This is a genomic window from Pseudarthrobacter sp. BRE9 (assembly GCF_031844305.1).
In the GTDB taxonomy this organism is placed as follows: domain Bacteria; phylum Actinomycetota; class Actinomycetes; order Actinomycetales; family Micrococcaceae; genus Arthrobacter.
The window spans coordinates 287,903-343,139 of sequence record NZ_JAUZUY010000002.1; the positions used below are offsets into that span (position 1 = coordinate 287,903).

Consider the following 55,237-nt stretch of genomic DNA (forward strand, 5'->3'; position numbering starts at 1 on the left):
CCACGGGGTTTGAATCAGGCCGCCTCGGCTACCCCACAAGTGATGAATACGCGACAGGGAATGACGGAAGCGTGGCTCAGAACTATCAGGGCGGCGTCATCCACTGGAGCCCAAGCGGCTACTACATCTCCTGATTATCAGGGACTCGGGCTCCTGTCCCTACGGAGGGTCACCGACTTGGTAACGTGTGCCGCATGCCCATCAAATTAGAGAACGTCGGCATTGCAGTCCGGGACCTGGAATCGGCGATTGCGTTCTTCACTGACCTCGGGCTCACCGTCCTGGGGCGTCAGACGGTCAGTGGAGAATGGGCCGATACGGCCGTTGGCCTCGACGGCAACCACGCCAAGATAGCCATGCTTCAGACGCCGGACGGCCACGGCCGCCTCGAGCTTTTCGAGTACATCCACCCCGCGGCGATCGAGACCCTGCCAACTCTGCCCAACGAGATCGGCATGCACCGGGTTGCTTTCTCAGTGGACGATATCGAGGCGGCACTGGAGATTGCGGCGGGGCACGGCTGCCACCCCCTGCGCGGCGTGGCAACGTACGGGGACGTCTATAAACTCGCCTACGTCCGGGGGCCCAGCGGCATCATTGTGATGCTCGCCGAGGAACTGAAGAAAGGCTGACCGCCTGCTGCAATATACTCCGAAGATGCCCATCTCGCACCCAGCCCTTTATACCCATCGGCCCGTTACCGAGCTGCGCGGAGGCCAACTGTGAGCGGCGGTCTCGTTGCCCTGCTCGATGACGTCGCAGCCCTGGCCCGGATTGCGGCGGCCTCCGTGGACGACGTTGCCGCCGGCGCCGCCAAGGCGGGGGCCAAGGCCGCCGGCGTCGTGATCGACGACGCCGCCGTCACCCCGCAGTACGTTTCGGGGGCCGACCCGTCCCGCGAACTGCCCATGATCAAGCGGATCTTTTGGGGCTCGATCCGGAACAAACTGCTGATCATACTCCCGGCACTGCTGCTCATCAGCGCCTTCGTTCCCGGAGTCATTCCCTACATCCTCATGCTGGGTGGCACCTACCTCTGCTACGAGGGCGCTGAAAAGGTCTGGCACAAACTGCGCGGCACTCACCACGAGAACGAGGATTCCCCGTCAGTGGAACGCGGGCCCGACGCCGAGGCCACGGTTGTCAAGGGCGCCATTACTACCGACTTCATCCTGTCCTGCGAGATCATGGTCATCTCGATGAACGAGGTGGCTACGGAGTCCATCTGGGTCCGTGCGTTCATCCTGGTCATGGTGGCGTTCGCCATCACGGTGCTCGTGTATGGCGCCGTCGCACTGATCGTCAAGATGGACGACATCGGAGTGCACCTGGCCGCCAAGGACTCTGCCCGTTCCCAGCGCTTCGGCAGGCTCCTGGTGAGGGGCATGCCGGCTGTGCTGGCCACCATTACCTTCATCGGCACAATCGCGATGCTCTGGGTTGGCGGCCACATCATGCTGCAGGGAGCCCACGACCTTGGCTGGCACGGACCTTACGACCTGGTCCACGCCGTCGAAACCCCCGCAGCAGGGATTCCGGTAGTCGGCGGCCTCCTGGGATGGCTCGTCAACACCCTGTGCTCAGCGGTCCTCGGACTCGCCTGGGGCCTCGTCGTCCTGGCCGTTGTGGGCCCGCTGCTGAAGGTGCTGCCGTTCGGCAAGGCGAAGGGCGGCCACGAAGAAGATGCCGCAAAGGCACGGGCCGACAGCCATCAGCCGGAGAAGCATGAGGGACGATAACTCCCGGTCCGTCCGCAGGACGCCCTAGAACGCGTAACGGATGCGGCAGTACGGGGCCACATCCGCAATCAGCGCGGTCAGCTGGCGGACGTACCCCGCCTTTGCCCGTGCCCGGTACCGGACATTGCTGAAACCGTTCGAGGAAACTTTCCCCTCCTGAAGGTCGGGACGCCACAGGACGTTCTCGGCCTGTGGATGCCAGCCCAGGTTGACCTGGTGCAGCTGCTCGTTGTGGGTCAGGAAGATGACCTCCGCGGCCAGCTGCGCCTTGGCTGCCGGTGTCAGGGTTGCGTCGAGTTGGCGCAGCAGCTGCTCCCAGTCCGCGAGCCAGGTGTCGGTGATGATGACGGGGGAGAAGTTCACATGGACCTCGTAGCCGGCCTCAACGAAATCGTTGATGGCCTCCATCCGTTCCGCCACTGGTGACGTCCGGACGTCGATGGATTTCGCCAGGTCCGCGGGCATCAGCGAAAAGCGGATCCGGGTATGCCCGCCATGGTCCCAGCGCAGCATTGCCGGGTTGACGAATTTGGTGGCGAAGGACAGCTTGGCGTTGGGCAGTTCGCGGAAAAGCGTGACAAGTTCCTCCACGTTGTCGCTGATCAGCGCATCCACCGAACAGTCGCTGTTCTCGCCGATGTCGTAGACCCAGAGCTCCGGGTCACACTGATTCGGCTCCAGCTTGATCCCCTGGCGGGCGGCGTGCCGCTCGATTGCTCCGGCGATTTGGCCAATATTGGCGAAGACGGTGACCGGGTTGCTGTAACCCTTGTGGCGGGGCACGTAGCAGTAGGCACAGGCCATGGCGCACCCGTTGGCCGTTGAGGGCGCAATGAAGTCCGCTGACCGGCCGTTCGGCTTGACGGACAACGACTTCTTGACGCCCAGGACCAGCGCCTCCGTTTTGATCCGTGACCAGCGCGGGACATTGGTTTCGTCACCATGCACGTCCGGAATGTTCCAATGGTTATCCACCAGTACGACGTCGGCATCCGGCCACCGTGCCACGATCTCCCGGCCCCGGGACAGCTCCAAAGCGGCCGGCTGCGCATAGATGCGCCGGATCTGGAGCAGCCGATCGAATTCCATGACCACATTCTCCATGACCCCCGGGCCGGCATCCTGCAGTTAAGCCCACGGCATCAGCCGGCAATTTCCCCCAGGATGTCGTTGATGAAACTGCGCTGCCCGCCGGACGGTAGACTGGATTGTGCCGTTCTCCGGCCACTCTGCCCCAGCGTCCCTTCGTACTATGTGCGCGGACCGTGGCGTTCCCTGTTGTGAAAGGCCTTACCTGCTGTGATTACTGTCCAGGATCTTGAACTGCGCGCCGGTGCCCGGCTCCTGATGGACCAGGTGAGCTTCCGCATCGATAAAGGGGACAAGATCGGGCTGGTGGGCCGCAACGGGGCCGGGAAGACCACCCTGACGCGGGTCCTCGCAGGCGAAGGCCTTCCCGCAGCCGGCAAGGTGACCCGCAGCGGCGAAATCGGCTACCTCCCCCAGGACCCCCGGACCCCCGACATGGAGCAGCTGGCCCGGGACCGGATTCTCTCTGCACGCGGCCTTGACATCGTCGTCGGGAAACTCCGCAAGGCGCACGACGAAATGGCCAGCGAAGACGACGACGTCCAGCGCAAGGCCATGAACCGGTATGACCGGCTGGAGTCCGAATTCCTCGCAGCCGGCGGTTACGCTGCCGAGGCCGAGGCTGCGTCAATCTGCTCCAACCTGGCCCTCCCGGACCGCCTGCTGAACCAGCCGCTCAAAACGCTGTCCGGTGGCCAGCGGCGCCGCGTGGAGCTCGCCCGCATCCTCTACTCGGACGCCGAAACGATGCTCCTGGACGAACCCACCAACCACCTTGACGCCGATTCCATCGCCTGGCTGCGTGACTTCCTGAAAAACCACCAGGGCGGCCTGATCGTCATCAGCCACGACACCGACCTGCTGGAAGCCACGGTCAACAAGGTGTTCCTGCTGGACGCCAACCGCGCCCAAATCGACTTCTACAACATGGACTGGAAGCGGTATCTCCAGCAGCGGGAGACGGACGAGCGCGCCCGGAAGCGTGAACGGGCCAACGCCGAGAAGAAGGCGCAGGTCCTCATGGACCAGGCCAACAAGATGCGGGCCAAGGCCACCAAGGCTGTTGCCGCACAGAACATGGCCAAGCGCGCCGAACGGCTGCTCAGCGGCCTGGAAGCCGTCCGCGAGCAGGACCGCGTGGCAGCGCTCCGGTTCCCCGACCCGTCACCCTGCGGCAAGACCCCGCTCACCGCGGACGGGCTCAGCAAGTCCTACGGCTCGCTGGAAATCTTCACCGACGTGGACCTGGCCATCGACCGCGGTTCCAAGGTGGTCATCCTGGGCCTCAACGGCGCCGGCAAGACCACGCTGCTGCGCATGCTCGCGGGCGTGGACACCCCGGACACCGGCGAGGTCATCCCCGGTCACGGGCTGAAGGTGGGTTACTACGCCCAGGAACACGAAACCCTGGACCACGACCGCACGGTACTCGAAAATATGCGCTCCGCCGCGCCCGACATGAAGGACGCCGAGGTGCGAGGCATTCTCGGCTCATTCCTGTTCTCGGGTGACGACGTCGACAAGCCCGCCGGCGTGCTGTCCGGCGGCGAGAAGACCCGCCTGGCCCTGGCCACCATCGTTGCTTCCAGCGCCAACGTCCTCCTCCTCGACGAACCCACCAACAACCTCGACCCCGCCAGCCGCGCCGAAATTCTCGGCGCCCTGCGCAACTACACCGGCGCCGTCGTCCTGGTCAGCCACGACGAAGGCGCTGTCGAAGCCCTGAACCCCGAACGCGTGGTCATGCTTCCTGACGGCGTCGAAGACCTTTGGAACGAGGACTACCTGGACCTGATCACCCTGGCCTAAGGCTCGGTCCCACCCCGGGCACCCGTAGTCGCGCGTTGCGAAGCGGATGGAACAAGCGCAACGAACCAAGGGCCGCCGTCGTACTTCAAAGCCTCAATACCCCTGCGCGTCCAGGAGGGCATCTTCCTCTTCCTCCGCTGTCGCCTTCCTGCGTTTGCGTGGCGGGGCCGGCCGGCGGCGGGCAGTGGGGACGGCCGAATGGACGGCGCCGTCCGCCTGGCTCTCTTCCATGTCCTCCGCGTCGATCGCTGCATTGCGGGCCTGCTGCCGGGCCGCGTAGCCGAAGCCCACGAACATGAGAACACCGAAGGCGAACCACTGCAGCGAATAGGACAGGTGGGTCCCCTCGTCAGTGGATGGCTTGGGGAACGCCACGGGCATGTCGGGGGACGGAGGCGTTTCCGACGCCAGCTGGCCGTAGGCGCCCGTGAGCAGGGGATAGCCCACCTGCGCAGCATAAGTCGGCAGGTCGATGGACGCGAGCTGGCCCTCGGGCGCCCCGCGCTGAAGTTCCGGCTCACCATGCTTCAGGCGAACGACGGCGGTGACCTCGCCGGAGGGGGGTGCCGGCACGGCATCCGGGCTGCCCGGATTCTTGTTTCCGATGGGCAGCCAGCCGCGGTCGATGACTACTGCTTCGCCGGTGGTGAGGCGGAAGGGGACCACCACCTCATAGCCGGGCTGCCCGTTAAGCGGCCGGTTGCGGACAATGCGCTGGCCGGCAGCATCATAGGAGCCCTTCAGCTCAACCTGGGTCCACTCCTTGGCCGGGTCCAGCTGGTTGAACTGGTCCCGTGCCTGGGCGAAGGGGATGGGCGTGGCCGAGTAATTGCTGACCACCCTGTTGATCTCGGCCAGCGTCTCCGCACGCCGGTCCATCTGCCAGCGGCCCAGGAAGACGCACGCGGTGGCAAAGATCGCGGCCAGCAGGAGATAGCCCAGCCATTTGCTGGAAAAAAGGAACCGGTACATTCAGATGTCCTGCGCCAGTGAACCGTCGTCGCTGGCCGACAGGGGGAGCGTTTCCTTCCACAGACCCCGGGTCTGCAGGTAGTCCTCCAGCCATTCGCGGTGATCGCCGCAGGCAAGCCAAATCTTGCGGCGCTCGGGGGCATGGATTTTGGGGTTGTTCCAGAGGAGCTGCCAGGACGCCTGGGCCCTGCACGCCTTCCGTGAGCACATGGCGGTCCCGGATGCCACGTCCGATCCTGCCGCGAAATCGAAAAGACTCATGATGCCTGCCGCTCCTCCCCGGGGTCCTCATCCTTTATCAGTTCGCCTTGAAGAACAGCGCTGCCCGGTTCGTCTTCCGGATGCGGAAGAACCGGGCTCTCAATCTCGGCCAGGGGAGCGGAATCCAGCAGCAGGTCGCTGTGGGCCTCTGCCTTGTCGCTGCCGTTGGCGATGACCACAGCAATCCAGGGCAGGAATACCGCGCCAGCCACCGCGATGACCTTGAACCAGCCGTCCACCACGAAGATCATGATCAGGCACACCATGCGGATTCCCATGGCCAGCGCGTACTTGATCATCCGCTGGCGCATATCCTCCGAGTGCGCCCCGGCGGCGTCGGTAATGCTGTGGACCTCGGTATCGCCGGAGAACCGGCCCGGTTCTTCGGGCGCGGAATGTCCCGCATGGTTTTCAAGGGTCACGGTGAATGATCACGCTCCAAAGGCTTCCCTCAATTCTCGCACCATCGGCAGTGCTGCCCAAACCCGCAGCGGGCCTGCCGCTAAGATCGGAGGCAGCCCAAACCACACCCCGCTACCGCGGCGCAGCCCGCCGCAGAATCCCGGAGCCCCTCTATGACTGAAACAGCTTCCGCACCCCGCAGCGTCCTGATCACCGGCGGCAACCGCGGCATCGGCCTGGCCATTGCACAGGCGTTCCTTGCCAACGGCGACAAGGTGGCGGTGACCTACCGCAGCGAAACCCAGTTGCCGGAGGGAATCCTCGGCGTCAAGGCGGACGTCACCGATGAGGCATCCGTGGATGCAGCCTTCAAGGAAGTGGAAGCAGCCCACGGTCCTGTGGAGGTCCTGGTGGCCAACGCCGGCATCACCAAGGACACCCTTCTCCTGCGCATGAGCGAAGACGACTTCACTTCCGTCATCGACACCAACCTGACCGGCGCCTTCCGTGTCATCAAGCGCGCATCCAAGGGCATGATCCGCCTCCGCAAGGGCCGGGTGGTCCTCATTTCCTCGGTCTCCGGCCTTTACGGTGCCCCGGGCCAGATCAACTACTCCGCTTCCAAAGCCGGCCTGGTGGGCATCGCCCGGTCCCTCACCCGCGAACTCGGTTCCCGCGGCATCACCGCCAACGTGGTTGCTCCCGGCTTCATCAACACCGACATGACCGCTGAACTCCCCGAAGCCACCCAGAAGGACTACCTTGCCAGCATCCCTGCGGGGCGCTTTGCCGAAGCCGGCGAGGTCGCCAACGTGGTCCGGTGGATTGCCAGCAATGAAGCCGCCTACATCTCCGGTGCGGTCATCCCGGTGGACGGCGGCCTGGGCATGGGCCACTGACTCTTCCGGTCTTTTGCCCCTGCAGGAAACTAGCCGGGTGGCCCTTATTTGTCGGAGCCGCACAAGGGATATCGGCAACAGCCGCTGGCATGATGGACTGCAGACCACAACGATTTAGATGTTTTGAACAAAGGAAGCTCGAATGGGACTGCTGGACAACAAGACCGCCATCGTCACGGGATCATCGCGGGGCATCGGCGCCGACGTAGCAAAGATCCTCGCGTCGGAGGGTGCCGCCGTCGTCGTCAACTACCGCCAGAAGGCGCCCCGCGCGAACAAGGTGGTGCAGGGCATTGAAGCAGCCGGCGGCCGGGCTGTCGCAGTGGGTGCCGACCTGACCACCCAGGAGGGCGTGCAGGCCCTGGCCAGCGCCGCCATGGAGAACTTCGGTTCGCTGGACGTCCTGGTGCTTAACGCCTCGGGCGGCATGGAAACCGGCATGGGGGAGGACTACGCACTCAAGCTCAACCGGGACGCCCAGATCAACATGCTCAACGCCGCCGTGCCCCTGATGAAGGAAGGCTCCCGCGTGGTGTTCGTCACCAGCCACCAGGCCCACTTCATCAACACGGTGCCCACCATGGAGGCGTACGAGCCGGTGGCCCGCAGCAAGCGTGCCGGTGAGGACGCCCTGCGTGAACTCATCCCCAACCTGGCCGGGAAGGGGATCTCCCTGGTGGTGGTGTCCGGCGACATGATCGAAGGGACAGTCACCGCCACACTCCTGGACCGCTCCACCCCGGGTGCGATTGAGGCCCGCCGCGCGGAGGCCGGGAAGCTGTATTCCGTGGAAGAGTTCGCCCACGTGGTCGCCGGCATGGCAACGGCCGACGTCGAATCCGGCCACACCGAGTACGCCGGTGGAGCAGACTACTTCGGCAAGGGCGCCCAGCCCGCAAGCTAGGCCCCCACACACGTGAAAAGGGCCCACGCCCGCAGGTGAATTCCTGCGGACGTGGGTCCCTTTTCCCGTTAAGAGCGGCTAGACCCCGGCGACGTGCCGGACGGCGTCCAGGTACGGCATGTTCAGGGCGGCGTCGGCCACGGCCCGGACGGCGGGCTTGGCGTTGAACGCCACCCCGATCCCGGCAGCACCGAGCATGTCCAGGTCGTTGGCGCCGTCGCCTACCGCCACGGTGTGCTCCAGGGCGATGTCCTCTGCAGCGGCCCACTCCCGCAGGTACTTCTCCTTGGCGGCCCTGTCCACCACCGCGCCCAGCACCTTGCCGGTCAGCGCCCCGTCCACGATTTCCAGTTCATTGGCCTGCCAGTAGTCCAGGCCCAGGTCGGCGGCGATCGGCTCGAGGATCTGGTTGAAGCCGCCGGACACCACTGCCACCGTGTGGCCTGCTGCCTTGAAAGCGGCCACCAGCTCACCGGCGCCTTCGCTGAGTTTCACCTCGTTGCGGACGGAATGGACGACGTCGGCCGGCAGCCCCGCGAGCACCGCCACCCGGGCGTGCAGGCTCTGGGCGAAGTCCAGTTCGCCACGCATGGCAGCTTCCGTTACGGCCGCCACTTCCTCCCGCTTGCCGGCGTAGGCGGCCAGGAGTTCAATGACCTCCTGCTGGATGAGCGTCGAATCCACATCCATGATCAGCAGCTTCCGGGCAGCGGACCGAAGGCCGGCCGGGACAACCGCAGTGTCGAAATCGCCGGTGGCGGCATCAGCCACGGACCGGCGCAGGGCGGCAAGCCCGGCCTCGGTCGCGTCGGGAAGGGCCAGCTCAAGGATGTGCACCTGGTACCGGTCATTGCCCGGAGCGGATTCGGACAGTACCTGGGCCCCGTGCGATGTAAGGACGGAACGCAGCTGCTCCAGCCCGGCGGGGGTCACATTGAGGCCATAGCTGACCGCAGTCACGTTCGAAGTCATGCCTGCAATCTTAGCCAGCGCAGATGCGGCGGCTGGAATTCGTTGCGGCCCACCGCTGCGGAGCATTTAGGGAGCCTTCACACCGGTTATCAGTCATCTTCTTTTTTGTCCTAGTGTCTACTCCTATGAGTGATGTTCTGGAACTGGACTCCGTCAGTGTTGTCCGAGGTAAGAAGACCCTGCTGGACAAGGTTGACTGGCAGGTCAATGAAGGCGAACGGTGGGTCATCCTGGGCCCCAACGGCGCCGGCAAAACCACCCTTCTCCAGATCGCGGCGGCCCGGCTCCACCCGAGCAGCGGCACAGCCGGCATCCTCGACGAAGTGCTGGGCCGCGTTGACGTATTCGAACTCCGGCCGCGGATCGGCCTTTCCTCTGCGGCCCTTGCCACCCAGATCCCGGAACACGAGAACGTCCTCAACGTCGTGGTCACCGCCGCTTACGGCGTCACCGGCCGCTGGCGCGAGGGCTACGAGCGCGACGACGAACGGCGCGCGTTCAGGCTGCTGAACGACTGGGGCATGGGGCCTTTGCTCAACAGGACCTTCGCCACACTGTCCGAAGGCGAGCGTAAGCGCGTCCAGATCGCCCGGGCCCTTATGACGGACCCGGAACTGCTGCTCCTGGATGAGCCGGGTGCCGGGCTGGACCTGGGCGGCCGCGAAGAGCTGGTCCACAAGCTTGGCGAACTCGCCAGCGATGAGGCCGCGCCGGCCATGGTCCTGGTCACGCACCACCTTGAGGAGGTCCCGCCGGGCTTCACGCACGCCATGCTGCTGCGTGACGGCGGCGTCGTGGCGGCCGGACCTATCACCGAGGTGCTGACCGAAGAGCACCTGAGCACCACCTTCGGGCTGCCGCTTGCGGTGACCGAAAACGCGGGACGCTACACCGCCACAGCACGCCGCTAGACCAGGCCTGCACAGCACCTTGGAACTCTTCAGCAGCATCATTGTGTTCATCGCCGGGTTGTGGGCCGGCACCATCAATGCGGTGGTGGGCTCCGGCACCCTGGTGACCTTCCCTGTCCTGATCGCCCTGGGGGTGGCCCCGGTGGTGGCCTCGATGAGCAACGCCATGGGCCTGGTGGCCGGCACCGCTGCCGGGGCCTTCGGGTACCGGCGCGAGCTGGCCGGCCGGGGGCGGCAGGTTATGCGCCTGCTGCCGGCGTCGGTCCTGGGCGGCGTCTCCGGTGCCTGGCTGCTGCTGCACCTGCCCGAGAAGGTCTTCCATTACGTTGCGCCGGTCCTGCTGGTCCTGGCGCTGCTGATGGTGGTGTTCCAGCCCCGGCTCCAGGACTGGGTGCGCAACCGCGAGGCCAATCCTGAGCATGCCGTCCGGGACAAACGCCACGGCATCCTCCTGGTGGTCCTCGTCTACCTCGCCGGCGTATACGGCGGTTACTTCGTTGCAGCCCAGGGGATCCTGCTGGTCGGAATCCTGGGGGTGTTCCTCACCGGGACCATCCAGAACGCCAACGCCATGAAGAACATCCTGGTGCTCGGCGTCAACATGGTGGCAGCCATCTCCTACCTGCTGTTCGCCTTCGACCGGATCAACTGGCTGGTGGTGCTGCTAATCGCGGTCAGCTCCACCATCGGCGGCGTGCTGGGTTCGAAGGTTGGCCGCAAGCTCTCGCCGCGCGTCCTCCGGGCCGTGATCTTCAGCCTGGGCATCGTGGCCCTGGCGGTCATGATCGCCAACCTGCTGAAATAATCACCCGGTGACCTTCCACTACCTTGAATCCGCCGATGACCCGCGGGTCAGCGACTACACCACCCTGACGGACGTGCACCTCCGCAAGCTCCGCGAACCGGCCGAGGGGATGTACATTGCCGAGTCGTCGCGGGTCCTGCGCAGGGCGCTGGCCGCGGGCCACCAGCCGCGGTCGTTCTTCCTGGCGGAGAAGTGGATGGCGGACCTCGACGACGTCTTCCAGGCCTATCCCGACATCCCGGCCTTCATCGGCCCGGCAGCCCTGCTGGAGGAAATCACCGGTTTCCACCTGCACCGCGGTGCCATGGCGGCGATGCAGCGCCCGGCGCCGGTGCCGCTGCCGGACCTCCTGGCCGGAGCACGCCGCGTGGCCGTGCTGGAGGACATCGTGGACCACACCAATGTAGGTGCCATCTTCCGTTCCGCCGCAGCCCTGGACATCGACGCCGTCCTGGTCTCACCGCGGTGCGGGGACCCGCTCTACCGGCGCAGCGTCAGGGTCAGCATGGGCACTGTGTTCCAGGTTCCCTGGGCGCGGCTGCAGGACTGGCCGGGCGACCTCCAGGTGCTCAAGGAGCACGGTTTCACGGTCGCGGCACTGGAGCTGACGCCGGACGCGGAGGATGTCGACGCCGTCGCGTCCCGCAACCTGGACAAGCTCGCCCTGGTGCTTGGCACCGAAGGCGCCGGCATGAGCCCCCAGACCCTTGCCGCCGTCGACCTCGCCGTCAAAATCCCCATGCGCCATGGCGTCGATTCGCTCAACGTGGCTGCTGCCTCGGCTGTGGCGTTCTGGGAGCTGCGGGCGCGGTAGGGGTGCGCACTGGCGCGGCGAAACCGGTTCGTCAGCCCCTCCCGCATCGGCTATGATGGATAGCTGGTTGTCCTGCTTTTTCGGCTTCGGCTGATGCAACAGATCCCAACCATCCCATTCATACCTGGCAGCTGGCAAAATCCAGCTGCGCGAACAAAGGTCCCATTATGAAGTCTGATACCCACCCGAAGTACGAAGCTGTTGTCTTCAACGACCTGGCCTCCGGCACCAAGTTCCTGACCCGCTCCACCGTGTCTTCCAACAAGACCATCGAGTGGGAAGACGGCAACACCTACCCGGTCATCGACGTCGAAATCTCTTCCGAGTCCCACCCGTTCTACACGGGCAAGCAGCGCATCATGGACTCTGCAGGCCGCGTCGAGCGCTTCAACGCTCGCTTCAAGGGCTTCGGCGGCAAGAAGTAATCTTCTTCCCCAAGGTCTGATGGGAGGCCCGCACCGGCAACGGTGCGGGCTTTCCGCTTTTAACCGTGCACCTGTTTTCTGGGGCAGGATGGAAAGCATGACCGAGCCACGTATTGCTGCCCATGATGCAGCCCGCAACCAGCGCCTGCACGGCGAGTACAAAGTCCCGGGCGGCAAGCTCGTGGTGGTGGACCTGGCCGTGGTGGACGGCGCCCTGGCGGACGTTTCCGTCAGCGGCGACTTCTTCCTGGAGCCGGACGAGGCACTGGAGGACATCAACGGTGCCCTGACCGGGCTTCCGGACGGCACGCCTGCCAAAGACCTCGCGGCCGCCGTCACCGCCGCCCTGCCCGCCGGTGCCGTACTGTTCGGCTTCTCCGCCGACGCTGTGGCCGTGACCGTGCGCCGTGCCCTGGCCAAGGCAACCTCCTGGGGTGACCATGAGTGGAACGTCATTGCGCCCACCGTGCTGCCCACCGAAATCAACGTTGCCCTGGACGAGGTGCTCACCGAGGCCGTCGGCGCCGGGGCCCGCACCCCCACCCTGCGGTTCTGGGACTGGCAGGAGCCGTCGGTGGTCATCGGCAGCTTCCAGTCGGTGCAGAACGAGGTGGACCCCGAGGGCGTCGCCAAACACGGCATCAACGTGGTCCGCCGGATCAGCGGCGGGGGAGCGATGTTCATGGAGGCCGGCAACTGCATCACCTACTCGCTCTACCTGCCGCAGACGCTGGTGGACGGGCTCAGCTTCGCGGACTCCTACCCCTTCCTGGACGCGTGGGTCATGGCGGCACTGGAACGGCTCGGCATCAAGGCCTTCTACATTCCGCTGAACGACATCGCCACGGACCAGGGAAAGATCGGCGGCGCCGCGCAGAAGCGGCTGGCCAACGGCGGAATGCTGCACCACGTCACCATGAGCTACGACATCGACGCCGACAAAATGGTGGAAGTCCTGCGGATCGGCAAGGAAAAGCTCTCCGACAAGGGCACCCGCAGCGCCAAGAAGCGGGTGGACCCGTTGCGGCGCCAGACCGGGCTGGCCCGCACGGCGATCATCGAGGCGATGATCGGGGTCTTCAGCGAGCGTTATGGGGCAACACCGTCAGAGCTGGCAGGACACGAACTGGCAGCTGCCGAGGAACGGGTGGCCACGAAGTTCGGCACCAGGGAATGGCTCCACCGGGTCCCCTAGCCCCAACCAGTTACGGAGCATTCGATGTGTGGTGGGCCCACGCCGGCAGGGTTCCCTGGCCGAGCGCAGCGAGGTTAGGGGGCCGGTGGGGAACGACGGCGGCCTGGGCGGTGAGTGCGCGCAGCAGGTGGCTGCGCTGCTCGATGATGATCCGGCGCAGGGCGTGCGGCGCGTCAGGGTTGGCGGCCAACCAGTCATCCGTCCGCCGCACCACCGGATGGTCCTCCGAGCGTGTGCCGTCCGCCAGGTCCTGCGCCGCGGGGTAGAGGCCGCGGACAATCCGGCTGGCGATTTCGATGCTGCGTTCGTCCCAAACAGCCAGCAGGCAGTCGAAGTAGGGCTCCACGTACGGCTCCAACAACGCGGGTGGCGCGGTGCTGAATCCGCTGATAGTGGCGGTGAGGAGCTGGTTGGAGAGCTCGTTGCCTTGAACAGCGGCCTCCCAGGCTGCGGCTTTGACTTCCGGGTTGGGCCGGGCGGCGAGGGCCGTGGCGTGGCCGGCGCGGCCGGAGGCGGTGGTGTCCCGCGCCAGCTCGGCGTCAAGCTCGGCCGCGCTGGCCTGCCCGTTGGCAGCCAGCGCATGCCACAGCTGCCAGCGAAGCTCGGCGTCCACGGCCAGGCCTTCCACGTTAACCGTCCCCTCGAGCAGGCCGCGGAGCCGCGGGAGCATTGCTGCGTCATGCCGGCTGAGGGTGGCAAGGGTGCGGGCCCAGGCAAGCTGTGCGTCGGAGCCCGGGATGGCCCGGTCAAGTTCGGCGGCTGCGGCTTCGACAAAGGAAGCGCGGACACTGCTGCGGGTTTCCGCCGGTGTGTAGCGTTCGACGGCGATGCTTGCGTTGTCCAGGATGTTCAGCAGGACCCCGATGCCGGTCTCAGCCGGACCGAAGGCCGCCACAGCGTCAACGTAGCGGCTCGCCGGGCTTTCGCCGTCACGGGCAGAGTTCCAGAGCGCGGTCCAGCAGAGGGCACGCGCCATGGGGTCCGCGATCCGGTCCAGGGAAGCGCGGACGGTCGCTTCGGATACCGGGTCCAGGCGCACCTTGGCGTAGGTCAGGTCCTCGTCATTGATCAGCAGGAGCGCCGGCCGCTGCTGCCCGGCGAGCTGCGGGAGCTCCGTCCGGGCGCCGGCTACGTCGGTTTCGATGCTCCCGGTCCGCACCAGGGCGCCCTTGGCATCAAAGTCGTAGGAACCCACGCGGAGCCGGTGCGGGCGAAGCTCCTCACGTCCTGTCACCGGGTCCACCGCTTCCTGGACGATGGCCACCCGGCCCGGCCAGCCGTCGTCGTGCCCTGAAATCGGGGATGAGAAGTCCAGGGACAAACTGGAAATTCCGGAAGTCTGCAGCCACTGCCGGGCCCACCCGGACAGGTCCCGCCCGGACGCCGCAGCCAGGACCGCCAGGAGGTCGGCCAGCGAGGTGTTGCCGTAGGCATGCTTCCGGAAGTACTCCCGCGACCCGGCGATGAAGGCGTCAAAGCCGACGTAGGCCACCAGCTGCTTGAGGACCGAGGCGCCCTTGGCGTAGGTGATGCCGTCGAAGTTCTGTTTTGCCGCTTCAAGGTCGGGGATGTCGGCCACGATGGGATGGGTGGTGGGGAGCTGGTCCTGGACGTAGGCCCAGGCCTTGCGCTTGTTGGCGAAGTTGACCCATGCCGTGTCCCAGTCCGTTGCAAGGTCCACCGCGAGGGTCCCCATGTAGTCGGCAAAGGATTCCTTCAGCCATAGGTCGTCCCACCACTGCATGGTCACGAGGTCGCCGAACCACATGTGCGCCATCTCGTGCATCAGGGTGTTGGCCCGTGCCTGGTACTGGGCGTCTGTGGCGCGCGAAGTGAACACGTAGCTTTCGGTGAACGTCACCAGGCCGGGGTTCTCCATGGCGCCGAGGTTGTATTCGGGCACGAAAGCCTGGTCGTACTTGCCCCAGGGGTAGGGGAAGTCAAAAAGGCGGTTGAAGAAGTCCAGGCCCTTCTTCGTCAGGCTGAAGAGCTCCTCTGTGTCGAAGGAGTCCGCCATGGATGCGCGGCAGTAGAGGGCGAGCGGGACGTCCAGGCGGGTGCCGTCGTCGAGCGTTGCCTGCCAGCGGTCCTCGGCCTTGAAGTATGGCCCGGCCAGGACGGTGGTGATATAGGTGGACATGGGCAGGGTGGTGGCGAAGTCCCAGCACGCGGTGGCGGGATCGCTGGTCAGCAGTGTGCGGTTGGCCTCGACGCCGTTGGAAGCGACCTGCCACCCGGCGGGGGCCATCACGTGGAAGGTGTAGGTCGCCTTCAGGTCCGGCTGTTCGAAGTTCGCGAAGACCCGGCGGGCATCCGCCGGCTCGTACTGCGTGTACAGGTAGCACTGGCCGTCCGCGGGGTCCACGAACCGGTGCATGCCTTCGCCGGAGCGGCTGTACAGCGCCGTCCCCGTGACCGTGACCTGGTTTTCGGCCCGCAGGTCGTCCAGCCGGATCCGTCCGCCGTCCACCACGTCCTCCACCGGCAGGCCTTTGCCGTTGAGGAACACGCTGTGCACGTCGCTGCCGATGAAGTCGAGGAACGTGCCGGCGCCGGGTTCGGCGGTGAAGGTGATGACGCTGCGGCTCGTGTAGCCGGGGACGGTGGGATCTGCTGCCTGCCGCACGTCCAGGGAAATGTCGTAGCTGGTGGTGTTGACCAGGGCTGAACGTTCGGCGGCTTCGCGGCGCTGCAGATTCTCATGTGACACCCGGCTATCTAATCACGGTGCCGATTCATTGGCTCAGCCGGCGATCAGGAAGGCGGCAGCCAGGCCCAGCACGGCAATCAGGAGCCAGGAGGCGAGCGCCGCAAGGAGTGCCTGCCCGCCCGTGTGGAGCAGGATGCGGATCCGCACCGCAGAGCCCAGGCCAAACAGGGCCGCACCCAACAGGATGTCCTGCAGCGTGCCCCCAAGCTCGAGCCAGCCCGCGGACAGCCAACCCGTGGAGCGCAGCGCCACCATGGCAACGAAGCCCGCGACGAACAGCGGCACCAGCGGCGGCATGGTGGTGCTCACACCGTCCGCGGCGTCCAGGGCCCGAACGCCCTTTCGGTGATGCACGCCCGCCAGCGCGGCGACGGGCGCCAGCAGCAGCACCCGGGTGAGCTTGACGACGACGGCGACCGCCAGGGCAGCGGTCCCGGCGGTTTGCGCCGTGGCCACCACCTGGCCCACATCGTGTACCGAGGCCCCGGTCCAGGCTCCGAACACTGTGGCCGTGAGACCCAGTGGCTGGGCGAGGAGGGGCAGGACGCCGATGGCCAGCGTGCCGCAAAGCGTGACCAGGGCTACGGGCAGGACGGTTTCCGCGTGCCGGATGCGGCGGACAGCGGCCATGGCGCCAATGGCGGAGGCACCGCAGATGGAGAAACCCGTGGCCACCAGCAGTGAAGTCACCGGCGTCAGGCGAAACAAGCGCGAGATGGCATAAGTCCCGCCGAAGCTGGCCGCCACGACGCCCACAATCAGGACCAGGGCCAGCCACCCCAGGCCCAGGACGTCCATGACACTGACTTTCAGGCCAAGGAGCACGATCCCCCCGCGCATCAGGTGCTTGCCTGCGAAGTCCAGCCCGGGACGGGCCCGCCCACCGGTCCAGGTGCCGGCACCGGGCAGGTTGGCCGCCAGGACACCAAGGACCACGGCCAGGGTCATTGCAGGAAGGGCCGGCAGCAGTCCGTCTACCAGGAACGCTGCTGCGACAGCGGCAGCGGCGGTCAGCAGCCCCGGAACCAGCCGGGCAATCCGGGCCCCGGAACTGCCGTGGCCCGGCGCTGGGAGGCTTCTGCTGTCTGGCACTCACCTACTGTGCCCGACGAGGCCCGTAAAGTACGAACCGGGCCATGGGCGCCAACACGCCAGAATGGATGGCAGTAATGAATTCGAAACAAAAAGATGGTTGGCTATTGGACATGTCAGACCTATTCCAGGATTACTCCGTGGCCGCGGGCCGCACCGGAGCCTACGACGAGATGTTCGCCCCGGGGCAACAGGCCAGGGACTCGTACGGGCAGGTGGCGGACGCACTTCGGAAGCTCTCCCTGGCGGACGTCAGCGCGCGCGCCGACTCCATGGCCCGTACCTTCCTGGACCGCGGGGTGACGTTCGACTATGCGGGCGAGGAGCGGCCCTTTCCGCTGGACATCGTGCCCAGGGTTATCCCCGCGGCCGAGTGGGACGTGCTGGAAAAGGGCGTCGCCCAGCGCGTCCGTGCCCTGGAAGCGTTCCTGAATGACGTCTACGACAAAATGACCGTGGTGTCAGACGGCGTGATCCCGCGCCAGCTGGTGACCACCAGCGCCCACTTCCACCGGCAGGTCCACGGCTTCGAACCGGCGGGCGGGGTCCGGGTCCACATCTCCGGCATCGACGTCGTCCGCGACGCCGCCGGCACGTTCCGGGTCCTCGAGGACAACGTCCGCGTCCCGTCCGGGGTCAGCTACGTTTTGGAGAACCGGCGCGCCATGGCCAAGGGCCTGCCCGAGGCTTTCGGCCAGCAGCTCATCCGGCCTGTCGAGGAATATCCGCGCCGGCTGCTCTCCGCCCTGCGCAAGACCGCCCCGGCCGGCGTGGACGATCCCACCGTCGTCGTCCTGACCCCCGGGGTGTTCAACAGCGCGTACTTCGAGCACACCCTCCTGGCCGGCCTGATGGGCGTTGAGCTGGTGGAGGGCCGCGACCTGATCTGCCGTGGAAACCGCGTCTACATGCGCACCACCGCCGGTGAACAGCGCGTGGACGTCATCTACAAGCGGATCGACGACGACTTCCTCGACCCTCTGCAGTTCCGCTCCGACTCCATGCTCGGCTGCCCCGGACTGGTCAACGCCGCCCGGGCCGGCGGTGTCACCATCGCCAACGCCGTGGGCAATGGCGTTGCGGATGACAAACTGGTTTACAGTTACGTGCCTGACCTGATCCGCTACTACCTCAGCGAGGAGCCCATCATCGCCAACGTGGACACCTTCCGCCTCGAGGAAAAGGAGGCCAGGGAGTACACCCTGGACAACCTGGCGGAACTGGTGGTCAAGCCCGTGGACGGTTCCGGCGGCAAGGGCCTGGTCATAGGCCCGGACGCCTCCAAGGATGAACTGGACGCCCTCCGCCAGCGGATCATCGCGGACCCCCGCGGCTGGATTGCCCAGCCGGTGCTGCAGCTTTCCACCGTTCCCACCCTGGGCGGGGACAAGTTCGGCCCCCGGCACGTGGACCTGAGGCCCTTCGCCGTCAACGACGGCGACAACGTCTGGGTGCTCCCGGGCGGCCTGACCCGCGTGGCGCTCAAGGAAGGGTCCCTGATCGTCAACTCCAGCCAGGGCGGGGGATCCAAGGACACCTGGGTCCTCGCAGATTCGCCCCAGATGCCGGTGGAAACCGTTCCCCGCCAGTCCGTCACGGTCCGTGAGCGGGTCTCCGTGTGGCCGGTGGAAAGCAACTGGCGCGACCGCCAGTCGGAGCAGCAGCAGTGAGCCGGGCCGTCGTCGGGCATTCCCTTTCCACCGTTCCGGGCACGCAGGAGGTAGCCGCGAATGCTTAGCCGTATTGCCGAGTCCCTTTTCTGGATCGGCCGTTATGTCGAACGGGCCGATGGCACCGCCCGCATCCTGGACGTGCACCTGGAACGCCTGAACCACCTCCCGATGGAGGAACGCAAAAGCGTCGCCCAGGAGTTACTGGCGGTCATGGGAGCCCGGCCGCAGAGCGAGGATTTCGGCCTGCCGGAACTGCTCCATGCCCTGGCCTACGACAAGACCAGCGCCACGTCCATCGCCGGCTCCCTGGGCGCCGCCCGTGAGAATGCCCGCCGTGCCCGCGAAACTGTATCCTCCGGCCTTTGGGAGAGCCTGAACACCACCTATTACGGGCTGAGCCAGCACCGCAAGGACGTGGTGGGCACGTACCGCTTCTGCAACTGGACGCTGGAGCGCACCGCCATGGTCAGCGGCCTTGCCGATACCACGGTGAGCCATGACGAAAGCTGGCTCTTCCTGGTCCTGGGCCGCTCGCTGGAACGCGCGGACATGACAGCCCGCATGCTCTCCACGCGCGACGTCCTGTCCGCAGGCATGTCCTGGGTGAACATGCTGCGCTGCGCCGGCGCCTACGAGTCCTTCCTGCGTACCCGCCGCGCGGCATTCGGTGACCAGCACGCGGCAGAATTCCTGCTCCTGGACCGGCTCTTCCCCCGCTCGATTGTCTACGCGCTGCGGGACGCCGACGAGTGCCTGGCCAAGCTGGACCCATCCGCGCAGCGGGTCGGCTTCATCAATGACGCCCGCCGTATCGTCGGGCAGGCCCGGACCTTCCTTGAGTTCCACCGGACGGACGACCTCATGTCCGAACTGCCCGAGCACATGGAACGGGTGCAAAAGGCAGTGTCCCAGGCCTCGGATGCCATTTCCCGTAAGTACTTCAATCAGGCGGACGAACTTGCCTGGGTGGGAGAAGTGTCATGACCCGGTTGAGCATCGTCCACAGGACGGCCTACAAGTACAACAAGCGGGTGACCTTGTCCTACAACGAGGCCCGGATGACGCCGCTGACGGATTCGCAGCAGGTGGTGCTGGAGTCCGTGGTCAAGGTGTCCCCGTCCCAGGCGGCGGTGAGCACCTACCGCGACTACTGGGGGACCAGGGTCACCGCCTTTGACATGCAAATGCCGCACGAGAACCTGGAAGTGGTCTCCAACATCACGGTGGAGGTGCACCGCGCCGAGAAGATCCCGGCGGAAGCGGACATTGTCGGCTGGGACGTCCTTGCCTCATCCGAAACGCTCAACACCTTCAGCGACTGGCTGCCGCAGTCCCGGCTCAGCGGCCCGGGTGACGAAGTGCTCGGCATCATCCCGGACGTGGTGGCGGGGAAGAACCCGCACGAAGCTGCCATGGCCGTTTTTGCCTGGATGCGCGGGGAGATGACGTACATGTCCGGATCCACTGCCGTGACCACGAACGCGGAGGAGGCCTGGGGCCAGCGCCAGGGGGTGTGCCAGGACCTGGCGCACCTGGCCATCGGTGCGCTCCGCAGCTGCGGCATTCCGGCACGCTATGTCTCCGGCTACCTGCACCCGCGGTCCAGCGCCGGAATCGGCGAGACGGTGGCCGGTCAGTCGCACGCCTGGCTGGAATGGTGGGACGGTGACTGGCGCAGCTGGGATCCCACCAACCACAAACCCGCCGGCGACTTCCACGTCACGGTGGCCCGTGGCCGGGACTACCGGGACGTTCCCCCGCTCAAGGGCATTCTGTCCGGCGGTGGCGGGTCCGCACTGCAAGTCAGCGTGGAGATCACCCAGCTCGCTTGAGAGGTCAGGTTCCCTGGTTCCGCCGCGGGGGAAGCTGATGCCGCCGGCTTTATTCCTGCGCCGTCCTGGCGGTGCTGCTGATCTGGGTCCACCACGTCATCGGGTCGGTGACCTGGAACCGGCGGCCCGAGACCGAATCCGGCGTGATGCGGACAAACGCGTCTTTCTTCCCCGCCTGCCACGGGAAGAGGTACAGCCGGGAGGTCTCCAGCACGTCCTCAGTGCTCTTGACCAGGGCAGCGGTGCCTTTGATCACCACGCTCCACGCCAGGCTCGTTTCGGGGTCCACACCGTCCGCCTCCACGGCAACTGCGGCGTCGCCGGAGGCTGCCGACAGCTTGGTTCCCTGGCCAGTCCGGAAGACCAGCGTCCCGCCGTCCACCGTGTAGTTGACCGGGAAGATGTCCGGGCGCCCGTCCACCAGCACCGCCAGCCTGCCCACCGACACCGTCCGCAGCAAGGCCCAGCATTCATGGTGTTCGAGGTTCTGCACTTGGGGCGATGACTCGTTGCTCATGCGGTGAGCATACGCCCTTCACCAGGGGCTGGGCTTGTAATCCTTGAGGAAGACCCCGTACTGGTCCTCGCCCTTCTCGCCCATGACAATGGGATCGTAAACACGGGCTGCGCCGTCCACCAGGTCCAGGGGCGCGTGGAAGCCTTCCTCCATGAGCCGGACCTTCGTGAAGTGGGGGCGTTCGTCGGTGATCCAGCCGGTATCGACGGCGGTCATCACGATGCCGTCGGTGTCCAGCATTTCCTGGGCGCTGGTTCGGGTCATCATGTTCAGCGCGGCCTTGGCCATGTTGGTGTGCGGATGTCCCGGCCCCTTGTAGGCCCGGGAGAACTGGCCTTCCATCGCGGAGACGTTCACGATGTACTTGCGCCGCGCGGCGGAGCGCTTCATGGCGCCGCGCAGCCGGCTGACCAGCAGGAACGGGGCAGTGACGTTGCAGAGCTGAACCTCGAGCATCTCGAGGGGATCCACTTCATCCACCACCTGGGTCCAGCTGTTGATGGTGGCCAGGTCGGGAACCAGGCCACCGGCGTCGATCGCGGTTCCCGAGGCTATCCGCTCCAGCGACGCGGACCCGGTGGACAATGCCAGTGATGTGATGGCGTCGCCTGCCAGCACTGGATGTTCGGTGACGCTGCCGGCAATAGCCAGGGGGTGCTTGTCATGGGCATGGCCGAAGGTCAGCAGTTCGGGGCCGCCGTTGGCTTGTTCGAGTGCCGCGGGGAGCGGTTCGTCCTCGGCGTCCACCAGCGGCTTGTAGGCGTTGCCGGACCGGCGCACGGTCTGGGCGGCGTTGTTGATGATGATGTCCAGCGGACCGGCCTCGTTGAGGGAGTCGGTCAGGGCCATGACCTGGGCAGGATCGCGCAGGTCGATGCCCACAATCCGGAGCCGGTGCAGCCATTCGCCGCTGTCTTCCATGGCGGCAAAGCGGCGGGCGGCGTCCTTGGGGAACCGGGTGGTGATGGTCGTGTGCGCTCCGTCGCGCAGCAGCCGGAGTGCAATGTACATCCCGATCTTGGCGCGGCCGCCGGTGAGCAGGGCCCGCCGGCCGGTCAGGTCGGTCCGGGCGTCGCGCTTGCTGTGGCTGAAGGCCGCGCATTCCGGGCAGAGCTGGTGGTAGAAGGCGTCCACCTGCGTGTAGTGCTGCTTGCAGATGTAGCAGGGGCGCGACCGGATGAGGTGGCCCGCGATCTTGCCGGTGGCCGATGGTGCCAGCTTGTTGCCGCGGGTCTCGTCATCGATCCGGTCGGGGGCAGCAGTGGCCGTCTGGGCAATGACGGCACGGTCGGCGTCGGCGATCGAGTCACGTTTGGTGACCCTGCGGTGGCGCTTGACCGCCTTGAACATCTTCCCCGTGGCGCGGCGCACCGAGATGTAGTCCGGGTGCTCCTCGTCATACGCATGGATGGTGTTCAGGACCTTGAGGCAGGCCTGGATGTCCTCAGGGGTCAGATCGGGGGAGCTCATTGGGAAAATTTTACAGCGTACGCCGCAGGCCGGGACACCATCAACGGTGCCCCGGCCTGCAAGGTGCCTTAGTGAATGCGGTGTCCGGGTCAGGAAACCCGTGCGCCGGGCGCGGCCTCCGCCGCTGCGGCTGCGTGCGTGCCGGCCACCTTGTCCGCGGCCTCACGCATGTCGGGGTACCGGTCCGCGGCGGCCTTCACGGCGCTGGGGAGCTGGCTCAGGTGCCGTGCAGCGAGCCGGCGTTCTTCGTCGCCCGGTTCCGGAACTTCCTGGCCCTTGGCCAGGACAGTGATGCCGGATTCGGTGACCTTGAAACCCCGTGCGCGGTCCAGGTCCGGGTCCAGCCCGATGGCGGCGCCGGCCGGGACCTTGACGTTCTTGTCCAGGATGGCGCGGTTGATGACTGCCCCTTCGCCCACCTGCACCTTGTCCATGAGGACCGAGTCGATGACCCGGCCGCTGGTGGCCACATAGACGTCGTTGGACAGCACCGAGCCTTCCACCACGCCGCCCGAGATGACCACACCGCTGGAAACGATCGAGTCCAGCGCCGTCCCCACGGTGTCGTTTTGGCCGCGGACGAACTTGGCCGGCGGGGAAATGCTCTGCCGGGTGTAGATGGGCCACTCGGAGTTGTAGAGGTTGAACACGGGCAGCGGGGAGATGAGGTCCATGTGGGCGTCATAGAAGGAGTCGATGGTGCCAACATCGCGCCAGTACGTGCGGTCGCGTTCGGTGGATCCGGGGATGTCGTTGAGCGTGAAGTCGTAGACACCCGCCTCGCCCTGGTTCACGAAGTACGGAATGATGTCCCCGCCCATGTCGTGCTTGGTGTCCAGGCGCTCGGCGTCCACGTGCAGCGCGGCCACCAGCGCGTCGGCGTCGAACACGTAGTTGCCCATGGAGGCCAGGAACTGTGAAGGATCGGCGGCAAGCCCGGGGGTGCTCGCGGGCTTTTCCACGAAGGCGGCAATCTTCTGGGGGTCGTTCTGGTCCACCTCGATGACGCCGAACTGGTCTGCCATGTGCAGCGGCTGCCGTACGGCCGCCACGGTGGCTTTGGCGCCGCTGTTCACGTGCTGGGCCACCATCTGGGCGAAGTCCATGCGGTAAACGTGGTCGGCGCCGACCACCACCACGATGTCCGGGTTGGCGTCGTGGATGAGGTTCAGGGACTGGTAGATGGCGTTGGCGCTGCCCAGGAACCAGCTCTTGCCCACCCGCTGCTGGGCGGGAACCGAAGCGATGTAGTTGCCCAACTGGGTGGACATCCGCCAGGTCTCGGAGATGTGCCGGTCGAGGCTGTGCGACTTGTACTGGGTGAGTACCACGATCTGGAGGTAGCGGGAATTGACCAGGTTGGACAGCGCGAAGTCGATGAGACGGTAGCTGCCGGCGAAGGGCACGGCGGGCTTGGCCCGGTCTGCCGTCAGTGGCATCAGCCTGTTTCCCTCGCCACCGGCGAGGACAATGGCCAGGACTTTTTTCGTTAACGGCATGATGGTCGCTCCTGTACGCCTTCGTAACTCCCCAAGACAGTCCGGTAGGCCCGGACTCCTTCACACTAGAACAGTTATGCGTGAAGGACTACCTTGGGTCTTGTGCGAATAGACATTGTGACTAAAGAGTTCCCGCCGGAGATCTACGGCGGCGCCGGGGTGCATGTGGCCGAATTGAGCAGGGTGCTTAGCAAGCACGTTGACCTGCAGGTTCGTGCGTTTGGTGCTCCCCGCGACGCCGATTACCATGGCGCGGCGGTGACGTCGTACCAGGTCCCGGAGGACCTCGGCGGAGCGAATGCGGCGGTGCAGACACTGGGTGTGGACCTGCGCATTGTGCCCGACGTCCAAGGCGCGGACCTGGTCCATTCGCATACCTGGTACGCCAACATGGCGGGGCATCTGGCCTCCCTGCTGCACGGAATTCCGCACGTTCTCAGCGCCCACAGCCTCGAGCCGCTGCGGCCCTGGAAGGCTGAGCAGCTCGGGGGCGGCTACGCCCTTTCTTCCTGGGTGGAGAAGACGGCTTATGAAGCGGCGGCGGCCATCATCGCCGTGTCCGAGGGCATGCGCCAGGACATCCTGCGCAGCTACCCCAGCGTGGATCCCGCAAAGGTCCGCGTGGTCCACAACGGCATCGATGTGGAGCTTTGGCAGCGTGATGAAAACGACGACGCCGTCCGTGCCCTGGGCATCGACCCCGCCAAGCCAAGCGTCGTCTTTGTGGGAAGAAACACACGGCAGAAGGGCGTGCCCTACCTCCTGCGGGCTGCCGCGAAACTTCCGGCTGATGTCCAGCTGGTCCTGTGCCTCGGCGCTGCGGACACTCCGGAACTGGCGGCCGAAACCGCAACCCTGATCGAGGACCTGCAGAAGCAGCGCACGGGTGTTGTCCTGATCGAACGGATGCTGCCGCGCCATGAGCTGATCCAGGTGCTCAGCCATGCCACCGCCTTCGCCTGCCCCTCCATCTACGAGCCGCTGGGCATCGTCAACCTCGAAGCCATGGCCTGTGGGGCTGCCGTGGTGGCCAGTGCCACGGGCGGCATCCCCGAGGTGGTGGAGCACGGCCGGACCGGACTGCTGGTGGACCTGGAACAGGTTACCGACGGCACCGGTACGCCCCTGGACCCCGAAAAGTTCGTCAAGGAGTTCGCCGCAGCCCTCACCGAGGTGGTGTCCGATCCCGAACGTGCGCGCGCCATGGGGGAGGCCGGCCGGGAGCGGGCCGAAAAGCACTTCTCCTGGGAGTCCATCACGGAGACCACCCTCGAGGTATACCGCTCGGTGCTGCCGGCACAGAGCTGACCCACCTGAAGTCATTAACGACGACGGCGCCGCCCACCGTGCAAGGTGGGCGGCGCCGTCGTCATTGCTGCCGGTGGGGGACAGCTACTGCCGGTTCCCGGCTGCCCTGGCAATCAGGACCTTCTCGTCCAGGGGCGACTGCCCACTTGCCCGCTCGCTCCGGAAGTGAGCCCGGGCTTCGTCCTGCCGGGCCTTCTCGGCGCCCGTGGCGATGGCTGCCCGCACGTGCTCTTCGCCATATCCGAAAGCGTCCACCAGGTCCAGGGCATGCGGACGGATCCTCTCCAGCAGCCGGTTGATGTACCCGCCCACAGTGCGGGCCCGCTGCATGGAGAGACGGCCGTTCATGAGGTACCAGGACAGGTTCTTTTCGATCAGCGACAGGCCAAAGAGGTCCCGCAGCCAGGTCAGCACCTTCCTGGTTCCGGGGTCCTCCACGTGCTGCAGGGCGTCCGTGAACGCCTCCCACTGCAGCAGTTCGGCATGTGCCCGGGCAGCGTCGATCAGTTCGTTCTGGTGCCTGTTGAACAGGGCGGCGCCCTTGTCCTGCGGCAGCCGCTTGCTGCCCTTAAGGGCCGCCCCGGCCTCGGCCACCATGGTCTGCACCCTGTCGGTAAGGAGGGCACGCTGGCCTTCCTCGTCCCGCAGCGCAATCGCAGCCTTTTGGACCGAGCCGGTGTCGGCCACGAACTGGGCCACCTGGCGCAGCCCGGTGCAGTGGACAGCTGCGCCGGCGGCCTGGTTCACCACGTACCGGGCCAGCACGCCGAAGTCCACGCTCCGGAATTCCTTGGCATAGTCAGCCAGCAGGCGCTTGGCCACCAGCTGGAGCAGCACAGTGTTGTCGCCCTCGAACGTTGCGTAGACATCCAGGTCCGCCCGTAACGAGGCGAACCGGTTCTCGATCAGGAAGCCGGCGCCCCCGCAGGCTTCCCGGCATTCCTGCAGCGTGTCCAGGGCGTGCCAGGTGCTCAGCGGCTTCAGCGCCGCTGCCAGGGTTTCCAGGTCCTGGCGGTCCGCGTCGGTGTCGTGGGCTCCGGAGAAGACGTCGTCGAACTTCTGCAGGAGCTGTTCGTGGGCAAAGCCGGCCGCGTAGGTGGTGGCGAGCCGGGTGAAGAGGCGCCGCTGGTGCCGCTGGTAGTCGAGCAGGACCTCTTCCTCGGTGTGCGAGGAGGCGTTGAACTGGCGGCGTTCCGTGGCGTATTGGATGGCCGCCTTCAGGGCCACCTTGGAGGCTGCGACGGCGGCACCGTCCAGTGATACCCGGCCCTGGACCAGCGTCCCCAGCATGGTGAAGAAGCGCCGCCCGGGGCTGGCGATGGGTGAGGTGTAGGTTCCGTCGGCATCGACGTTGCCATACCGGTTCAGGAGGTTCGTCCTTGGGATGCGGACGTTGGTGAAGTGCAGCCGGCCGTTGTCGATGCCGTTCAGGCCGCCCTTGATGCCGTCGTCCTCCCCGCCGATCCCGGGCAGGAATTCCCTGGTGGCCGGATCCCGCAGGTCTACGTAGAAGGCGTGCACCCCGTGGTTGACCCCGCGGGTGACCAGCTGCGCAAACACCACAGCGCCCAGGCCGTCGATGGCGGCGTTGCCGATGTAGTCCTTCCAGGCGGCGCGGAAGGGGGTGTGGATGATGAACTCTTCGGCGGCGGGATCATAGGTTGCGGTGGTGGCAATGCTCGCCACGTCCGAGCCATGGCCGGTCTCGGTCATGGCGAAACAGCCGGGGATGTCCATGTTCATGATTCCCGGCAGCCACTTGGTGTGGTGTTCTGCGGTACCCAGGTGCATCACTGCGGAGCCAAAGAGTCCCCACTGGACCCCGGCCTTGATCTGCAGTGACGGGTCAGCCACCACCAGCTCCTCGAACCCCGCGATGTTTCCACCGTGGTCGTCGGAGCCGCCCAGTTCCGCCGGGAAGGCCCGGTGCACGGCTTCATTGTCCACAAGGTATTGGAGCTGGCCGAACACGCGGACCCGGTGCTCCGTGTGCGTCAGGCCCTCGATCTTGTGCAGCTCCGGCCTGGCGGCCAGCTCCCTGGCCTGGAGCCGGACGTCGGACCACTTGCCCAGGAGCTGCCGGCCCAGTGCTTCGACGTCGACGGCGGGGGCAGGGCTGCTGCCCATGGGTTTGGCTGCGGGGGTTGCCGCGGGGCGAAGCCCCTTGCGGGCAGGGCGGTCCACTACTTCAGTCATGTCACAGTCCTTCTTTGGCGGATAACTTGGTGGTCGATGGGGCGGGAGTGAGCTCGGGGGCGATGCCTACGCACAACCACGCCGTGATCTGGCGGGCCATGGTCTCCTGGGTTGGTTTGGCGGGGGAGTCCGGGGTGCTGAGCCATTGTTCGCCGGCGTTCCGCACCAGGCCGATTGCCGCCTTGGGCCAGTAGCCGATGACGGTTTCCTTGACGTCGCCCAGGTGCGAGCGCATGGGAGTGGCAATCATGTCCGCAATGGCGTCAAAGAAGTGGCCCAGGGGACCCCCCGAGGCGGCCGGGTGCGGAGGGTTGGAGGGGTCGCCGGGGGCGTAGCTGGTGACGAACGCGTAGACGTTGGGGCTGGTGTCCGCCATTTGCAGGTAGGCCGAGACCATGGCCAGCAAACCTTCCCGGGGAGCGACGGCGCTTTGTGCTGCTTCCTGGATGCGGTGCTGCATCTGGGTGAGGACCACTTCGCCCACAGCCTGCTGCAGCCCTGCCTTGTCCCCGAAATACCGGTAGAAAACCGACTTCGAGGTCCCCGCGGCCGTCGCAATGTCCTCCATTGAAGCGTCGCTGCCTAGCGCATGCACCGCACGGCGGGCCTGCTTAATGAGCTCGCGGCGCCGCTCCTCCCGGTGGCTCTGCCAACGTGCCGAACGGCCGTCAGCGCTCGCGGAAGGAGGCAGTTCAAGGGTTTCAGGGAAGCCTGTGTCCTGGAAGTTCACGATACCCAGCGTATCAGGTACGCTGGGTATCGGTAACCAATTGTGACCAGAGGAGCCTCCATGTCCACACACGGACAGTCCACCCCCGCGCCGGACGGATCACCCCGGGCCGTGGTCCCGGCAACCCGAAGGGCGGTGATCGTCGGTGCCAACCGGATCCCGTTCGCCCGCGCCGGCGGGGCCTACGCAAAGTCCTCCAACCAGGACATGCTGACAGCTGCCCTCGATGGCCTGATCGCACGGTTTGGCCTCCAGGATGAACGGATCGGCCAGGTCGCCGCCGGTGCTGTCCTCAAGCACTCCAGGGACTTCAATCTCACCCGTGAGGCCGTCCTGGGCTCGGCACTTTCCGCCGAGACCCCGGTGTACGACCTCCAGCAGGCATGTGCCACCGGCCTTGAAACGGTGGTTGGCCTGGCCAACAAGATCAAACTCGGACAGATCGATTCGGCCATTGCCGGCGGCGTGGACTCAGCCTCCGATGCACCGGTGGTGGTCAGCGAGGGGCTGCGCGAGGCCATCCTGGACCTGCACCGCGCCAAGACACTTCCCCAGCGCCTGCAGATCCTGAGCCGGCTGAGGCCCAAGGATCTGGCACCGCTTGCGCCCGGCACGGCCGAGCCACGCACCGGGTTGAGCATGGGCGAGCACCAGGCCCTCACCACTGCACAATGGAAGATCTCCCGGGAAGCACAGGACGAACTGGCACTGAGCAGCCACCACAACCTTGCTGCCGCCTACGGGACTGGCTTCTTCGATGACCTCATGACTCCCTACCGCGGACTGACGCGGGACGCCAACCTGCGGGCCGATACGTCACTTGAGAAGCTCGCGTCCCTGAAGCCGGTGTTCGGCCGGAACCTCGGTGCAGATGCAACCATGACCGCAGGGAACTCAACCCCCCTCACCGATGGCGCCTCGACCGTGCTGCTGGCATCGGACGAATGGGCAGACGCCCGCGACCTGCCCAAGCTCGCAGCCGTGGTGGACGCCGAGGCTGCGGCCGTGGACTTCGTCCACGGCAAGGACGGCCTGCTGATGGCCCCCGTCTTCGCCGTGCCCAGGCTCCTGGCCCGCCAAAACCTTACGCTTGCGGACTTCGACTACTTCGAAATCCACGAAGCATTCGCCGCCACCGTCCTGAGCACCCTGGCCGCGTGGGAGGACGAGGAATTCGGCCGCACCCGCCTCGGCCTGGACGGTGCCTATGGCAGCATCGACCGCTCGCGCCTGAACGTCAACGGGTCCTCGCTGGCGGCAGGCCACCCGTTTGCGGCGACCGGAGGCCGCATCGTCGGCACGCTTGCGAAGATGCTCCACGCCAAGGCGGCCTCCACCGGCCGTCCTGCTCGCGGCCTGGTGTCCGTCTGCGCAGCCGGCGGCCAGGGCGTCGTCGCAATCCTGGAATCCCTGTAGGAGGCGGCATGGCTGATACATACGCGCAACTGGTCAACAGCGGCCCGGGCCGCAACCTCGCAAAAAAGCTCGGCCTTCCGCAGCCAGCTGTCCTGCGGCGTTACGAACCCGGGCAGCCCCTGGTTAGCGGGCCTGTCATTGTCCTGGGAGATACTCCCGGCGCGGACAAACTTGCTGCCGAGCTGCTGTCCTGGGACCTCGACGTCAGGAGGCATGCCGTTCCGGCCGAAAAGCTGGGTGCCATCATCCTGGTCCTCGACGAGCTCGGCCACCCGGCGGACCTGGAAAAGCCTGTATTGGCGGCAGCCGGTTCCCTCCGTGACCTGCGGGCCGGTGGCCGGGTCATTACGGTGTCCCGTCCTGCGGCGGAAGCGTCTGCACCCGAAGCTGCGGCAGCACGCCAGGGGGTGGATGGCTTCCTGCGTTCCCTGGCCAAGGAACTGAGGGCGGGAGCAACCGGTAATGGCGTACTCCTTGCTGACGGCACCACCTCCACCAGCCCCGGCGCACTTGGCGCCATCAGGTTCTTCCTCTCAGCCCGTTCAGCTTTCGTCGACGGACAATTCCTGACGGTCTCAACGGAAGACGGTTCGCTGCCCTCCGACCCGGAGCCGCCGCTCGCAGGCAAAGTGGCCGTAGTAACCGGCGCAGCCCGCGGCATCGGTGCCCAGATTGCCCGGACGCTGCACCGCGATGGCGCCACGCTGGTCCTGGTGGATATCCCGGCAGCGGGTGACCAGCTGGCAGCAGTGGCGAACGAGGTGCGGGGCACTGCACTGCAGCTCGACATTACTGGAGCAGACGCGGGCCGGCGCATCATCGACCACGCCGTGCAGCGGCACGGCCGGCTGGACATCGTGGTGCACAATGCCGGGGTCACACGGGACAAGCTGCTGGCCAACATGGACCAGGCACGGTGGAACCAGGTCATCAACATCAACATCGCCGCCCAGCTCCGGATCAACGAGGCACTGCTGGCCTCCGAACACTTCCGGTCCTCGCCACGTATCGTTTCTGTCGCCTCCACCAGCGGTATCGCCGGCAACCGGGGGCAAACCAACTACGCCGCGTCCAAGGGGGGAGTTATGGGAATGGTGCGTGCCAGCGCCCCGCTGATCGCATCCCGTGGCGGCACCATAAATGCCGTTGCCCCCGGATTCATCGAAACCGACATGACAGCGCGCATTCCTTTTGCAGTCCGCGAAGTGGCACGCCGGTTGAACTCGCTGCAGCAGGGCGGCCTGCCCTCCGACGTCGCCGAGACCATCGCATTCCTGGCAAGCGACGCCGCGGGCGGAATCAACGGGGAGGTGCTGCGGGTGTGCGGCCAAAACCTGGTGGGGGCATGACGCTTACACAGCCGGTCGTCCTGGCCGAGATGCCGTCGTTGTCCAAGCTCTACGTCAATGCCGCCGCCCTGGCGGCACGGCGCAGGCTCCTGGGAACCCACGACTCAGCTGTCCTCCCGGCCGAGAGCCATGAAGTCAGGGGAGTGACGGTGGGGGTCGAAAACCTCACCGCCTACCAGCACCTGATCGGTGAAACCGCCAGCGATGTCCTGCCGGCCGGTTTCATCCACGCCACCGCATTCCCGCTGGCCATGAGCGTCCTGAACCGCGACGACTTCCCACTGCCCCTGCTGGGCATGATCCACCTGCACAACACCGTTGAGCAGAGGTCGCCACTGGTCTTCACGGACGTTCTGGACATGACCGCCCGGGTGGAAAACCTCCGCGGCCACCGTGCTGGTTCACAGGTGGACGTCGTGGCGGAAGTGCGCCGCGCCGGCTCGCAGGACGTGCATTGGCGGGGCGTCTCCACCTACCTCGCCAAGGGAGTGTTCCTGCCCGGGATCGACAAACCCAGCACCGTTCCACCCAGGGCGGACTTCCGGCCGCCGGACCCCACGGCCCTGTGGCACCTGGGCGTCGACACGGGGCGTGCCTACGCCGCGGTATCAGGGGATTTCAACCCGATCCACCTGAGTGTGCTGTCAGCCAAGGCCCTGGGTATGCGGCGATCAATAGCGCACGGGATGTACTTGGCCTCGCGTGCGCTCGCAGATGTTGGGCCAGCCCGGGGCGACTCTTTCACCTGGGACGTGGAGTTCGAGGCTTCGGTGTTCCTGCCCTCCCGGGTTGCCCTGGAAATCGCGACCGAACAAAGCGGTTCCGGGGCCTGGAAGCACTCCCGGTTTGTCGCCTGGAGCCCCCGGTCCGGGCGACGCCATTTCAGCGGGACAGTGGCCACGCTCCAGCCACCCGGTTCCCGGCTCCAGGCCTAAATTCGGCCTAGTCCTGCGGGCGGACAGCCCGCAGGATGCGGTGGAGGCTCAGGAGGACCGATTCGGAGGCGGGGACCGTCCCGTGGGTCGATTCCCTGGCTGCGGCGGCCGCCATGCAGGCCTCCACCGCCTCTTTGGCGGCATCAAAGCGGTGTTTTTGGGTCTGTTCGTCAGCCTCGCTGTAGGACTCCAGCAGCTCTCCGGTTGCCGTGATGGCAGCGGCAAGCGGTTCACTGTCCTGCAGCGGGATGTCGTACGGGACGTCGCTTTCCCAGATGACGTCGGAGAGCACGTCCGTCATGTCCTGGATATGGAAGGTGACCCGCTCCAGTTCCCTAAGGTCGCGGTAGTCCTTGTCAACATCCCTCGGGTGCAGTTTCCGCCTGGGGTTCGCGCGGCGGCTGGCATCAGCTTCCTTGACGAGGTGCCGCACCGACCTTGCGGCCGAGGCCAGTTCGTCCGACCGCCGCGACCAGTCCTCGTGTTCGGGGGGCCACGATTCAGTAATCGCCGCCCCCATGTCCGTCAGTTGGCGCCCAAGGGCTTGGCGAAGATCCTTAAGGCTTGATGCCGCTGCATCGAAGTGCAGCGGCGGGAAGATGAGGAAGTTTACGGCGATGCCCACGGCCACGCCCGCACCCATCTGGACCAGGTATCCGAAGGAAAAATCGTCCGGGTTGCTGCCGCCGACCAGCAGGACCAGCAGGGCCGCCGTCGGAATCCAGTCACTGCCTGATCCGATGCCCGGCAAGCCGCCCAGGAGCAATCCGACTCCCATGAACAGTGCCACCGTTAACGGGGAGGGCTCGGCCAGGCTGACCAGGATGAAGGCAAGGCCGATTCCCATCGCCAGCCCTGCGAGCGCCTGCGCCCCCTGCCGCACCGAGCCGGCGACGTTGTGGTACATGGCCACCAGGGCGCCCAGCGGCGCATAGTACGCGTAGTGCGAGGCCGCGCCGGGCATAAGCGGCGCGATGGCGAACGCCAGCCCGGCGGCAAGCGCGGCTTTGGCAGCCAGCTGCAGCCGCTGCGCCGCAAAGGCGGCAGAGAGTCCCGCCACCGATTGTTTGAGAAGTTGGGTCCCCCGAGCCCACCGTGCATCCGGTCGTGCTTGAGTGTTGCCCATCCGGACCACAGTAGGGCCGGGCGCCCGTCAGGACAAACCGGCTGCCGAACGCCGGACTTCGGCGGCCAGGCGATGCGCCCTTCCCGGTGTCCGGCCCTCCTCCTGACGACGGGGGATGTAGCCAAAGCCCAGCGCGTACGACGGGTCGGCAAAACCGAGTGCCGCGTTGGCACCCTCGTGGCCGAAGGCCCGGTGGCTGCCAAAGTTCCGCGACGGGTGGGGTTTCATGAAGACGACGGCGAACGCGTTGTCCAGGCCCGAAGAACGGTCCAGGCCCCACACCTGTTCGCGGGTCATGGCCTCCACCGTCCGGGTTGCCAGGAACGGCTGCCTGCCGTCGACCCCTGTAGTCGCTGCCGCATACAACCGCGCCAGGCCCTCGGCTGAGCCGACCCCGCCGGCAGCGGACATCCCGGCGGCCCGGACACTGCGGATGTTGGGCAGTTCCATGACGGTACTGACCGGCGCATTGCTGTTGAGTCCCTCGAGGCTTAGCGGGTCAACCCAGGCCAGGCCGGGGTCTTCCTCATAGAGGACATCCCGGTACCGCGGCTCCAGGTCCGCCGGGAGCCCCAGAAAGAAATCCACTTCCTGCGGCATCCGGATCCGGAGGTCGTACATATCTTGCAATGCCTCGCCCGCAACGCGGCGGCACAGCTCCTCCATCAGGATTCCAATGGTCAGGGCGTGGTAGCCGAACTGCCGCCCGGGCTCCCAGGCGGGGGCGGCAACGGCAAGGCGCGCAGCGGCCGCGGGCGTGGTGAAGTCGTCCACGCTGAATCCGCCCTCAACACCCATCAGCCCCGCCTGGTGCGACAGCGCTTCCCTGACCAGCAGCGTGTCCTTCCCCTGGGCCCCGAATTCCGGCCAGTACTGGGCCACAGTCTTGTCCAGGTCAAGGACGCCATCCTGGACGAGCAGGGCGATGACCATGGCCGCAACACCCTTGGAGCAGGAATAGGCTCCGGTCAGGGTTTCGGGAGCCATGTCGGGCCCGCCTGTCAGGTGCACCACCGGCACCCCGTGGTGGTAAGCGGCAAGCTGCGCGCTGTAGCGGGGGTCGTCGGCAAGGAACGACTCAAACAAGGTCAGGACGTTTTCGTACCCTGGGGCAACGAAACCAAAAGATGTCTGCATGCCTCCAGTGTAGGAGGAAAGCGGTTTCCTGCTAACGGATTGGCCGGCGCGATGCTCCGTGTCCCGGCGCAACTTCCTCACCTGGCCGGACGGGCCCCGGCGGCGTCCCGTCCCCAAATGGCCGGCCACCCAGCGACTCCCTGCCGTGGTCCTCCAGCCAACCACTCAGCTCCGGCCCGGCAGGAACAATACCGGTGGGATTAATGTCCTCGTGGACGATGTAGTAGTGCTGCTTGATCTGCACAAAGTCCGTGGTGTCGCCGAACCCCGGCGTCTGGAACAAGTCCCGTGCATAGCCCCACAGATTCGGCATCTCACTCAGTTTCTGCCGGTTGCACTTGAAGTGGCCGTGGTACACGGCGTCAAACCTGGCAAGCGTGGTGAACAGGCGCACATCCGCCTCGGTGATGGTGTCGCCCACCAGGTAGCGCTGCCGCGACAGGCGGTCTTCAAGCCAGTCCATCGCAGTCCACAAGCGGTCGTACGCCGAGTCATAGGCTTCCTGCGAACCGGCGAAACCGCAGCGGTAGACACCGTTATTGACCTCGGTGAAGACACGCTTGTTCACTTGGTCGATTTCGTCGCGGAGGTGTTCCGGGTAGAGCTGCGGCGCACCTGGCCGGTGGAACTCCGTCCACTCGGTGGAGAAGTCCAGGGTGATCTGGGGGAAGTTGTTGGTCACCACTTCACCGCTGCGTACATCCACGATGGCAGGCACGGTGATTCCCCGCGGATACCCCGGGAAACGTTTGAAGTACGCCTCCTGCAGGCGCTCTATGCCAAGGACCGGATCCACTCCGCCGGGATCCAGGTCGAACGTCCAGGAACGCGCGTCGTGGGTGGGGCCGGGCTGGCCCAGGGAGATCACTTCTTCCAGCCCCAGCAGCCTGCGGACTATAACTGTCCGGTTTGCCCAGGGGCAGGCACGGGCGGCGATAAGGCGGTAGCGCCCCGCTTCCACCGGCCACCCCGGTTCTCCCTTGCTGCCTGGGGAGGCATCCCTGGTGATCCGGTCCTCAATGTAATTGCTGTCCCGGGTGAACTCCGCGCCGCCGGTCACATAGGCTCCACGGGTACTGTGCGTTTCCTGGCTCATGCCACAAGCCTATGTGCCAGCTATCTGTTCCAGGCGCCTTCCAGCAGGATGACCGAGACCGGCTGCCAGGCAACAAGCCAGGACCCGGCGACCAGGAGGGCGAACAGGGCAATCCACACTGCGGAGGGAATGGAGGTGGCACGGTACAGCAGGTAGGCGTCTGAGCTGCCAAGACTTCCACGACGCCGGATGTGGACGTGCGTGAGTTTGAGCAGGTCCCGGACTGCAGCCACGAGGAGTGCGAGACCGAAGATGACGGCCACGTGGCCCACGATTGATGCCGGTGCAAGGAATGTAAGGGCTGCGGAGCCGGCGATGGCAGCGGCAGTGATGATGAAACCGGCAAGGTTGCGGAGGAAGATGAGCGAGACGGCGAGGACCAGCAGACTCACGGCCATGGCTGCGGGGCCCCATCCGCGAAGGCCGCACCATACAAAAGCGGCACCGGCCATTGCGGGTACCGGGTATCCCCAGAAGCAGGACCAGGCTGCTGCAAGCCTGCTCCTGCTGTAGGTGGTGGTGGTTCCGGAATGGTCAAGCCTGAGGCGGATTCCGGACAGCCGCTGCCCGGAGGTCACGGCCGCGAACGCGTGGCCCAGCTCGTGGGTGGCAGTGGCCAGGAGCCCGAAGTAGCGCCAGCTGCGGCGGGGTATGGACAGCCCGACGGCGGCAGCCAGGGACAGCAGCATCTCCACCCAGGTGATGTTGGGTACGTTTGTCTGCGTGAACGCCGCACTGAAGACGTTCCACAAACTGGCGGGGCTGTCCAACGTTGCCTCCTTGGCTGCCGGTCGGCGTCGTAATGTCTTTTCCAACGCTACGCACTCCAGCTGGGCGCTGGCTCATAGGCGAGGCTTTAAAGCCGGAAGGCACGCCTTGTGCGGCGTGCCTTGCGGTTTTGGTCAGGACGCTGGATCGGTCCCGGGAAGGTTATTGACTAGCCTTCGCACTCGGTGCAGTAGCTGTGGCCGTCCTTTTGACGGGCGATCTGGGACCGGTGGCGGACCAGGAAACAGGAATAGCAGGTGAACTCATCCTCAGCCTGCGGGATGACCTGGACTACGAGCTCCTCAGCGACAAATTCGCCGCCAGGGACGCCGGCGCCGTCCAGTCCGTCAGCCTCGTCCAACTCCTGCACAACACTGCGCGCATCGGGAGCATTTGCTGACTGGAGCTGCTCGAGTGAGTTGTCCTGCGATTCCTTGACGTCGGAACGCAGTTCATCGTAATCGGTTGCCACTTTGGGTGCTTCTCTTTTCTTTGATTGGCTGTCGGGTATGAAACGTACAGCATCGGGCGGGTATTCCCCAACAGGGAGGGTAGATCTGCCACCTGTTGGGTAAAGGTTCAAAAGAGCAGCCGCAGGTTTTGGAAGCGCCATGCGGCTGCATAGGCAGTGGGGGGACAGCGTGCCGGTCCCCCTGCATGACGGAAGGGGCAGTGTGTGGAACAACTCACCGCAGAGTTCGGCGGTGCAGGACAAGTCGGTGTGGGCGTCGGTCCTGTGCTGGAGAAGTTCAGCAACGTGTCCAGGATCGTCGTCCTGCGTGGTGGAGGACTGGGCGACTTGATTTTCGCCATTCCGGCGATGGCCGCGTTGAAGGCGGCGTATCCGGGGTCAACCCTCACGCTGCTGGGTACGCCGATCCACAAGGCGCTGCTCGGGGCCCTGGAAAGCCCGGTGGATGACGTGGTGGTCCTGCCTTTCGCCGAGGGAGTCCGGCCTGGGGAAGAAGATACAGCTGGACTGGACCGTTTTTTTGCTGACATGCGCGGCAGGAATTTCGACCTTGCTGTGCAGCTGCACGGCGGCGGGCGCTATTCAAATCCCTTCCTGCTGCGGCTTGGCGCCCGCCATACCGTAGGGACCCGGACAGCCGATGCGGCCAGCCTTGAGCGCACCATTCCCTACCTCTATTACCAGCACGAACCACTCAGGGCCCTGGAGGTGGCCGGGTTCGCCGGCGCTTTCCCGGTCGACCTCGAAGCCCGGCTGGCACCCGCTGCCGGGGGAGCAACCCATAAAGCCGGCGACGGCGTTGGCGACCGTCCGCTGGTGGTAATCCATCCCGGCGCCACTGACCCCCGCCGTCGTTGGCCTGCCGAAAAGTTCGCTGAACTTGCCGCTGCCTGCGCGGCCGACGGCTCGCAGGTAGTCATCATTGGGGACGGCAGCGAGCAGGATCTAGCGGAGGGGATCGCGGCCCGGGCGGGGTCGGCGGCTGTTCATTCCGCGGCCGGCGCACTCGATATGGCAGGCCTTGTGGCGCTCCTGGCGCGAGCGGACGTGGTGGTTGCCAACGACAGCGGTCCCCGGCACCTCGCCCAGGCACTGGGCGTGCCCACGGTCGGTATCTTTTGGGCCGGCAACGTGATCAACGCCGGCGCACTGGGCAGGAGCCTCCACCGCGTGCACGCCTCATGGGTGACGGCGTGCCCCGCCTGCGGCATCGACGTGACCCAGGTGGGCTGGACCGCACCCCGCTGCGTCCACGATGACTCTGTGGTGGCAGGCATCGGAGTTCCGGAAGTCCACGAGGATGTCCGCAGCCTTATCGCCACAAAATACGCAAAGCAGGACGCATGAGCGGCACCAAGACCGTGGGGCAAACCAATGATTCCCTTCCCGCTGACGGTAAACCGGAACTCCTGGTCCTGCGCGCCTTGAAGCTGGGGGACCTGCTGGTGGCCGTGCCTGCCCTCAAAGGTATCCGGCGGGCCTTTCCCGAACACCGGCTGCGCTATGCGGCGCAGGGGTGGCTCTCAGAGGCACTGGGGCTCGTGGGCGGATACGAGCTGCTGCCGACGCACGGCCTGGACGAGCCGCTGGCAATGGAACCGGGCGTAGTGGACGTGGCCGTCAACCTTCACGGCAGCGGCCCGGAGAGCCAGGGGCGGATTGAGGCGCTGAAGGCCAGGCAGACCGTTGGCCACCGAAGCGCCCACCGGGACGGCCCGCCCTGGCGGCCGGAACTGCACGAGCGCGAACGCTGGGTGAGGCTCCTTGAATGGCATGGCATTGAGGCGGACCCGTTGGACGTACGGCTGAACACGCCCCACGTCCCCAGTCCCGTCCCCGGCGCAACAGTCCTCCACGTCGGGGCCGCCTACGGCAGCAGGCTGTGGCCGGCGGAGCGGTTCGCGGCGGTGGCAGCGGCACTGACAGAAGCCGGACATCAGGTGGTGTTCACCGGCGGGGCGGCAGAAAGGGAACGCGCCGAGGAAGTGTGCCGCCTGGCCGGACTCCCAGGCACCAGCATGCTGGCCGGCGTGCTCGGCCTCGGAGAGTTCGCGGCAACGATCGCCGCCGCACGCCTGGTAATCTCTGCCGACACTGGCGCCGCACACCTCGCATCCGCCTATGGCACTCCTTCCGTGGTGCTTTTTGGACCGGCCCCACCCGAAATCTGGGGTCCGCCCCCGGGGCCCCACGTTGTCCTGACCCGCGCGGAACTGCGGCGCGGGGACACGTTCGCAGCCCAGCCGGATCCCGCCCTGCTCGCAGTCCAGGTCTCCGACGTCTTGGCTGCCGTCAGGGGGCTGGGACTGCTGCTTTAGACGCTGCGGGTTTGCGCCTCAGCAGTGTGGTTCTGCAGGGGTCTGGTTGGGGCCTGAGGGCCTAAAATTGTGTGCATGAGCACTGAGCTGGAAATCGCTTTGGTGTTGGGGACGGCGTTCTTATGGGTCATCGTGACGCTGGCCATCCTGTCCGCCATTGACCGGCGCGAAAGGAAAGCGCGCCGGCAGGAACGGCGCAACCTCCGGACGGAGAAGCGGCGGATTGAATACCATCCGGTTGCCGCCGGTTCCCATCCCCAAAGGCGGACCCGGCATCCGCGTACCCGCAGGCTGCACCTGCATTGACGACGACGGGCCCTGCCCGGGTGCATCGGCGCGGATTACCCGGGCAGGGCCTTTTCAGGGCGCCGGTGCGACGTCGATCAGCACCTTTCCGACTGTTCCCTGTTCCACTGCATCATGGGCTGCGGCCGTCTCCTCGAGGGCGAAACGCGTCAGAGGCAGACCATGGTCTTCACCCACCCGGAGCGCACCTGCCGCGAGGGCCTCGGAAACGCCGGCTACGGCGTTCTGTTTCTGCTCGTCCGTGACCGTGTAGGTGAGGATGAATTGATAGCGGACGTTCCTGGTCATGCTTTCGCGGATTGGAACCGTGAGCGATTCCCCAGAGTTGGCCGCGTAAATCGAAATAGTCCCGCCAGGCTTGAGAACGTGGAGGTCGGCGCCGATGTTCGCCGGTGCGTTGACGTCCACAATGAGGTCCACCCCGCCGGGCGCCTCCTTATGGACAGCACTGACGACGTCGTCCTTCCGATAGTTGATGACCTTGCCGGCGCCTGCGCGGTGGGCGAGTTCCGCTTTCCGGTCTCCGCTGACGGTTGTGATGACGGCAGCACCGGCCCACCGGGCGAGCTGGATGGCTGCGTGGCCTACGGCGCCGGCACCGCCCGTGACCAGTACGGTCCGGCCCGCCAGGGCACCGGGGGAGAGCCTGTCCGGGCCGTCCTCGTTCGATGTCAGGGCCCGGTGCGCTGTCAGGGCGGGAATCCCAAGCGAGGCGCCGGTGTCGAAGGATTCGGCGACGGGAAGTGGCACGGCTTTGTGCATCGGGACCACGGCGTATTCCTGTGCGGTACCTTCGTTGCTGCCCCAGGCCACATCCCAGAGCCAGACACGGTCGCCCACGCTCAAACCCGTCGACCCGGGGCCCAGTTGATCAATGACCCCGGCTCCGTCCTGGTTGGGAACCTTGGCGGCGTCCAGTCTCCTTGTTCCACTTCCGGCCCGTGACTTCCAGTCGGTGGGGTTTACTCCGGACACCACCAACCGGACCCGGACCTCGCCCGGACCTGGGTCTGTCAATGGTTTGTCCCGGAGCTGCAGTACCGATGAGGGACCAGTTTCCCCGTACACAATTGCCTTCACGTCTTCTCCCACCTCCGGATTGCATATCCCTTACCGCTCCAACGTACCGAACCCCTGCTGCCCAAGGAGGCCTGACGGGTTACTGGAATCATCCGGCCAGCGGTAGTCCCTAAAACCGGGGCGTGCCGCGGAGCCGGCGTGGCCGGCCGTCGGGGTCGACAATGAACCGATAGACCGGATCGGCCCAGAGACGCTGAAGGGGCGGCACGGGTGCCGGGGCGTGATGGCGCACCTGCCCGGCCGGCCGGGGGGTCCGGCGGCCGGCCCGGTGCCACGTGTCCAGGGCATCGGCCGCGCTGTTCCACAACGCCAGTCCTGCGCTGTCATCGTGAAGTTGAGGGTCGTCCTGGTCAAGGCCCAGGTGTTCGGCCCAGAGCTGGAGCCTCAGCTCTTTGGCGAGTGGTTGGGAAGGCATGGTGCCGGTGTCTGCGGGCGGCATGCCGTTGGACCTGTCCATGACTGCGCAGGTGAGCTCACTGTCGGTGGTCCAGGACCGCCGGTTGAAGTTGTCTGATCCGCAGGTGAACCAGGTGTCGTCGATGATGCAGATCTTGGCGTGGACGTAGATGGGAGTCCCCTGGGTGTTTTCCAGGTCGAATATCCCCACCCTGTCGGGCGCGGCCCGGCGGAGCACGTTGATGGCGCGGAGTTGTCCCAGGCGCTTGGATGGTCCGCTCACCAGTCCATCGGTGTCCGGGTACCTGGGCACCACAATGATCACGTTCAGCCCGCGGTTGCCCTCCAGGGCGGCGGCGATTCCTGCCGCGACCTCTGGTGACCACAGATACTGGTCCTCGATGTAGATGAGTGACCGCGCCTGGGCGAATGCCTTCGTATAGGCCCGGGCTATGCTCCGTTCTCCCTGTGGTGCGAAGGGGAACGGCGGGTGCTTCACCCCATAGGTGCGCAGCAGTTGTACGGCGTGCGGACCTGCCGGAGGTGGGGGAGGAGCGGTCTCGGGGAGCGGTTTGGGATGCCTTGGCATTCGGGCCAGGCGCTGCAACAGCATCCGGTACGGGGTCCGCCGGTCCAGGGGGTGGGGGTCGTTCCACCGTTCCGCGAACACGGCCAGCACATCTGCAACCACCGGGCCTCGCAGTTCAAGGGCGGCATCGTGCCACGGCGGCCTCGGTCCGTACCGTGAGTCCATCTTCACCGCCTGGGGGTCTCCCGCATGCCCGGCGTCGTCACGACGGCTGTGGGAAAGATCCAGTCCGCCCACAAACGCCACATCGAGGGAGGGGTCTGTACGACGGCGGATGACCACCAGTTTCTGGTGATGGGAACCGAAGAGGCGCACTCGCTGGTCCAAGAGTGCCTCTCCGCCGGAGTCGTTGATCTTCCGGCTGAGAAGTTCATTGGAACGGCCGCTGATAGGGGCGGACACCCGTTCACCATGGGATCTCCAGACGAGACCCCGCACCTCCACGCCAGACCGGGCCAATCCGGCGAGCAATGCGCCAATGGTCGTGCTGCCCGGCTCCATCTGCTCGTCCGCATCACCACGCCAGTCCGTGAACCACACCCGGTCTCCCGCCTGCAGTGCCGAAAGCTCCTGGTGCAGCCTGGAAAAATAGGTTGCCCCATGGATCAGGGGACGCACCAGATTCCCTTCGGACCAGGAGCCGGATTCTGTGCCGGCATGGACATCCGACGCAGCATTTCCCCGCTCGGCCCGATCCAGAAACCACTTGCCAATCCTGTTGTCCACTGGGCTCCTTCCGCGGCCCGGGGACGGGCCGCTGCGGTTTTCAAACTAGCCTAAGGCTGGCATGAACCCTCCCGCTCCGCGGGCACGCCGCCAAACCGGTTGACAGCAGGAACGCTCCACCGCCGGGTCGGGAATAGGCTTATGAAAGACCGTCCCCCGGAAAGAATGAGTCAGATCATGTCCCTGAAGGAAAAGCTGAAGGCCGATGTCATCGTCCACATGAAGGCGGGCAATAAGGTCGGCCTGACCACGGTGCGCAACGTCCTGGGTGAAATCGAAACGCGGGAGAAGTCCGGCAAGTCCCCGGTCGAGCTCGACGACCTGCAAATCACCGCCCTGCTTCAGAAGGAAGCGGCCAAGCGCCGTGACACTGCCGCCACCTATTCGGCCGCCGGCCACGATGACCGGGCCCAGGCTGAGATCGCCGAGGCTGAGGTTATCGAGGCCTACCTGCCCAGGGCCCTGAACCGGGAGGAAGCCGAAGCCATAGTCGACGAGGCAATCGCCGGCTTGAAGGCGGACGGCACCGAACTGACGATGCGCTCCATGGGCGCCGTGATGAAATCCGTGACACCCAAAATCGGCGGTCGCTTCGACGGCAAGGCCATCAGCGAGATTGTGAAGGCCCGCCTGGCATGAACTGATCCCTCGCGCGTGTCGGGCTTCGCGTCCAGCTCGCCCCATGGGGACATGGGATTGGGCCGGCGGCGATTGGGGGGCGGCATCCGGTCTCAGGGATGCCTTGGCCGCCGGCCCTGTCCCTATGTGTAAGGCCCTGCCCCAGCAGCAGGATCTTGTTTTCAACGGTAGGGCCGGTTCCTGAACGACAGCCCACGTTCGCCACAAGTTTCGCTCAAGACTGGCGCCCAAAAGGCCAAAATCATCGACGTCCGGGGCAAGCAGTTCAACGTCAAGGGCCACGGCGCATGTCCGCCTGCCGGACGCGGCACTCGCAGGAGCCTGCACCCGGAATCGCGACGGATAGCAGGGTCAAAGCCTGCGATTCCGGCCTATAGTCAAAGGACGGCACGTGCCACTTGTGCGGCTTCACTGTACTCGCGCGGCGCCACACTACATGGAATCGAGCCCACCGTGGCCACTACCCCCAGAACGCCCCTGCCCGGCCCCCGCCCCTTCGGCAGTCGCCCAAAGCACCCATCCGGTCAGAGCCCCGCAGCAAGGTGGCACATCGGCTGGGTGGTGGCCGGCACGCTGGCCGCAGGGCTTTTCGCGGCATTGCTCTTTGCAGCAGCTCCTTTCATCCGGTCGGGGGAAAGCGAGGTCACTGGCGCGGTGCTGTGTGGTCTCGCTGTGGGCTGGGGATTGTTGGCCCTCCTGTCAGTGCGGTTTACCGACCAGCCGCAGCGATGGGCTGTAGCGCCTGCACTCTTTATGGGGGTGTCTGGTCTGCTGTTGGTATGGTTCGGCGCCCCGGTGGATACGGTGTTCAGCTGGGTGTGGCCGCCTGCCCTGTTGGCGTTGGTGATATGGATGTTCTTCCGTGTGCGTCGGGAGCTTCGCAGCCGGAGCAGGCAATGGCTGATTTACCCGGTCATCGCGGTGCTGGCTCTTGCCTCGCTGGGTGGCGCCTACCAGACCCTGGGTTCCGCGGCTGATGAAAGGGCCTTCCCAATGCCCGGCCAGCTGGTCGACGCCGGCGGCTACAGCCTGCACCTCAAGTGCACAGGCACAGGAAGCCCCACCGTGGTGCTCCAACCCGGAGCGGGTGAGATGTCATCCAACCACGCTTTGCTTTCCCAGGCGGTTTCCGCAGCAACACGCGTCTGCGTCTACGATCGCGCCGGCAGGGGCTGGAGCGGGCCAGCTGACACCGTCCAGGACGCAACGCAGATATCTGCTGACCTTCATACGCTGCTGCACAACGGTAACGTCCCGGGACCTTACGTGCTGGCTGGTCATTCCTTTGGCGGTCTCTATGTGCAGACTTTCGCCGCCAATTACCCGGATGAGGTCGCCGGAATGGTGCTTATTGATGCGACGGACCGGGCACCGGCACCGGTGACCCGACCAGGTGCCGCGCGTGGTGGGTACGACCTCCTGAGCCGGGTCACTGCCGTCATCGCAATCCTGGGTCGGGTTGGTGCGGTCCGTTTGTACGCCCCTCTCGAAGATGTCGACAGCCTGCCACCACGGCCACGGGACGAAATCCGCGCGAACATTGCCGACCCGGGCAACCTGCGGAGCACTCTTGAGGAGTACATTCAGGCAAACACCTCAATGGAAGAAGCCGCATCACTGCAGGATTTCGCAGGCAAACCCCTTGTCGTCCTGACAGCGGGCATCGGCAATGACGCCAAGCACGAGGGGTCCCAGAACGACTTGGCCAACCTGTCCACCAACAGTGTCCATAAGACCATCGACTTTGCGTCCCATGAAGCACTCGTCGCCGAACCTGACGCCGCAGCAATCACGACGCAAGCGATCCTGGACGTCGTCTCCTCGGTGAAAACAGCAGCGCCCCTGCCAAAATGATTGCTACCCTGTCGTCCGCTCCTGAAAGGGCACGGCCTCGTCCACGGCGCGGTCACTGTTTTGGTAATAGCGGACTTCGAACATTTTGGCGCCGGTTGCCGAGACCCAGGGGCCATGCTTCATGCCCGGCGGGCGGGTAGCCCAGTCGCCCGTGGTGAAGGTGCGGTTCAGACGCTGGTCGACGAATGAACCTTCGAAGATGAATACCTCTTCCCAAAAATCATGGACCAGGACACCGTTTGGTGATGTATCGGTTCCAGGGTCAAACTTCAGGATGCGGGTGACACAGCCGTTCCTGTCATCACGAGCCAGGATCGCTTCTGAAAGCCCTGCAATGGGTGGTGTGCAGGGCGTGAACTCCACCGATGATGTTGGAGTGAACTCATATTCTGGTTTTGCCACTTCGCTTCCAGAGTTTCGTTGATTGTGCTTTGGGACAGGAACTGCCCGTCTGGCCACAAGGGCGTTATGGCCGACATGTCCGTGACGTAATCGAATAATCCTGCATCGTCTGCCCGTCACCCGTTTGGACCGTTTTAGGTCGTCGGCAGCGGATGCGGCCCAAGCATGAGGGGGGCGTCCGCGCTGGGCGGTGGTTCGCTGCCGCCCATGTCGAGCCGCAGCGGCGGATATTGGTCGGTCATCAGCGCTGCGTAGGCGGTGACACGGAATACCCAGCGATTCATGCCCATGAGGAGGTCGAACACCCCGCGGGGGTAGCGGCCGGCGAACAACAGAACGAGACCGGCGATGCAGACCAGCAGGCCGATCAGCCCGCTGCCGTAGGCCCAGGCGTTGCCATCGCGCACCTGGTTATAGCCAGCGAACGCGGCTCCCGTAAAGACCCCGATGATCAGGTAGTGCGGGAGCGCGAGCAGCCACCATTTCACCAACACGAGTCCGCGTGAGAGCGACTGCGGGTATTCAACGGACAGCCGTGCCGGATAGCCCGGGTCGTCGGCAAGCGTGAACGGCGGGTAGACGTCGGTACCCAGCGCGCTGTAGGAGTAGAAGCTGACGCGCCACGTCCAGCGCAGCACGCCGACGTTGAAGTCGAAAACTGCCCGCGGGTAGCGTCCGGTGAACAAGATCGCGAAGAACGCCACCACCGACAGCACCAGGAAAACGATCCAAAGGAAGAACAAAACAATGACGTGAGGGATGATCATCAGCCATTTGACCAGCCACAGCCAACGGCTCAGGTTTGGGGATTGCCCGCCGTCGAGAACGAGTGGGTATGAAGATAGTTGAGCCATGAGAAGTCCTTCCTTGGGCCGTACACCGTTGCCGGGCGGGGGAGCGGCGTTACAGCGGCGGGCGGGGTCTTACTGATTCGGCCAGGTCCGCGAGTATGTCGGCGGTAGGAGATTCTGCGCCGATACCGGCAACGGTAGGCTGTTACACCAAACAGGTCAATAGGGACATGTCCGACATGACAGCTATGATTGGGAGCATGGCTGAATGGGGCTTTCTGACTAACCACCTGCACGCGCTCTACTGCGTTGCGCGCCACCCCGGGATCCGAATACGTGAGATCGCCGAAAACGTGGGGGTCCAGGAGCGGGCGGCGCACCGTCTCGTTTCGGATTTGGTGGAGGGCGGTTACCTAACCCGCCGTCGAATCGGGAGCCGGAACTTTTATGAGCTTCATCCGACGCAGCCGATCCGCAGGGAAGGTCTGGACGAAGTCGCCGTTGGTGAAATTCTCGACGTCCTCCTCAGGCGAGAGGGAGACCAGGGCACTCCCGCGCAGCCGTCAGGAAGATGATGACCAGGACCAGGGCGTACACCGCCAGACCGGCCAGGACGATGGTGAAGAAACTGCTACCCGGCTACGGTTGGGCAACCCTCTCTTCAGAGTTGCGGGTCTCCCCGCTCCCGACTGCATGGCGGACGTCAGGCGGCCGTCGCCGGGCTTTGACGAGGGCAATCAGCAGGGTCAGGATGGTGCCGATCCAGGCAATCGCGGCCAGGAACACCAGGCCGATCGCCACTAAGGGGTGCATGCCGAAAGCCTAGGACTGAAAGGCCCGGAATCCCGGACGCAACTCCGCAGCATCAGGGTACGAAAAAGGTGCGCCCCGTTCGCTGAGCGCACCCTTTTCGATTCCCCTCGCAGCCGTCTCCCATCGACTGCACTCATAATAAGCATACTTAGCAATACGTTGGCAAGCCCGATAGGTCTCCACTTCAGGTCTTAAGAAAGTGAGCCCCCAGGGCAGGCAGGATGTTTAGGGCCCATCGCCCCTTGTGGGGAGGTTTGGGAAGAATCCTTAGTCTGTTTGGACGAATAGGAGGAGGAAGGCCACAGTCACTGCCAGCCCGATCCACATGCTGATCCAACATGTCTTCTTGTACTGCGGGGACTTGCCCCGCCGGTCTGCCATGAGCCATTGGTCGTACAGGACCATCGAGGCCACGAATACAACGCCGGAGATAGACAAGAAGGTGAACGACATGGCTGGTCATTTCCGGCCCTTGGGAGTCGCCGCTCTCATCCAGCCGATTACTGGCAGGAGGACTGTCAGGAAGACAACGCCGAAGGCCGACAGGTGGCGCATGTCTTAGTCTAGGGCAGGCTGAGCCACCGGGCTCTCTGGGCGCAAGGGTGACCTCCTTCGGCCTCTGGTCAGGCCACCACGACGGCGGCCACGGCCGGGAGGACCTCGGCGGACGGCTGCAGCTTCCCGGCCGGTATCCTTTGCAAGCCAACCGGATCAAAGGGATTGCCCGGTTTGGTGGCGGTGCTATCAGGTTCGTCGGCCTGTATGCCGGGGAAATTGCCGCGGATGAAAAAGCCCACGTCGCGTTCCTGCATAGCGCCCTGGGAGCTGCAGCGGTGTCACGGCGAAGATCAGTCTCGACGAGCTTCACCGCCACCAGGGCCGCCCGGCCCGGTGGGCTTATTCGCAGCCGTTGTCCTGCGCTTCAAGGTGTTTCGCCATGGCTTCGACGGCCTGGTTCCAGCGCGCCGTGAGCGCCTGTCTGCTCAACGGATCGAACATACCGGTAAGCACTTTTTCAACTGCATCATATGCGGCGTCCCGAACCCGTTCCTGCGCCGCCGGGCTGTAATAGTTCATGCCCATAATTCGAGACCGCGGCCACAAAGGATGGTCCGCCCTGGCCGACTGACATTCCATCTGATCAACCGGCCGCCCCAGTGTGTCAGCCCGTATCAGTCGCCCCCACCGGACACGCCCGCCGTCCCTGCGGCACGCAAAAAGCACCCATCCCGGATCAGCGGGATGGGTACTCTTTGGGGTCGGATCACCAGAAGTGGGCTACGTCCACTATCAGCCGGGAACCTGTTCCGGGGCCCTCCAGCGTGAAGACCCGGAAGGGCAGCCGGGCACGGACGCCCAGACCAATGCTGGTGTAGCCCTCGAAGCTTCCGGCGTAAACCACTTGCCGGAAGGTCTGGTAGCCGGTCACGTCGGAGAGCTCAGCCTTGGCGGCGGGGTTATAGGTGACGTTGCCGTTCTGGTCATAGGAGGGTGCGTTCACCGTGACCTGCAGGCGTGCGTTGCCCTGCACGGGAATCGTGAAGCCCGTGCCGTCCTGGATGATCTCCGGGACGTACCCGACGGTATAGCCCGTGACGGGGCCGTTGAGGTCAACCACCATCCGGTCGAAGCAGTACTGCTGCCCCGTGCGGACGTTGGTGACGGATGCGGAGCTCATCCCAGGCGCGCTTTTGGCCTGGGATCCCCATTCAAGACCGCAATAGGAAGTGGCGGCCGAAGCAGGGCCCGGCGCCAGAATGCCCAGCCCAACAGCCGCGAGGAGCGTCGTGAGCCAGAGAAGGAATTTCTTCATTGTGTGTGCCATCCAGAGGAGTGGTGCGGTTGGATAGCTCAAGATTAGGTCTGCGGGATGGGGGAAACGATGTTTGTGGCCGCTTCGCGGCGGAACCGCAAGGAACAGCCCGGTCTTATCACGCTCAAGTACATTCGACCGGTTTTTTACCGCCATCCGTAACTGTTCCGGCGCCGTTTCTGGACCCCGCCGTTATGCAGGTCACGACACTTGGGCAGGCAAGGCGGCGCCGGTCACCCTCATGGCCAAACCTCACGGGGAAGTAGCTCGGTCTTCGGGTCTTTTATCCAGGTTTGACTCGGCGTCCGGGCGCCGGTGCCAGCCAGCCGGTGGATAGCGTGAGTACAGGCCGGGATAGTCGATGACGAACCCGTCCCCATCGACTCTGATCTGGCGTCTGAAGTCGCTGTCCAGCGACTCATACAGGTAGAGATCGACGCCGGTTCTGGTATACGCCTGTGGGTCGGTCACTACTCGGAAGGAAGAGGCGTCGATATACGCGGTAGTGATTTCGGCGCGGAACCCAAGAGCGAGGTTGAGTCGCCGGATCGGCAGGGTGTTGGTGAAGGGGCTGAAGGCCAAGTCAATGTCAATTGCGCCCTTCAGATCAGGGCGCACCTCCTTGTTGACGCTCCACGTTCCGTCGTTGCCGCGACAGACCTCAAATCGCCGATCGTCATGCCGGTGAAGGGTGAGGTCACGGAAGACCCAATCGGCATCAAGGGTCACCTTGTAGTCGTAGCGCCCGTCGCTGTTCGTGAGGATAGATTGGGCCTGGAGTTTCTCACCAACCTTGAATTGAAGACGTTCAATGCTCGGCTTCTGCACCCCGTACCACGCGTAGTCCATCGTCCGCCCCTTCCCCCGGTTCTGTTAGAGCAACAGCTTCCGGCCCAGCTACCCGGCGCAAAGCCAGGATCACACGAATCCCTGGGATAAGCACGGCTCGGGATTTCACCGGAGCCCCTTCTTGGTTCGAATCAGGTCAAGCAAAGCCGGCAGCCTTGTGACGCCGTCGTCTGCCATGAAGTGACCTGCTCCCGGATGGACCTGCAGCTGTGCGTCCAGACGCCTGGCAAGGTCGTCGGATGCTGCCGGCGGAACGAAAGGATCCGTGTCAGAGCGGATCACTGTTCGTTCCCGAATCCTCGTTGCTATTCCTTCCACGTCAACGTCAGTTGCGAGGAAACCATCGAGTTCCGGCAGAGCTTCCAGTGGTTCCATGAAACCGGCTACCAGCACAAGACCGCCCAGCTCCCATGGTTTGGGCAGCGCCGCAAGTACCCGTAGGGCGGTGACCACACCGAGGGAGTGGGCAACAACCACCGTTGCCGCATCGGGCACCCCGAGTGCCGCACTGACTGCGTTCTCCCAGGCAGCCTTGTCCGGATCGTCCGGGTCCGGCAGGGGAACGACTGTTACTGCTACGCCTTCAGCTTCGAGGGTGCTTTGAAGCCAGGGAAACCAGTTCGCATCCGGCGACGATTCGTATCCGTGGACGATCACGACGCGACGGACGCGTGGAGCCGGGAGGTCCCTGTCTGTTGCGTTCATACGCAAAGACTCTAAAGGGTCTGATGCCGCGACAGTTGTGTGAGGGCGAATACCGCCCCGCATGTCGGCGCGAGGGCGCCGGGATGGTCGCCGCGCGAAACTGTCCTGAAGACCGGGAGCTCGTTATGCTCATCTCCTTCTCCGGCCGCGGGACTGCCTAACCGTCCCCCGTAACCGGTCTCTGGCGGCGCCACCAGGTCTGCCGTCAGGGGGTCCGGTCCCGGTCCTCGCCGTTGATGAAAACCTGCACCGCCACGACGTGACCTTCTGTCAGACCCTCCTCCGGGTCCGGCTTCTCCAAGAGGACGGGCAGGTGGTAGCGGTGGGCCCAGTCGTGCACGTCAGCCCCGAGAGCGTCGTCGATCCACACAACCGCGTCCCATTCCTCATTGCCTTCGGCCTCCATGTTGTCCAACCAACTGGTGACCGACCCCAGCTTGGGCGTCTGCTGGGCCTGATCGTCCGGCTCCGGATCAATCGCCACCCGCAGCGGGTTCACCTCAAGATTCAACTGGGCTTCGAGGCTGTCCATCAGATCTCCAGGCGATGTCGATACCCAGGCGAGCCTGCCTTTGGTGGCGAGGCGACGCACCAGGGCTGCCTTCAAATCCGACAGATGTAGATTCGGGCCATCAGAGCTGTCACCTGACTGAGGTTTCGGGTTGAGCACGCCGTTGATGTCGAGGAGGATGATCGGCTTCATGACCGAGACGATAGCCCCTCTCCAGGGCAGACGGTAGCCGCCAGGATACTGTTCACTCGGGTCGCTTTGCGGCCCCGTCCAACTGCCGGCAGGTGAGGTTCCGGACACGAAAAGAACCCTGACGGGGGTCGCACATTCGTACTGACGTGGTTGGAAAACGGTCTCGCGTGATTGGGGACACAAAAAAGCCCCGGAAAATCAACGACTTTCCGGGGCTTCCGTTTGTGCGCGGAGGGGGACTTGAACCCCCACCCCCTTTCGAGGACTAGCACCTCAAGCTAGCGCGTCTGCCATTCCGCCACCCGCGCAGGTGGTATTTCGGGAAGCCGTCCCGCCTTTCAGCGTTTCGCGCCTCTCCGAAGCAGCGAGAAAAACTCTAACATGACTTTCCGGGAACAACGAATCGGGCCAAGTAGGTAGGCTGAGGGCAGCGATTCAGCTCGTGCCAACCAGTCATTCCCTACCAAGGAGCCACCAATGCCTGACGTCCTGCCCGAGGATGAAGTTGTCCGGATCTGCCAGGAACTCATCCGGATCGACACCTCCAACTACGGCGACGGGTCAGGACCGGGGGAGCGGGCCGCGGCAGAGTACGTTGCAGGACTCATAGAGGAAGTGGGCCTGTCGGCGGAGATCTTCGAGTCCGCCCCTGGCCGGGCCAACGTGGTGACCAGGATGGCAGGGGAGGACCCCTCCGCCAGCGCTCTGGTGGTCCACGGCCACCTGGATGTCGTCCCCGCCCTGCGCGACCAGTGGTCTGTAGACCCGTTTGGCGCCGAACTGAAGGATGGCCTCATCTGGGGCCGCGGCGCCGTCGACATGAAGGACATGGACGCCATGATTCTTTCTGTCCTGCGGAACTTCGCCCGGGAGGGCAGGAAACCCAAGCGGGACATCGTGTTCGCGTTCTTCGCGGACGAGGAAGCCGGCGGCGTTTACGGCGCGCGTTATGCCGTGGACAACCGCCCCGAACTTTTCGAGGGCGCCACTGAGGCCATTTCCGAGGTGGGTGGTTTCTCGGCAACTATCGGCGGTCAGCGGACATACCTGCTGCAGACGGCGGAGAAGGGCATCTCGTGGCTCCGGCTCGTGGCCCACGGGCGGGCCGGCCACGGCTCGCAGATCAACACGGACAACGCTGTGACCCGCCTGGCCGCGGCCGTGACGCGCATCGGCGAATACAAGTGGCCCATCGAACTGACCCCCACCACCCGGCAGTTCCTGGACGGAGTGACCGAACTTACCGGTGTAGAGTTCGATGCCGACAATCCGGACCTCCTGCTCAACCAGCTTGGCACCGTGGCCCGGTTCGTCGGCGCCACCTTGCAGAACACCACGAACCCCACGCTCCTCAAGGGGGGCTACAAGCACAACGTCATCCCCGAGTCCGCCGAGGCCCTGGTTGATTGCCGCACCCTGCCCGGCCAGGAACAGCAGGTCCTCGAGATCGTGCGCGAACTCGCCGGCAAGGGAGTGGACGTCAGCTACGTCCACAACGACGTCTCGCTCGAGGTCCCGTTCGCCGGCAACCTGGTGGACTCGATGATCGACGCCCTCCACAAGGAGGACCCGGGCGCGAAAGTACTGCCTTACACGCTCTCCGGCGGCACGGACAACAAGTCGCTCAGCCGGCTGGGCATCACCGGCTACGGGTTCGCGCCCTTGATGCTCCCGGACGAGCTGGACTTCACCGGCATGTTCCATGGCGTGGATGAGCGTGTGCCTGCGGACTCCCTCAAGTTCGGTGCCCGGGTGCTGAACACCCTGCTGACCAACTATTAAGGGGGATTAGCCGTGACGCCAGAGGACCTGCTGCCGGATGAGCTCCTGGAGCGCATCCGTGGCCGCGCGGCAGCCTACGACCGGGACAACGCCTTCTTCCACGAGGACCTGGAGGAGCTTGCGGCGGCAGGGTACCTGAAGCTTTTCGTTCCAGCGTCCGACGGCGGCGCGGGCCTTGGGCTCGAAGCGGTGGCCCAGTGCCAGCGCAGGCTGGCAACGGCCGCCCCGGCCACCGCGCTGGCCGTCAACATGCACCTGGTCTGGACCGGCGTCGCACACGTCCTCGCAGCCCGCGGCGACCGCTCCCTGGCCTTCGTCCTCGAGGAAGCCGCGCAGGGCGAGGTCTTCGCATTCGGCAACTCGGAGGCGGGCAACGATTCAGTCCTCTTCGACTCGCGGACGGTGGCCACACCGGACGCGGATGGAAGCTACGCGTTCACCGGGACCAAGATCTTCACCAGCCTCTCGCCGGCCTGGACACGGCTCGGGATTTTCGGAAAGGACCCGTCCGGCAGGGACGGCGACGGCGAACTCGTCCACGGTTTCATTACCCGGCAGACGCCGGGCTACCGGATCCTTGACGACTGGGACGCACTCGGGATGCGAGCCAGCCAGTCCAGCACCACTGTCCTGGAAGGCGTGCAAGTCCCGGCCGGGCGGATCTTCCGTAAGCTCCCGGTAGGTCCCAACGCTGACTCACTCATCTTCGCGATCTTCGCGTGCTTCGAAAGCCTCCTGGCCGCCGTCTACACCGGGTTGGGCGAACGTGCATTGGCCGTGGGCGTGGAGACGGTCAAGCGCCGTACGTCATTCAAGAACGACGGACGCAGCTACGCGCAGGACCCCGACATCCGTTGGAAGGTGGCGGACGCCGCCATGGCCCTGGACAACCTGTACCCCCAGCTCAGATCGGTCACGGCCGACGTCGACGCACTGGCCGACCACGGGGCCCAGTGGTTTCCCAAACTGGTGGGCCTGAAAGTGAATGCCACCGAAACGGCACGGCGTGTGGTGGACCTCGCCATCCGCGTCAGCGGGGGATCGAGCTACTTCAGGGGCTCAGAGCTGGAACGGCTCTACCGGGACGTGCTTGCCGGAATGTTCCATCCCTCCGACGACGAGTCCGCCCACAACACCGTGGCCAACGCCTGGCTGGGCCCGCTGGAAAGCTAGACGGTCCGCTGGACTGCCATACCTCAGACGGTCCTCTGGACCTGCATCACCCGGCGACGCAGCCAAAAGCGCCTGCCGCCCCCCACGTAGAGCTTGCTGCGTTCCAGTTCCCACTTGCCGTATTCGGAGTGTTCCACCAGGCGCCGGCGTGCCTCCGGCAGGGAATCATCAGCGCTGACGGTCAGTACGAGGTACTCGTACTGCCGCAAATAATCGCGCTCCCGCTGGACCGAGCTGGTGAGAAATTGTTCCTTCATTTGCTCTCCATTTTCGTCCTTTTCCGGCTAACGTGAAGTCATGAGCATCGATCCGCGTGTCGCGCTTTCGTCCCTGACCACCGCTTTGGAAGAACACCTTATAGCAGCATCGAACCGCCGCGGGGACGGTGACCCCTCCGTTGAGGCAGCTTTTTTCGCAGTTGCCGATGCCTTCGAAGTTTACGAGGACGCACTCTACGAGGCCTACAACGAGGTCACCCCGTTGCAGGTCTTTGATGACGAGGACGAAGAGGACGAGGAAGCCGACGTGGACGACGACGAAGACCTGGAGATCGTCGAGGAATAGCGGCGCCAGGGGAAGCCGGCAGCCTTAGAACGCGGCGGAAACATCCTCCAGGGCCCTGGCGATCTGCGGCGGCAGCGGCGCGGGCTGAAGGTCGAGGATTTCCTTCAACTGCACAGGTGTGCGGGCGCCAACAATGGCAGTGGCAACTCCCTGCTGTGAGAGCAGCCAGGACAGCGAAACGTCCTGGGGAGTCCGGCCCAGACCGTTGGCCGCCATGCACACCGCATCCACGATGCGCGACGGCTTCTCCTCCAGGTAAGGCTCCACGTACCCCGCGTCGCTGGCCGACGCCGCGCGTGAACCGGCGGGAATGCCGCCGCGGTACTTCCCGGTGAGCACGCCGCGGCCCAGCGGAGCCCACGCCATCAGGCCAAGCCCGGCGTCGTCGGCGGCCGGGATCAGTTCCGCCTCGGCTGTCCGCTCAAGGAACGAATACTCGGCCTGGACGGCGACCAGCGGCACACCGCTGATGGCTGCGGCCTTCGCCGCCTGCCAGCCCTTGAAGTTCGAAATTCCGGCGTACCGCGCCCGCCCGCTGCGTACTGCGAATTCCAGCGCAGCCAGCGTTTCATCGAGGGGAACGTTGCCGTCCCAGGCCTCGGCAAACCAGAGGTCCACGTAGTCGGTGCCCAACCTGGCCAGGCTCGCGTCAAGGCCCGTGAGCATCGCATTGCGTGACGTGTCCACCGCACGGCGCCCGTCCGGCGTCGTCATGCCTGCTTTGGTGGCGATGGAAATCTCGGTGCGGGACACCACATCACCCAGGAGCGAGCCAAGGACCGCTTCCGAGCCCCCGCCCGCGTAGGACGCCGATGTGTCCACGTGCCGGCCGCCCGCGTCGAGGAAGATACGCAGCAATTCGGACGCGTCCTGTTCGTCAGTTTCCCCACCCCAGGAACGGGTGCCCAGGGAGAGGGCTGAAACTCGCAATCCACTGTTGCCGACGTAACGCTGCTGCATAGCAGCAAGCTTACGGGCAGACGCACTACTGCCATGCCGTAGGGTCTTAGCGTGAACTGGTTTGAAGCGGCCCTGCTGGGCCTAGTACAGGGACTGACCGAATTTCTACCTATTTCATCGAGCGCACACCTGCGGATCGTAGGGGAGTTCCTCCCCAACGCGGAGGACCCGGGCGCGGCTTTTACGGCCATCACGCAGCTCGGCACAGAGACCGCCGTGCTGATTTTCTTCCGGCGCGACATCGTCCGCAT

General features: G+C 65.3%; 59 protein-coding genes and 1 tRNA gene (2 of these 60 cut by a window edge). 28 read left to right on the forward strand and 32 right to left on the reverse strand.

Annotation, left to right across the window (positions count from 1 at the left end; translation table 11 throughout):
• From Q9R31_RS06170 to Q9R31_RS06180, 3 genes are all read left to right on the forward strand, one after another.
• Positions 1–134, forward strand: partial view of a hypothetical protein gene (locus tag Q9R31_RS06170; protein ID WP_311261863.1) — the 3' portion only. It extends 1,699 nt beyond the left edge of the window; the window shows 134 of its 1,833 coding nt (coding positions 1,700–1,833); the start codon falls outside the window, past its left edge; its stop codon occupies positions 132–134.
• Between the two features lie 60 nt (positions 135–194).
• Positions 195–632, forward strand: coding sequence for a VOC family protein (locus Q9R31_RS06175; RefSeq protein WP_311261864.1), 438 nt, complete (start codon positions 195–197; stop codon positions 630–632).
• 90 nt (positions 633–722) lie between these two features.
• On the forward strand, positions 723–1,739 hold the full coding sequence (locus Q9R31_RS06180) for a DUF808 domain-containing protein (RefSeq protein WP_311261865.1): 1,017 nt from the start codon (positions 723–725) through the stop codon (positions 1,737–1,739).
• Positions 1,740–1,763: 24 nt separating this feature from the next.
• Here Q9R31_RS06180 and Q9R31_RS06185 read toward each other — a convergent pair whose 3' ends face one another.
• Positions 1,764–2,828, reverse strand: a complete 1,065-nt coding sequence (locus Q9R31_RS06185; RefSeq protein WP_311261866.1) for a spore photoproduct lyase family protein — start codon at positions 2,826–2,828, stop codon at positions 1,764–1,766.
• A 210-nt stretch (positions 2,829–3,038) separates the two neighbouring features.
• Between Q9R31_RS06185 and Q9R31_RS06190 the strand changes: the two genes are divergently transcribed.
• Positions 3,039–4,637: an ABC-F family ATP-binding cassette domain-containing protein gene (locus Q9R31_RS06190; protein ID WP_311261867.1), complete on the forward strand. Its 1,599-nt coding sequence runs from the start codon at positions 3,039–3,041 to the stop codon at positions 4,635–4,637.
• 93 nt (positions 4,638–4,730) lie between these two features.
• Here the strand turns inward: Q9R31_RS06190 and Q9R31_RS06195 are convergent, their stop codons facing one another.
• The 3 genes from Q9R31_RS06195 to Q9R31_RS06205 are packed head-to-tail and all read right to left on the reverse strand — an operon-like array spanning position 4,731 to position 6,292.
• Positions 4,731–5,609: an SURF1 family protein gene (locus Q9R31_RS06195; protein ID WP_311261868.1), complete on the reverse strand. Its 879-nt coding sequence runs from the start codon at positions 5,607–5,609 to the stop codon at positions 4,731–4,733.
• A complete protein-coding gene (locus Q9R31_RS06200) occupies positions 5,610–5,870 on the reverse strand; it encodes a hypothetical protein (RefSeq protein ID WP_311261869.1) in 261 nt (86 codons plus the stop codon).
• Entirely contained in the window at positions 5,867–6,292 is a 426-nt protein-coding gene (locus Q9R31_RS06205; RefSeq protein ID WP_311261870.1) for a DUF3099 domain-containing protein, read from the reverse strand. The genes Q9R31_RS06200 and Q9R31_RS06205 overlap by 4 nt, the downstream gene beginning before the upstream one ends.
• 153 nt (positions 6,293–6,445) lie before the next feature.
• On the opposite strand from Q9R31_RS06205, the gene Q9R31_RS06210 reads away from it, so the two are divergent.
• Together Q9R31_RS06210 and Q9R31_RS06215 are read left to right on the forward strand one after the other, a co-directional pair.
• Positions 6,446–7,171 (forward strand): beta-ketoacyl-ACP reductase, encoded by a 726-nt coding sequence (locus Q9R31_RS06210; RefSeq protein ID WP_311261871.1) that lies wholly within the window; start codon positions 6,446–6,448, stop codon positions 7,169–7,171.
• A 142-nt stretch (positions 7,172–7,313) separates the two neighbouring features.
• Positions 7,314–8,075 (forward strand): SDR family oxidoreductase, encoded by a 762-nt coding sequence (locus Q9R31_RS06215; RefSeq protein WP_311261872.1) that lies wholly within the window; start codon positions 7,314–7,316, stop codon positions 8,073–8,075.
• Positions 8,076–8,153: 78 nt separating this feature from the next.
• On the opposite strand, the gene serB is transcribed toward Q9R31_RS06215, so the two are convergent.
• A complete protein-coding gene (serB, locus tag Q9R31_RS06220; protein WP_311261873.1) occupies positions 8,154–9,047 on the reverse strand; it encodes a phosphoserine phosphatase SerB in 894 nt (297 codons plus the stop codon).
• Between the two features lie 125 nt (positions 9,048–9,172).
• Here serB and Q9R31_RS06225 point away from each other — a divergent pair, with 125 nt between their 5' ends.
• The 5 genes from Q9R31_RS06225 to Q9R31_RS06245 all read left to right on the forward strand — a co-directional run bounded on the left by Q9R31_RS06225 (position 9,173) and on the right by Q9R31_RS06245 (position 13,197).
• Positions 9,173–9,958: an ABC transporter ATP-binding protein gene (locus tag Q9R31_RS06225; RefSeq protein ID WP_306631171.1), complete on the forward strand. Its 786-nt coding sequence runs from the start codon at positions 9,173–9,175 to the stop codon at positions 9,956–9,958.
• Positions 9,959–9,977: 19 nt separating this feature from the next.
• A complete protein-coding gene (locus tag Q9R31_RS06230; RefSeq protein ID WP_311261874.1) occupies positions 9,978–10,763 on the forward strand; it encodes a sulfite exporter TauE/SafE family protein in 786 nt (261 codons plus the stop codon).
• Positions 10,764–10,770: 7 nt separating this feature from the next.
• The gene (locus Q9R31_RS06235) at positions 10,771–11,577 is read left to right on the forward strand and encodes an RNA methyltransferase (RefSeq protein WP_311261875.1); all 807 of its coding nucleotides are present in this window, start codon (positions 10,771–10,773) and stop codon (positions 11,575–11,577) included.
• A gap of 167 nt (positions 11,578–11,744) precedes the next feature.
• The gene (locus tag Q9R31_RS06240) at positions 11,745–12,002 is read left to right on the forward strand and encodes a type B 50S ribosomal protein L31 (RefSeq protein ID WP_018771158.1); all 258 of its coding nucleotides are present in this window, start codon (positions 11,745–11,747) and stop codon (positions 12,000–12,002) included.
• Between the two features lie 97 nt (positions 12,003–12,099).
• Positions 12,100–13,197, forward strand: coding sequence for a biotin/lipoate A/B protein ligase family protein (locus Q9R31_RS06245; RefSeq protein ID WP_311261876.1), 1,098 nt, complete (start codon positions 12,100–12,102; stop codon positions 13,195–13,197).
• Between the two features lie 10 nt (positions 13,198–13,207).
• Here Q9R31_RS06245 and pepN read toward each other — a convergent pair whose 3' ends face one another.
• Complete coding sequence (gene pepN / locus Q9R31_RS06250) at positions 13,208–15,907, reverse strand: aminopeptidase N (protein WP_311261877.1); 2,700 nt, start codon at positions 15,905–15,907, stop codon at positions 13,208–13,210.
• Between the two features lie 33 nt (positions 15,908–15,940).
• Positions 15,941–16,999, reverse strand: coding sequence for a putative sulfate exporter family transporter (locus Q9R31_RS06255; protein ID WP_311261878.1), 1,059 nt, complete (start codon positions 16,997–16,999; stop codon positions 15,941–15,943).
• Between the two features lie 113 nt (positions 17,000–17,112).
• Between Q9R31_RS06255 and Q9R31_RS06260 the strand changes: the two genes are divergently transcribed.
• Genes Q9R31_RS06260 through Q9R31_RS06270 form a run of 3 tightly spaced genes read left to right on the forward strand, consistent with a single transcriptional unit; the run spans position 17,113 to position 20,504 of the window.
• A complete protein-coding gene (locus Q9R31_RS06260; protein WP_311261879.1) occupies positions 17,113–18,669 on the forward strand; it encodes a circularly permuted type 2 ATP-grasp protein in 1,557 nt (518 codons plus the stop codon).
• A 60-nt stretch (positions 18,670–18,729) separates the two neighbouring features.
• A complete protein-coding gene (locus Q9R31_RS06265; protein WP_013600945.1) occupies positions 18,730–19,656 on the forward strand; it encodes an alpha-E domain-containing protein in 927 nt (308 codons plus the stop codon).
• Positions 19,653–20,504: a transglutaminase family protein gene (locus Q9R31_RS06270; RefSeq protein ID WP_311261880.1), complete on the forward strand. Its 852-nt coding sequence runs from the start codon at positions 19,653–19,655 to the stop codon at positions 20,502–20,504. The genes Q9R31_RS06265 and Q9R31_RS06270 overlap by 4 nt, the downstream gene beginning before the upstream one ends.
• A gap of 49 nt (positions 20,505–20,553) precedes the next feature.
• Here Q9R31_RS06270 and Q9R31_RS06275 read toward each other — a convergent pair whose 3' ends face one another.
• From Q9R31_RS06275 to glgC, 3 genes are all read right to left on the reverse strand, one after another.
• Positions 20,554–21,021, reverse strand: a complete 468-nt coding sequence (locus Q9R31_RS06275) for a pyridoxamine 5'-phosphate oxidase family protein (protein WP_311261881.1) — start codon at positions 21,019–21,021, stop codon at positions 20,554–20,556.
• 18 nt (positions 21,022–21,039) lie between these two features.
• Positions 21,040–22,491, reverse strand: coding sequence for an SDR family NAD(P)-dependent oxidoreductase (locus Q9R31_RS06280; protein WP_311261882.1), 1,452 nt, complete (start codon positions 22,489–22,491; stop codon positions 21,040–21,042).
• 89 nt (positions 22,492–22,580) lie between these two features.
• Complete coding sequence (glgC, locus tag Q9R31_RS06285; RefSeq protein ID WP_311261883.1) at positions 22,581–23,990, reverse strand: glucose-1-phosphate adenylyltransferase; 1,410 nt, start codon at positions 23,988–23,990, stop codon at positions 22,581–22,583.
• Positions 23,991–24,092: 102 nt separating this feature from the next.
• Here glgC and glgA point away from each other — a divergent pair, with 102 nt between their 5' ends.
• Complete coding sequence (glgA, locus tag Q9R31_RS06290) at positions 24,093–25,298, forward strand: glycogen synthase (RefSeq protein WP_311261884.1); 1,206 nt, start codon at positions 24,093–24,095, stop codon at positions 25,296–25,298.
• A gap of 84 nt (positions 25,299–25,382) precedes the next feature.
• On the opposite strand, the gene Q9R31_RS06295 is transcribed toward glgA, so the two are convergent.
• Together Q9R31_RS06295 and Q9R31_RS06300 are read right to left on the reverse strand one after the other, a co-directional pair.
• On the reverse strand, positions 25,383–27,494 hold the full coding sequence (locus Q9R31_RS06295; RefSeq protein ID WP_311261885.1) for an acyl-CoA dehydrogenase: 2,112 nt from the start codon (positions 27,492–27,494) through the stop codon (positions 25,383–25,385).
• Position 27,495: 1 nt separating this feature from the next.
• Positions 27,496–28,224 carry a TetR/AcrR family transcriptional regulator gene (locus Q9R31_RS06300; protein WP_311261886.1) on the reverse strand — a complete coding sequence of 243 codons (729 nt, stop codon included), beginning with the start codon at positions 28,222–28,224 and terminating at the stop codon, positions 27,496–27,498.
• Between the two features lie 60 nt (positions 28,225–28,284).
• On the opposite strand from Q9R31_RS06300, the gene Q9R31_RS06305 reads away from it, so the two are divergent.
• From Q9R31_RS06305 to Q9R31_RS06315, 3 genes are read left to right on the forward strand one after another with little or no spacing between them, the layout of a single operon-like run.
• Positions 28,285–29,640, forward strand: a complete 1,356-nt coding sequence (locus Q9R31_RS06305) for an acetyl-CoA C-acetyltransferase (protein WP_311261887.1) — start codon at positions 28,285–28,287, stop codon at positions 29,638–29,640.
• Positions 29,641–29,648: 8 nt separating this feature from the next.
• Positions 29,649–30,989, forward strand: coding sequence for a 3-oxoacyl-ACP reductase (locus Q9R31_RS06310; protein WP_311261888.1), 1,341 nt, complete (start codon positions 29,649–29,651; stop codon positions 30,987–30,989).
• Entirely contained in the window at positions 30,986–31,924 is a 939-nt protein-coding gene (locus tag Q9R31_RS06315) for a MaoC/PaaZ C-terminal domain-containing protein (RefSeq protein WP_311261889.1), read from the forward strand. The genes Q9R31_RS06310 and Q9R31_RS06315 overlap by 4 nt, the downstream gene beginning before the upstream one ends.
• Before the next feature lie 7 nt (positions 31,925–31,931).
• On the opposite strand, the gene Q9R31_RS06320 is transcribed toward Q9R31_RS06315, so the two are convergent.
• The 5 genes from Q9R31_RS06320 to Q9R31_RS06340 form a co-directional block, all read right to left on the reverse strand.
• Positions 31,932–32,984, reverse strand: a complete 1,053-nt coding sequence (locus tag Q9R31_RS06320) for an FUSC family protein (RefSeq protein ID WP_311261890.1) — start codon at positions 32,982–32,984, stop codon at positions 31,932–31,934.
• 93 nt (positions 32,985–33,077) lie between these two features.
• Positions 33,078–34,187 (reverse strand): serine hydrolase domain-containing protein, encoded by a 1,110-nt coding sequence (locus Q9R31_RS06325; RefSeq protein WP_311261891.1) that lies wholly within the window; start codon positions 34,185–34,187, stop codon positions 33,078–33,080.
• Positions 34,188–34,218: 31 nt separating this feature from the next.
• Entirely contained in the window at positions 34,219–35,283 is a 1,065-nt protein-coding gene (locus Q9R31_RS06330) for a glutathione S-transferase family protein (RefSeq protein ID WP_311261892.1), read from the reverse strand.
• 20 nt (positions 35,284–35,303) lie between these two features.
• A complete protein-coding gene (locus Q9R31_RS06335; protein ID WP_311261893.1) occupies positions 35,304–36,053 on the reverse strand; it encodes a M50 family metallopeptidase in 750 nt (249 codons plus the stop codon).
• Positions 36,054–36,220: 167 nt separating this feature from the next.
• Positions 36,221–36,523 (reverse strand): DUF4193 domain-containing protein, encoded by a 303-nt coding sequence (locus tag Q9R31_RS06340; RefSeq protein WP_018761323.1) that lies wholly within the window; start codon positions 36,521–36,523, stop codon positions 36,221–36,223.
• Positions 36,524–36,727: 204 nt separating this feature from the next.
• Between Q9R31_RS06340 and Q9R31_RS06345 the strand changes: the two genes are divergently transcribed.
• The 3 genes from Q9R31_RS06345 to Q9R31_RS06355 all read left to right on the forward strand — a co-directional run bounded on the left by Q9R31_RS06345 (position 36,728) and on the right by Q9R31_RS06355 (position 39,147).
• Positions 36,728–37,870 carry a glycosyltransferase family 9 protein gene (locus Q9R31_RS06345; protein WP_311261894.1) on the forward strand — a complete coding sequence of 381 codons (1,143 nt, stop codon included), beginning with the start codon at positions 36,728–36,730 and terminating at the stop codon, positions 37,868–37,870.
• Positions 37,867–38,841: a glycosyltransferase family 9 protein gene (locus Q9R31_RS06350; RefSeq protein WP_311261895.1), complete on the forward strand. Its 975-nt coding sequence runs from the start codon at positions 37,867–37,869 to the stop codon at positions 38,839–38,841. Before Q9R31_RS06345 ends, Q9R31_RS06350 begins: the two co-directional genes overlap by 4 nt.
• A 75-nt stretch (positions 38,842–38,916) precedes the next feature.
• A complete protein-coding gene (locus tag Q9R31_RS06355) occupies positions 38,917–39,147 on the forward strand; it encodes a hypothetical protein (RefSeq protein WP_311261896.1) in 231 nt (76 codons plus the stop codon).
• Between the two features lie 54 nt (positions 39,148–39,201).
• On the opposite strand, the gene Q9R31_RS06360 is transcribed toward Q9R31_RS06355, so the two are convergent.
• Positions 39,202–40,227 carry an NADPH:quinone reductase gene (locus tag Q9R31_RS06360; protein ID WP_311261897.1) on the reverse strand — a complete coding sequence of 342 codons (1,026 nt, stop codon included), beginning with the start codon at positions 40,225–40,227 and terminating at the stop codon, positions 39,202–39,204.
• Positions 40,228–40,336: 109 nt separating this feature from the next.
• Positions 40,337–41,830, reverse strand: coding sequence for a phospholipase D-like domain-containing protein (locus Q9R31_RS06365; protein ID WP_311261898.1), 1,494 nt, complete (start codon positions 41,828–41,830; stop codon positions 40,337–40,339).
• 285 nt (positions 41,831–42,115) lie between these two features.
• Between Q9R31_RS06365 and Q9R31_RS06370 the strand changes: the two genes are divergently transcribed.
• Positions 42,116–42,577: a GatB/YqeY domain-containing protein gene (locus Q9R31_RS06370; RefSeq protein WP_311261899.1), complete on the forward strand. Its 462-nt coding sequence runs from the start codon at positions 42,116–42,118 to the stop codon at positions 42,575–42,577.
• A gap of 558 nt (positions 42,578–43,135) precedes the next feature.
• Entirely contained in the window at positions 43,136–44,431 is a 1,296-nt protein-coding gene (locus Q9R31_RS06375; protein WP_311261900.1) for an alpha/beta hydrolase, read from the forward strand.
• A gap of 3 nt (positions 44,432–44,434) precedes the next feature.
• Here Q9R31_RS06375 and Q9R31_RS06380 read toward each other — a convergent pair whose 3' ends face one another.
• Together Q9R31_RS06380 and Q9R31_RS06385 are read right to left on the reverse strand one after the other, a co-directional pair.
• Positions 44,435–44,833, reverse strand: coding sequence for a cupin domain-containing protein (locus Q9R31_RS06380; protein WP_311261901.1), 399 nt, complete (start codon positions 44,831–44,833; stop codon positions 44,435–44,437).
• A 134-nt stretch (positions 44,834–44,967) separates the two neighbouring features.
• Positions 44,968–45,687: a DUF4389 domain-containing protein gene (locus Q9R31_RS06385; RefSeq protein WP_311261902.1), complete on the reverse strand. Its 720-nt coding sequence runs from the start codon at positions 45,685–45,687 to the stop codon at positions 44,968–44,970.
• A 197-nt stretch (positions 45,688–45,884) separates the two neighbouring features.
• Between Q9R31_RS06385 and Q9R31_RS06390 the strand changes: the two genes are divergently transcribed.
• Positions 45,885–46,199, forward strand: a complete 315-nt coding sequence (locus Q9R31_RS06390; RefSeq protein ID WP_311261903.1) for a helix-turn-helix domain-containing protein — start codon at positions 45,885–45,887, stop codon at positions 46,197–46,199.
• 64 nt (positions 46,200–46,263) lie between these two features.
• Here the strand turns inward: Q9R31_RS06390 and Q9R31_RS06395 are convergent, their stop codons facing one another.
• From Q9R31_RS06395 to Q9R31_RS06435, 9 genes are all read right to left on the reverse strand, one after another.
• Positions 46,264–46,437, reverse strand: a complete 174-nt coding sequence (locus tag Q9R31_RS06395) for a hypothetical protein (RefSeq protein WP_311261904.1) — start codon at positions 46,435–46,437, stop codon at positions 46,264–46,266.
• A gap of 267 nt (positions 46,438–46,704) precedes the next feature.
• A complete protein-coding gene (locus tag Q9R31_RS06400) occupies positions 46,705–46,890 on the reverse strand; it encodes a hypothetical protein (protein WP_311261905.1) in 186 nt (61 codons plus the stop codon).
• Positions 46,891–47,060: 170 nt separating this feature from the next.
• A complete protein-coding gene (locus Q9R31_RS06405; RefSeq protein WP_311261906.1) occupies positions 47,061–47,249 on the reverse strand; it encodes a hypothetical protein in 189 nt (62 codons plus the stop codon).
• Between the two features lie 85 nt (positions 47,250–47,334).
• The gene (locus tag Q9R31_RS06410) at positions 47,335–47,514 is read right to left on the reverse strand and encodes a hypothetical protein (RefSeq protein ID WP_311261907.1); all 180 of its coding nucleotides are present in this window, start codon (positions 47,512–47,514) and stop codon (positions 47,335–47,337) included.
• 187 nt (positions 47,515–47,701) lie between these two features.
• Positions 47,702–48,250: a hypothetical protein gene (locus tag Q9R31_RS06415; protein WP_311261908.1), complete on the reverse strand. Its 549-nt coding sequence runs from the start codon at positions 48,248–48,250 to the stop codon at positions 47,702–47,704.
• A gap of 252 nt (positions 48,251–48,502) precedes the next feature.
• Positions 48,503–49,099 carry a putative glycolipid-binding domain-containing protein gene (locus tag Q9R31_RS06420; RefSeq protein WP_311261909.1) on the reverse strand — a complete coding sequence of 199 codons (597 nt, stop codon included), beginning with the start codon at positions 49,097–49,099 and terminating at the stop codon, positions 48,503–48,505.
• A 105-nt stretch (positions 49,100–49,204) separates the two neighbouring features.
• Entirely contained in the window at positions 49,205–49,804 is a 600-nt protein-coding gene (locus Q9R31_RS06425; protein WP_311261910.1) for an alpha/beta hydrolase, read from the reverse strand.
• A gap of 205 nt (positions 49,805–50,009) precedes the next feature.
• Positions 50,010–50,507 (reverse strand): HAD domain-containing protein, encoded by a 498-nt coding sequence (locus tag Q9R31_RS06430; RefSeq protein ID WP_311261911.1) that lies wholly within the window; start codon positions 50,505–50,507, stop codon positions 50,010–50,012.
• Positions 50,508–50,732: 225 nt separating this feature from the next.
• Positions 50,733–50,815: transfer RNA gene (locus Q9R31_RS06435), tRNA-Leu, on the reverse strand.
• Positions 50,816–50,984: 169 nt separating this feature from the next.
• On the opposite strand from Q9R31_RS06435, the gene Q9R31_RS06440 reads away from it, so the two are divergent.
• Both Q9R31_RS06440 and Q9R31_RS06445 read left to right on the forward strand, forming a co-directional pair.
• On the forward strand, positions 50,985–52,289 hold the full coding sequence (locus Q9R31_RS06440) for a M20/M25/M40 family metallo-hydrolase (RefSeq protein WP_311261912.1): 1,305 nt from the start codon (positions 50,985–50,987) through the stop codon (positions 52,287–52,289).
• A 12-nt stretch (positions 52,290–52,301) separates the two neighbouring features.
• Positions 52,302–53,462, forward strand: coding sequence for an acyl-CoA dehydrogenase family protein (locus Q9R31_RS06445; protein ID WP_311261913.1), 1,161 nt, complete (start codon positions 52,302–52,304; stop codon positions 53,460–53,462).
• Positions 53,463–53,485: 23 nt separating this feature from the next.
• Here Q9R31_RS06445 and Q9R31_RS06450 read toward each other — a convergent pair whose 3' ends face one another.
• Complete coding sequence (locus Q9R31_RS06450; RefSeq protein WP_311261914.1) at positions 53,486–53,719, reverse strand: DUF5703 family protein; 234 nt, start codon at positions 53,717–53,719, stop codon at positions 53,486–53,488.
• A gap of 40 nt (positions 53,720–53,759) precedes the next feature.
• Here Q9R31_RS06450 and Q9R31_RS06455 point away from each other — a divergent pair, with 40 nt between their 5' ends.
• Positions 53,760–54,026 carry a hypothetical protein gene (locus Q9R31_RS06455; RefSeq protein ID WP_141941360.1) on the forward strand — a complete coding sequence of 89 codons (267 nt, stop codon included), beginning with the start codon at positions 53,760–53,762 and terminating at the stop codon, positions 54,024–54,026.
• A 24-nt stretch (positions 54,027–54,050) separates the two neighbouring features.
• Here the strand turns inward: Q9R31_RS06455 and Q9R31_RS06460 are convergent, their stop codons facing one another.
• Entirely contained in the window at positions 54,051–54,986 is a 936-nt protein-coding gene (locus tag Q9R31_RS06460; RefSeq protein WP_311261915.1) for an aldo/keto reductase, read from the reverse strand.
• Positions 54,987–55,037: 51 nt separating this feature from the next.
• Between Q9R31_RS06460 and Q9R31_RS06465 the strand changes: the two genes are divergently transcribed.
• On the forward strand, positions 55,038–55,237 hold the start of the coding sequence (locus Q9R31_RS06465) for an undecaprenyl-diphosphate phosphatase (protein WP_311261916.1). The gene runs 634 nt beyond the window's last position; 200 of the gene's 834 nt are visible here — the first part of the coding sequence; its start codon is at positions 55,038–55,040; the stop codon falls past the right edge of the window.

Bases quoted from the DNA above. Each gene is read 5' to 3' on its own strand.
- Q9R31_RS06270 (WP_311261880.1), top strand. From the start codon at position 19,653: ATGACCCGGTTGAGCATCGTCCACAGGACGGCCTACAAGTACAACAAG.
- Q9R31_RS06425 (WP_311261910.1), bottom strand. From the start codon at position 49,804: ATGAACGCAACAGACAGGGACCTCCCGGCTCCACGCGTCCGTCGCGTC.
- Q9R31_RS06175 (WP_311261864.1), top strand. From the start codon at position 195: ATGCCCATCAAATTAGAGAACGTCGGCATTGCAGTCCGGGACCTGGAA.
- Q9R31_RS06225 (WP_306631171.1), top strand. From the start codon at position 9,173: ATGAGTGATGTTCTGGAACTGGACTCCGTCAGTGTTGTCCGAGGTAAG.
- Q9R31_RS06355 (WP_311261896.1), top strand. From the start codon at position 38,917: ATGAGCACTGAGCTGGAAATCGCTTTGGTGTTGGGGACGGCGTTCTTA.
- Q9R31_RS06315 (WP_311261889.1), top strand. From the start codon at position 30,986: ATGACGCTTACACAGCCGGTCGTCCTGGCCGAGATGCCGTCGTTGTCC.
- serB (WP_311261873.1), bottom strand. From the start codon at position 9,047: ATGACTTCGAACGTGACTGCGGTCAGCTATGGCCTCAATGTGACCCCC.
- Q9R31_RS06420 (WP_311261909.1), bottom strand. From the start codon at position 49,099: ATGGACTACGCGTGGTACGGGGTGCAGAAGCCGAGCATTGAACGTCTT.
- Q9R31_RS06240 (WP_018771158.1), top strand. From the start codon at position 11,745: ATGAAGTCTGATACCCACCCGAAGTACGAAGCTGTTGTCTTCAACGAC.
- Q9R31_RS06275 (WP_311261881.1), bottom strand. From the start codon at position 21,021: ATGAGCAACGAGTCATCGCCCCAAGTGCAGAACCTCGAACACCATGAA.
- Q9R31_RS06460 (WP_311261915.1), bottom strand. From the start codon at position 54,986: ATGCAGCAGCGTTACGTCGGCAACAGTGGATTGCGAGTTTCAGCCCTC.
- Q9R31_RS06455 (WP_141941360.1), top strand. From the start codon at position 53,760: ATGAGCATCGATCCGCGTGTCGCGCTTTCGTCCCTGACCACCGCTTTG.
- Q9R31_RS06410 (WP_311261907.1), bottom strand. From the start codon at position 47,514: ATGAACTATTACAGCCCGGCGGCGCAGGAACGGGTTCGGGACGCCGCA.
- Q9R31_RS06415 (WP_311261908.1), bottom strand. From the start codon at position 48,250: ATGAAGAAATTCCTTCTCTGGCTCACGACGCTCCTCGCGGCTGTTGGG.
- Q9R31_RS06330 (WP_311261892.1), bottom strand. From the start codon at position 35,283: ATGAGCCAGGAAACGCACAGTACCCGTGGAGCCTATGTGACCGGCGGC.
- Q9R31_RS06370 (WP_311261899.1), top strand. From the start codon at position 42,116: ATGTCCCTGAAGGAAAAGCTGAAGGCCGATGTCATCGTCCACATGAAG.
- Q9R31_RS06305 (WP_311261887.1), top strand. From the start codon at position 28,285: ATGTCCACACACGGACAGTCCACCCCCGCGCCGGACGGATCACCCCGG.
- Q9R31_RS06185 (WP_311261866.1), bottom strand. From the start codon at position 2,828: ATGGAATTCGATCGGCTGCTCCAGATCCGGCGCATCTATGCGCAGCCG.
- Q9R31_RS06400 (WP_311261905.1), bottom strand. From the start codon at position 46,890: ATGTCGTTCACCTTCTTGTCTATCTCCGGCGTTGTATTCGTGGCCTCG.
- glgC (WP_311261883.1), bottom strand. From the start codon at position 23,990: ATGCCGTTAACGAAAAAAGTCCTGGCCATTGTCCTCGCCGGTGGCGAG.
- Q9R31_RS06405 (WP_311261906.1), bottom strand. From the start codon at position 47,249: ATGCAGGAACGCGACGTGGGCTTTTTCATCCGCGGCAATTTCCCCGGC.
- Q9R31_RS06385 (WP_311261902.1), bottom strand. From the start codon at position 45,687: ATGGCTCAACTATCTTCATACCCACTCGTTCTCGACGGCGGGCAATCC.
- Q9R31_RS06260 (WP_311261879.1), top strand. From the start codon at position 17,113: ATGTCAGACCTATTCCAGGATTACTCCGTGGCCGCGGGCCGCACCGGA.
- Q9R31_RS06295 (WP_311261885.1), bottom strand. From the start codon at position 27,494: ATGACTGAAGTAGTGGACCGCCCTGCCCGCAAGGGGCTTCGCCCCGCG.
- Q9R31_RS06245 (WP_311261876.1), top strand. From the start codon at position 12,100: ATGACCGAGCCACGTATTGCTGCCCATGATGCAGCCCGCAACCAGCGC.
- Q9R31_RS06265 (WP_013600945.1), top strand. From the start codon at position 18,730: ATGCTTAGCCGTATTGCCGAGTCCCTTTTCTGGATCGGCCGTTATGTC.
- Q9R31_RS06430 (WP_311261911.1), bottom strand. From the start codon at position 50,507: ATGAAGCCGATCATCCTCCTCGACATCAACGGCGTGCTCAACCCGAAA.
- Q9R31_RS06440 (WP_311261912.1), top strand. From the start codon at position 50,985: ATGCCTGACGTCCTGCCCGAGGATGAAGTTGTCCGGATCTGCCAGGAA.
- Q9R31_RS06215 (WP_311261872.1), top strand. From the start codon at position 7,314: ATGGGACTGCTGGACAACAAGACCGCCATCGTCACGGGATCATCGCGG.
- Q9R31_RS06310 (WP_311261888.1), top strand. From the start codon at position 29,649: ATGGCTGATACATACGCGCAACTGGTCAACAGCGGCCCGGGCCGCAAC.
- Q9R31_RS06450 (WP_311261914.1), bottom strand. From the start codon at position 53,719: ATGAAGGAACAATTTCTCACCAGCTCGGTCCAGCGGGAGCGCGATTAT.
- Q9R31_RS06195 (WP_311261868.1), bottom strand. From the start codon at position 5,609: ATGTACCGGTTCCTTTTTTCCAGCAAATGGCTGGGCTATCTCCTGCTG.
- Q9R31_RS06350 (WP_311261895.1), top strand. From the start codon at position 37,867: ATGAGCGGCACCAAGACCGTGGGGCAAACCAATGATTCCCTTCCCGCT.
- Q9R31_RS06325 (WP_311261891.1), bottom strand. From the start codon at position 34,187: ATGCAGACATCTTTTGGTTTCGTTGCCCCAGGGTACGAAAACGTCCTG.
- Q9R31_RS06200 (WP_311261869.1), bottom strand. From the start codon at position 5,870: ATGAGTCTTTTCGATTTCGCGGCAGGATCGGACGTGGCATCCGGGACC.
- Q9R31_RS06395 (WP_311261904.1), bottom strand. From the start codon at position 46,437: ATGCACCCCTTAGTGGCGATCGGCCTGGTGTTCCTGGCCGCGATTGCC.
- Q9R31_RS06390 (WP_311261903.1), top strand. From the start codon at position 45,885: ATGGCTGAATGGGGCTTTCTGACTAACCACCTGCACGCGCTCTACTGC.
- Q9R31_RS06210 (WP_311261871.1), top strand. From the start codon at position 6,446: ATGACTGAAACAGCTTCCGCACCCCGCAGCGTCCTGATCACCGGCGGC.
- Q9R31_RS06280 (WP_311261882.1), bottom strand. From the start codon at position 22,491: ATGAGCTCCCCCGATCTGACCCCTGAGGACATCCAGGCCTGCCTCAAG.